The 57501-nt window shown below is 39.7% G+C and carries 66 protein-coding genes (1 of these 66 only partly in view); 22 read left to right on the top strand and 44 right to left on the bottom strand.

Annotated features, from left to right (window positions below; genetic code table 11):
* Together gndA and K3T81_RS02445 are read right to left on the bottom strand one after the other, a co-directional pair.
* Positions 1–455 carry the 5' end (the start) of an NADP-dependent phosphogluconate dehydrogenase gene (gene gndA / locus K3T81_RS02450; protein ID WP_238018017.1) on the bottom strand. The gene continues 955 nt to the left of window position 1, outside the view, so the window shows 455 of its 1410 coding nt (coding positions 1–455); it begins with the start codon at positions 453–455; its stop codon lies beyond the left edge, outside the window.
* A 125-nt stretch (positions 456–580) separates the two neighbouring features.
* The gene (locus K3T81_RS02445; RefSeq protein WP_106897983.1) at positions 581–1660 is read right to left on the bottom strand and encodes a glycosyltransferase family 4 protein; all 1080 of its coding nucleotides are present in this window, start codon (positions 1658–1660) and stop codon (positions 581–583) included.
* 410 nt (positions 1661–2070) lie between these two features.
* Here K3T81_RS02445 and K3T81_RS02440 point away from each other — a divergent pair, with 410 nt between their 5' ends.
* From K3T81_RS02440 to K3T81_RS02355, 18 genes are all read left to right on the top strand, one after another.
* Entirely contained in the window at positions 2071–2475 is a 405-nt protein-coding gene (locus K3T81_RS02440) for a hypothetical protein (RefSeq protein WP_106897984.1), read from the top strand.
* Between the two features lie 102 nt (positions 2476–2577).
* Positions 2578–2919 carry a YflT domain-containing protein gene (locus K3T81_RS02435; RefSeq protein ID WP_238018015.1) on the top strand — a complete coding sequence of 114 codons (342 nt, stop codon included), beginning with the start codon at positions 2578–2580 and terminating at the stop codon, positions 2917–2919.
* A 432-nt stretch (positions 2920–3351) separates the two neighbouring features.
* Positions 3352–3813: a GvpT/GvpP family gas vesicle accessory protein gene (gvpT, locus tag K3T81_RS02430; RefSeq protein WP_238018013.1), complete on the top strand. Its 462-nt coding sequence runs from the start codon at positions 3352–3354 to the stop codon at positions 3811–3813.
* Between the two features lie 12 nt (positions 3814–3825).
* Positions 3826–4311 (top strand): gas vesicle protein GvpQ, encoded by a 486-nt coding sequence (gene gvpQ, locus K3T81_RS02425; protein WP_238018011.1) that lies wholly within the window; start codon positions 3826–3828, stop codon positions 4309–4311.
* 24 nt (positions 4312–4335) lie between these two features.
* Complete coding sequence (gvpJ, locus tag K3T81_RS02420) at positions 4336–4596, top strand: gas vesicle protein GvpJ (RefSeq protein ID WP_106897988.1); 261 nt, start codon at positions 4336–4338, stop codon at positions 4594–4596.
* A 96-nt stretch (positions 4597–4692) separates the two neighbouring features.
* Positions 4693–4950, top strand: coding sequence for a gas vesicle protein GvpO (gene gvpO / locus K3T81_RS02415; RefSeq protein ID WP_036578417.1), 258 nt, complete (start codon positions 4693–4695; stop codon positions 4948–4950).
* Positions 4951–4988: 38 nt separating this feature from the next.
* Positions 4989–5756 (top strand): GvpL/GvpF family gas vesicle protein, encoded by a 768-nt coding sequence (locus K3T81_RS02410; protein WP_238018009.1) that lies wholly within the window; start codon positions 4989–4991, stop codon positions 5754–5756.
* The gene (locus K3T81_RS02405; protein ID WP_199848496.1) at positions 5756–6010 is read left to right on the top strand and encodes a gas vesicle protein GvpG; all 255 of its coding nucleotides are present in this window, start codon (positions 5756–5758) and stop codon (positions 6008–6010) included. The genes K3T81_RS02410 and K3T81_RS02405 overlap by 1 nt, the downstream gene beginning before the upstream one ends.
* A 1-nt stretch (position 6011) precedes the next feature.
* Positions 6012–6851: a GvpL/GvpF family gas vesicle protein gene (locus K3T81_RS02400; RefSeq protein ID WP_238018007.1), complete on the top strand. Its 840-nt coding sequence runs from the start codon at positions 6012–6014 to the stop codon at positions 6849–6851.
* Positions 6835–7107, top strand: a complete 273-nt coding sequence (locus K3T81_RS02395) for a gas vesicle protein (RefSeq protein ID WP_238018006.1) — start codon at positions 6835–6837, stop codon at positions 7105–7107. Before K3T81_RS02400 ends, K3T81_RS02395 begins: the two co-directional genes overlap by 17 nt.
* On the top strand, positions 7073–7357 hold the full coding sequence (locus K3T81_RS02390) for a gas vesicle protein K (protein WP_238018004.1): 285 nt from the start codon (positions 7073–7075) through the stop codon (positions 7355–7357). Before K3T81_RS02395 ends, K3T81_RS02390 begins: the two co-directional genes overlap by 35 nt.
* A gap of 172 nt (positions 7358–7529) precedes the next feature.
* Positions 7530–7889, top strand: a complete 360-nt coding sequence (locus K3T81_RS02385; RefSeq protein ID WP_238018002.1) for a gas vesicle protein — start codon at positions 7530–7532, stop codon at positions 7887–7889.
* Positions 7876–8760, top strand: a complete 885-nt coding sequence (gene gvpT / locus K3T81_RS02380) for a YtxH domain-containing protein (protein WP_238018001.1) — start codon at positions 7876–7878, stop codon at positions 8758–8760. Before K3T81_RS02385 ends, gvpT (K3T81_RS02380) begins: the two co-directional genes overlap by 14 nt.
* A 32-nt stretch (positions 8761–8792) precedes the next feature.
* Positions 8793–9200, top strand: a complete 408-nt coding sequence (gene gvpU, locus K3T81_RS02375) for a gas vesicle accessory protein GvpU (protein ID WP_106897996.1) — start codon at positions 8793–8795, stop codon at positions 9198–9200.
* A gap of 179 nt (positions 9201–9379) precedes the next feature.
* The gene (locus K3T81_RS02370; protein ID WP_238017999.1) at positions 9380–10123 is read left to right on the top strand and encodes a threonine/serine exporter family protein; all 744 of its coding nucleotides are present in this window, start codon (positions 9380–9382) and stop codon (positions 10121–10123) included.
* A gap of 12 nt (positions 10124–10135) precedes the next feature.
* Positions 10136–10594 carry a threonine/serine exporter family protein gene (locus tag K3T81_RS02365; protein WP_202606593.1) on the top strand — a complete coding sequence of 153 codons (459 nt, stop codon included), beginning with the start codon at positions 10136–10138 and terminating at the stop codon, positions 10592–10594.
* A 201-nt stretch (positions 10595–10795) separates the two neighbouring features.
* The gene (zwf, locus tag K3T81_RS02360; protein ID WP_420830769.1) at positions 10796–12298 is read left to right on the top strand and encodes a glucose-6-phosphate dehydrogenase; all 1503 of its coding nucleotides are present in this window, start codon (positions 10796–10798) and stop codon (positions 12296–12298) included.
* Between the two features lie 214 nt (positions 12299–12512).
* A complete protein-coding gene (locus K3T81_RS02355; protein WP_238017995.1) occupies positions 12513–12830 on the top strand; it encodes a hypothetical protein in 318 nt (105 codons plus the stop codon).
* Positions 12831–13052: 222 nt separating this feature from the next.
* Here the strand turns inward: K3T81_RS02355 and K3T81_RS02350 are convergent, their stop codons facing one another.
* The 4 genes from K3T81_RS02350 to K3T81_RS02335 all read right to left on the bottom strand — a co-directional run bounded on the left by K3T81_RS02350 (position 13053) and on the right by K3T81_RS02335 (position 18670).
* A complete protein-coding gene (locus K3T81_RS02350) occupies positions 13053–16127 on the bottom strand; it encodes an efflux RND transporter permease subunit (protein WP_238017993.1) in 3075 nt (1024 codons plus the stop codon).
* 3 nt (positions 16128–16130) lie between these two features.
* On the bottom strand, positions 16131–16988 hold the full coding sequence (locus K3T81_RS02345) for an efflux RND transporter periplasmic adaptor subunit (protein ID WP_238017991.1): 858 nt from the start codon (positions 16986–16988) through the stop codon (positions 16131–16133).
* 34 nt (positions 16989–17022) lie between these two features.
* Positions 17023–17904, bottom strand: a complete 882-nt coding sequence (locus K3T81_RS02340) for a TetR/AcrR family transcriptional regulator (protein WP_106898001.1) — start codon at positions 17902–17904, stop codon at positions 17023–17025.
* 274 nt (positions 17905–18178) lie between these two features.
* Positions 18179–18670 (bottom strand): competence protein ComK, encoded by a 492-nt coding sequence (locus K3T81_RS02335; RefSeq protein ID WP_106898002.1) that lies wholly within the window; start codon positions 18668–18670, stop codon positions 18179–18181.
* 216 nt (positions 18671–18886) lie between these two features.
* On the opposite strand from K3T81_RS02335, the gene K3T81_RS02330 reads away from it, so the two are divergent.
* Both K3T81_RS02330 and K3T81_RS02325 read left to right on the top strand, forming a co-directional pair.
* Positions 18887–19045: a hypothetical protein gene (locus K3T81_RS02330; RefSeq protein WP_238017989.1), complete on the top strand. Its 159-nt coding sequence runs from the start codon at positions 18887–18889 to the stop codon at positions 19043–19045.
* Between the two features lie 72 nt (positions 19046–19117).
* The gene (locus K3T81_RS02325; RefSeq protein ID WP_106898003.1) at positions 19118–19306 is read left to right on the top strand and encodes a YjfB family protein; all 189 of its coding nucleotides are present in this window, start codon (positions 19118–19120) and stop codon (positions 19304–19306) included.
* Between the two features lie 199 nt (positions 19307–19505).
* On the opposite strand, the gene K3T81_RS02320 is transcribed toward K3T81_RS02325, so the two are convergent.
* A complete protein-coding gene (locus K3T81_RS02320; protein WP_106898004.1) occupies positions 19506–19811 on the bottom strand; it encodes a hypothetical protein in 306 nt (101 codons plus the stop codon).
* A gap of 132 nt (positions 19812–19943) precedes the next feature.
* Positions 19944–20363, bottom strand: coding sequence for a 3-hydroxyacyl-ACP dehydratase FabZ (fabZ, locus tag K3T81_RS02315; RefSeq protein ID WP_106898005.1), 420 nt, complete (start codon positions 20361–20363; stop codon positions 19944–19946).
* 134 nt (positions 20364–20497) lie between these two features.
* On the opposite strand from fabZ, the gene K3T81_RS02310 reads away from it, so the two are divergent.
* The gene (locus tag K3T81_RS02310; RefSeq protein WP_106898006.1) at positions 20498–20647 is read left to right on the top strand and encodes a lmo0937 family membrane protein; all 150 of its coding nucleotides are present in this window, start codon (positions 20498–20500) and stop codon (positions 20645–20647) included.
* 78 nt (positions 20648–20725) lie between these two features.
* Here the strand turns inward: K3T81_RS02310 and K3T81_RS02305 are convergent, their stop codons facing one another.
* The 36 genes from K3T81_RS02305 to K3T81_RS02130 all read right to left on the bottom strand — a co-directional run bounded on the left by K3T81_RS02305 (position 20726) and on the right by K3T81_RS02130 (position 56501).
* The gene (locus K3T81_RS02305) at positions 20726–21103 is read right to left on the bottom strand and encodes a DNA-directed RNA polymerase subunit beta (RefSeq protein WP_202606741.1); all 378 of its coding nucleotides are present in this window, start codon (positions 21101–21103) and stop codon (positions 20726–20728) included.
* 48 nt (positions 21104–21151) lie between these two features.
* Positions 21152–21982, bottom strand: coding sequence for a flagellar hook-basal body protein (locus K3T81_RS02300; RefSeq protein WP_106898007.1), 831 nt, complete (start codon positions 21980–21982; stop codon positions 21152–21154).
* A 19-nt stretch (positions 21983–22001) separates the two neighbouring features.
* Positions 22002–22805 (bottom strand): flagellar hook-basal body protein, encoded by an 804-nt coding sequence (locus tag K3T81_RS02295; protein WP_238017987.1) that lies wholly within the window; start codon positions 22803–22805, stop codon positions 22002–22004.
* Between the two features lie 87 nt (positions 22806–22892).
* The gene (mreB, locus tag K3T81_RS02290) at positions 22893–23894 is read right to left on the bottom strand and encodes a rod shape-determining protein (RefSeq protein ID WP_106898009.1); all 1002 of its coding nucleotides are present in this window, start codon (positions 23892–23894) and stop codon (positions 22893–22895) included.
* 520 nt (positions 23895–24414) lie between these two features.
* A complete protein-coding gene (gene spoIIID / locus K3T81_RS02285; protein WP_036578451.1) occupies positions 24415–24699 on the bottom strand; it encodes a sporulation transcriptional regulator SpoIIID in 285 nt (94 codons plus the stop codon).
* A 486-nt stretch (positions 24700–25185) separates the two neighbouring features.
* Positions 25186–25368, bottom strand: a complete 183-nt coding sequence (locus K3T81_RS02280) for a hypothetical protein (protein ID WP_036578452.1) — start codon at positions 25366–25368, stop codon at positions 25186–25188.
* Between the two features lie 132 nt (positions 25369–25500).
* Positions 25501–26514, bottom strand: a complete 1014-nt coding sequence (locus K3T81_RS02275) for an AimR family lysis-lysogeny pheromone receptor (RefSeq protein ID WP_238017986.1) — start codon at positions 26512–26514, stop codon at positions 25501–25503.
* Positions 26515–26765: 251 nt separating this feature from the next.
* Positions 26766–27644: a stage II sporulation protein SpoIIQ gene (locus K3T81_RS02270; RefSeq protein ID WP_238017985.1), complete on the bottom strand. Its 879-nt coding sequence runs from the start codon at positions 27642–27644 to the stop codon at positions 26766–26768.
* Positions 27645–27990: 346 nt separating this feature from the next.
* Positions 27991–29172 (bottom strand): stage II sporulation protein D, encoded by a 1182-nt coding sequence (gene spoIID, locus K3T81_RS02265; protein WP_238017984.1) that lies wholly within the window; start codon positions 29170–29172, stop codon positions 27991–27993.
* A gap of 478 nt (positions 29173–29650) precedes the next feature.
* Complete coding sequence (locus K3T81_RS02260) at positions 29651–30109, bottom strand: hypothetical protein (protein ID WP_238017983.1); 459 nt, start codon at positions 30107–30109, stop codon at positions 29651–29653.
* Positions 30106–30714 carry an ABC transporter ATP-binding protein gene (locus K3T81_RS02255; protein WP_238017982.1) on the bottom strand — a complete coding sequence of 203 codons (609 nt, stop codon included), beginning with the start codon at positions 30712–30714 and terminating at the stop codon, positions 30106–30108. Before K3T81_RS02255 ends, K3T81_RS02260 begins: the two co-directional genes overlap by 4 nt.
* A complete protein-coding gene (locus tag K3T81_RS02250) occupies positions 30711–32693 on the bottom strand; it encodes a DUF1430 domain-containing protein (RefSeq protein WP_238017981.1) in 1983 nt (660 codons plus the stop codon). The genes K3T81_RS02255 and K3T81_RS02250 overlap by 4 nt, the downstream gene beginning before the upstream one ends.
* 94 nt (positions 32694–32787) lie before the next feature.
* A complete protein-coding gene (locus K3T81_RS02245; RefSeq protein WP_238017980.1) occupies positions 32788–33141 on the bottom strand; it encodes a mediterrocin family bacteriocin in 354 nt (117 codons plus the stop codon).
* Positions 33142–33735: 594 nt separating this feature from the next.
* Complete coding sequence (locus K3T81_RS02240) at positions 33736–34743, bottom strand: ABC transporter ATP-binding protein (RefSeq protein ID WP_238017979.1); 1008 nt, start codon at positions 34741–34743, stop codon at positions 33736–33738.
* 3 nt (positions 34744–34746) lie between these two features.
* On the bottom strand, positions 34747–35700 hold the full coding sequence (locus tag K3T81_RS02235; RefSeq protein WP_238017977.1) for a C40 family peptidase: 954 nt from the start codon (positions 35698–35700) through the stop codon (positions 34747–34749).
* Positions 35701–35720: 20 nt separating this feature from the next.
* On the bottom strand, positions 35721–36830 hold the full coding sequence (locus K3T81_RS02230; protein ID WP_238017976.1) for a mandelate racemase/muconate lactonizing enzyme family protein: 1110 nt from the start codon (positions 36828–36830) through the stop codon (positions 35721–35723).
* The gene (locus K3T81_RS02225) at positions 36827–37792 is read right to left on the bottom strand and encodes a S66 peptidase family protein (protein ID WP_238017974.1); all 966 of its coding nucleotides are present in this window, start codon (positions 37790–37792) and stop codon (positions 36827–36829) included. Before K3T81_RS02225 ends, K3T81_RS02230 begins: the two co-directional genes overlap by 4 nt.
* A gap of 236 nt (positions 37793–38028) precedes the next feature.
* Positions 38029–39678 carry a peptide ABC transporter substrate-binding protein gene (locus K3T81_RS02220; RefSeq protein ID WP_238017972.1) on the bottom strand — a complete coding sequence of 550 codons (1650 nt, stop codon included), beginning with the start codon at positions 39676–39678 and terminating at the stop codon, positions 38029–38031.
* Positions 39679–39697: 19 nt separating this feature from the next.
* On the bottom strand, positions 39698–40699 hold the full coding sequence (locus tag K3T81_RS02215; protein WP_036578463.1) for an ABC transporter ATP-binding protein: 1002 nt from the start codon (positions 40697–40699) through the stop codon (positions 39698–39700).
* 8 nt (positions 40700–40707) lie between these two features.
* Positions 40708–41655, bottom strand: a complete 948-nt coding sequence (locus K3T81_RS02210; RefSeq protein WP_238017970.1) for an ABC transporter permease — start codon at positions 41653–41655, stop codon at positions 40708–40710.
* A gap of 1 nt (position 41656) precedes the next feature.
* Positions 41657–42589, bottom strand: a complete 933-nt coding sequence (locus tag K3T81_RS02205; RefSeq protein WP_036578466.1) for an ABC transporter permease — start codon at positions 42587–42589, stop codon at positions 41657–41659.
* A gap of 15 nt (positions 42590–42604) precedes the next feature.
* The gene (locus K3T81_RS02200; RefSeq protein ID WP_238017967.1) at positions 42605–43429 is read right to left on the bottom strand and encodes a M55 family metallopeptidase; all 825 of its coding nucleotides are present in this window, start codon (positions 43427–43429) and stop codon (positions 42605–42607) included.
* Positions 43430–43771: 342 nt separating this feature from the next.
* Positions 43772–45100, bottom strand: a complete 1329-nt coding sequence (gene murA, locus K3T81_RS02195) for a UDP-N-acetylglucosamine 1-carboxyvinyltransferase (RefSeq protein WP_238017965.1) — start codon at positions 45098–45100, stop codon at positions 43772–43774.
* 34 nt (positions 45101–45134) lie between these two features.
* Entirely contained in the window at positions 45135–45842 is a 708-nt protein-coding gene (locus K3T81_RS02190) for a YwmB family TATA-box binding protein (RefSeq protein WP_106898023.1), read from the bottom strand.
* A 118-nt stretch (positions 45843–45960) separates the two neighbouring features.
* On the bottom strand, positions 45961–46191 hold the full coding sequence (locus K3T81_RS02185; RefSeq protein WP_106898024.1) for a DUF1146 family protein: 231 nt from the start codon (positions 46189–46191) through the stop codon (positions 45961–45963).
* 339 nt (positions 46192–46530) lie between these two features.
* Positions 46531–46926 carry a F0F1 ATP synthase subunit epsilon gene (locus tag K3T81_RS02180; protein ID WP_106898025.1) on the bottom strand — a complete coding sequence of 132 codons (396 nt, stop codon included), beginning with the start codon at positions 46924–46926 and terminating at the stop codon, positions 46531–46533.
* A 79-nt stretch (positions 46927–47005) separates the two neighbouring features.
* Positions 47006–48415 carry a F0F1 ATP synthase subunit beta gene (gene atpD, locus K3T81_RS02175; RefSeq protein WP_106898026.1) on the bottom strand — a complete coding sequence of 470 codons (1410 nt, stop codon included), beginning with the start codon at positions 48413–48415 and terminating at the stop codon, positions 47006–47008.
* 97 nt (positions 48416–48512) lie between these two features.
* Positions 48513–49370: an ATP synthase F1 subunit gamma gene (gene atpG / locus K3T81_RS02170; RefSeq protein ID WP_036578475.1), complete on the bottom strand. Its 858-nt coding sequence runs from the start codon at positions 49368–49370 to the stop codon at positions 48513–48515.
* A 130-nt stretch (positions 49371–49500) separates the two neighbouring features.
* Positions 49501–51009 (bottom strand): F0F1 ATP synthase subunit alpha, encoded by a 1509-nt coding sequence (gene atpA, locus K3T81_RS02165; protein WP_106898027.1) that lies wholly within the window; start codon positions 51007–51009, stop codon positions 49501–49503.
* A gap of 18 nt (positions 51010–51027) precedes the next feature.
* Positions 51028–51573, bottom strand: a complete 546-nt coding sequence (locus tag K3T81_RS02160; protein WP_036578478.1) for a F0F1 ATP synthase subunit delta — start codon at positions 51571–51573, stop codon at positions 51028–51030.
* On the bottom strand, positions 51570–52097 hold the full coding sequence (gene atpF, locus K3T81_RS02155; protein WP_036578480.1) for a F0F1 ATP synthase subunit B: 528 nt from the start codon (positions 52095–52097) through the stop codon (positions 51570–51572). The genes K3T81_RS02160 and atpF overlap by 4 nt, the downstream gene beginning before the upstream one ends.
* Before the next feature lie 127 nt (positions 52098–52224).
* A complete protein-coding gene (atpE, locus tag K3T81_RS02150; RefSeq protein ID WP_019378207.1) occupies positions 52225–52431 on the bottom strand; it encodes a F0F1 ATP synthase subunit C in 207 nt (68 codons plus the stop codon).
* 90 nt (positions 52432–52521) lie between these two features.
* Positions 52522–53244, bottom strand: coding sequence for a F0F1 ATP synthase subunit A (gene atpB, locus K3T81_RS02145; RefSeq protein ID WP_106898581.1), 723 nt, complete (start codon positions 53242–53244; stop codon positions 52522–52524).
* 23 nt (positions 53245–53267) lie between these two features.
* On the bottom strand, positions 53268–53636 hold the full coding sequence (locus K3T81_RS02140; RefSeq protein WP_161464121.1) for an ATP synthase subunit I: 369 nt from the start codon (positions 53634–53636) through the stop codon (positions 53268–53270).
* 367 nt (positions 53637–54003) lie between these two features.
* Positions 54004–54180: a hypothetical protein gene (locus K3T81_RS02135; protein ID WP_238017963.1), complete on the bottom strand. Its 177-nt coding sequence runs from the start codon at positions 54178–54180 to the stop codon at positions 54004–54006.
* 143 nt (positions 54181–54323) lie between these two features.
* Positions 54324–56501, bottom strand: coding sequence for a S8 family serine peptidase (locus K3T81_RS02130; RefSeq protein WP_238017961.1), 2178 nt, complete (start codon positions 56499–56501; stop codon positions 54324–54326).
* Positions 56502–56842: 341 nt separating this feature from the next.
* Here K3T81_RS02130 and K3T81_RS02125 point away from each other — a divergent pair.
* Positions 56843–57501, top strand: a 659-nt coding sequence (locus K3T81_RS02125; RefSeq protein ID WP_476703937.1) for an IS110 family transposase, incomplete at its 3' end; no start/stop codon positions are given.

Raw genomic sequence — 57501 nt, 5'->3', positions numbered from 1 at the left:
AAATCATAGGCTTCTTTTTGGCCACCTGGCATAATAGACGGGCCTTTAAGTGCGCCTTCTTCTCCACCTGATACGCCTGTGCCGATGAAATGAATACCGGATTCACTCAAGCTCTTATTACGGCGGATCGTATCTTCAAATAGCGTGTTTCCGCCATCAATTAAGATATCCCCTTTCTCCAAGTGGGGTTTTAATGATTCAATGGTTGCATCCGTTGCAGGGCCTGCTTTAACCATTAACATAATCTTACGAGGTTTTTCCAGTGACTGAACAAATTCTTCAATCGTTGTGCTTCCGACAAAATTCTTTCCTTTTGCCTCTTCGTTTAAGAACGCTTCTGTTTTCTCTGGTGAGCGATTAAACACAGCAACAGAGTAGCCTCTACTTTCAATATTTAAGGCAAGGTTTTTTCCCATTACTGCCAAACCTATAACGCCAATTTGTTGTTTTGCCATTAGAACTCCTTCTTTCTGATAAATATATCTATGCTTTCTCTAGCATATACTACCTAAAGGTATTACGTCATCTAATCAACCTCTGAGAGTCTATTTTCTAAGTTGTACTTATTTTCCGTAATTATTCAATCCTCCGTGTTACGTTTCTTCTTAAATAGTCTCCCGATTGAATCAAGTACCGGGCGCTTCCCACCCATCACAATTCCGGCAAGCTCCGCAAAAATATGTAATAGTGCTAAAACAAACAGCGTAATTACAAAGGAAATGGTGATATTCGCATTCGAGAACAAAATAGCCATGGCTCCAAATAAGGCACTAAACCCATAGATAATGAGTACCGTGGTGCGATGACTGTATCCTGCATGAAGGAGTTGATAATGAACATGCTTATTATCCGCCATCATAATATTTTCTTTATTATACGCCCTTCTTACAATCGCAAATAAGGTGTCGAATATTGGCACTGCCAGTACTATAATTGGAATAATAAAGCTGAACAAAGCGATATTTTTAAACAAACCGAGCATCGACACGACTGCAATCATATACCCGAGAAAATTTGATCCGGAATCTCCCATATAAATCTTTGCTGGGTAAAAGTTATGAAATAAAAACCCAAGATTTGCGCCAATTAATACGATACTTAAATAGGCGACAAGAAGTTGGGCATCGATAAGCGCCATGATAAATATACTTATTAACGCAATCGTTGTGACACCTGTCGCAAGCCCGTCCAGACCATCGATCAAATTGATTGCATTCGTAATCCCCACGACCCATAAAACCGTGATCAGCACGCTAACAAAGCCCAATTCGACTGTACCGAAGAACGGCAAGGTAAGTTTTTCAATGATTAGGCCTGACGAAACAAGAAAAGAAGCAGCAACTAATTGGCCTGTCAGCTTAACTACTGGCCTGATACTGAAGCGATCATCTAAAGCACCTGTCAAAATGATAACCAGTGCACCGATTAGTATTTCCGGTAGATGCGGATGGCTGGGCTGTAAATAAAGTGCACCCAAAAACGCACCAAGGAAGATAGCAATGCCACCAAGTCTTGGCGTAACTTTTTTATGTACTTTTCGGTGGTTTGGCAGATCCACTGCCCCAATGACGTTAGCAAACTTTATAACGGGATATGTTAACACAAGGGATGAGATAGCTGCGATAAGAAATGCGATTACAATGTCGACATAATTAAACATAAATTTCTCCTATAATTCATGATGACTGACCCTTCTATTTTTCCGTAGAAGAGGATGTTCAAAAAGTCCGGTAAAAATGACACATCGAATTTCTTCGTTAGCTTGCTTTTCCGTTCCTCACGTATTAATTGCATACGTTCCGGCACTCAAAGCTACGCCGCCTTGAACTTCTCGGTCCTTTATATCCTCCTTTTTGAACACACACTAGAACTTTCCTAGATTATATCGAAAAAAGTAAGCTTCAAGCAAGTTTCTTTTTGGAAACAATCGCTAACCCCACGTAGTTCCTTCAAAATGTGCTTCATATGCTGGTTTTTATCGATTATCTCTCTCTGCAAAAACCGTGAAAAAATGAAACATTCACCCTGTTAAGCCGTACTACAACTTGTTGTTGAAAGGAGGTGGATAAAATGGTGGTCTATTATTTTGTCGCAGCTGCTGTTCTGGCTGCATTACCAATACTTACTCTTTATAAAGTCTTAGTGGGAAAACTAAAAGAAGAACCAGCAGCACAAGCAAGCATCCAACAGAAATTTTTTATCGGTGTAGCACTTAGCGAAACAATCCCGCTATTATTAATTGTGTTCGGCTACATAAATCTTACGCCCGTTAACTCGGTGGAAGAGTTGTATATTCCCGGTCTCATTGTTCTCTTCATTATGGCTTACGCTGTTTTCTTTATTTTTCTACAACGCAATGTAGATGTCACACCAGAGGCTAAGCCAATTGTACAATCATTTACACTGATTAGTTTAGCTTTGGCTTTAGGGGTGCCAATTATTGCATTAGTTTCTTTATTTATGATGATGCCATAACAGGAAGCCTATTTCCCTATCACTCCATAAGTGAACATCATTTTGGAGCTGGTTTGAGTTATTACAAAGCAGGGTACCTTCTACAAAAAGGAGGGACCCTAAATGGAACCTAAATTTAAAATTTACCATAACGACGACCAATTAAGTGAAGCGGTTGATAAACTCCGTAACGATGGTATACCTGATGATGATATCTATATCCTTTCTATAGATAATGATCATGATCGCAGAGCAAGAAAAGAAACCGATGCAAATAAAATCGGAGCAAAAGTAACCGGCGTTAGTACGGCACTCAAAAATGTTTTCAAAGGTAAAGGGGACACCATACGTTCAAAACTAAATGAGATTGGCTTTGATAAATCGAAGTCTGAACAATTAAAAGTTGAATTAGATAAAGGGAAGACCTTGCTTGTTGTAACAAACCAAGAACAAATAGATATTTAACTACTTTGTAGCGATGCCTACAGGAGAAAAGAATTCTTTCTTCTGTAGGCTATTTTTATCCCGGGGCAACCGTCCGTAAGATCCCCACTTCAAAACATGAAGTGAGTTTAAGTGGGAGTAAACGGACGCTAACACCCCGATTCGTTCAACTAACAATCAATGGGGGAAGAACAAAACCCCCACTGATTGAAGTTTCACTTTATCTCCATAAACAAAAGTGTAACGAAAAAGTAACCTTTGTCATCTTTTTCGGAGTATCCCCCATATCATCCTCTTTCTATATTTCAAAAATGGCTTGCAAAGAAATAATTGATGTAATATTTGGTATTTATTTAAAATGTGCCTTTATACCGAGTTTCGCCTGTGTCCCGTAAGGCTATAGATAACAAACTTCATAGATAATAAATAAGATCCCCAGAAAGGAGCAAGCAAGTGTGTGACAAGGAGAATAAAACGGTATCCAGACACAAGATGGAACAAAAGCAGCAACCATCCGTCCCATATGCTCTTGCAGGAGGAATTGTAGGAGCTGGTTTTGGTTTCTTAGCTAGTCCAGAAAACGGTAAAAGAATCGTTAACCGAATAGGTCAATCTTCTGTGCTTAAAATTGCTGGACGGGAAGTACTGCGAACTGCCCAGGATATGCTTACAGAGCAGGCTATGTTAGCTTTACGCCAGAATGCAACAGGTTACATCCAAAAGTACACCGACAAATTGCACGAACCAAGACAGGAAACCAATCCAGATGCGTGGGAGAACAACCAAGATCCTTATCAAGAAAAATACGAGGAGTTAAAAGAGGAAAATAAAAACCTCCATAATAATCTGCAACGGATTGAAGACAAGTTAAATACTTTACTTGAGGTGGTTGGGAAGGATGAACAATCACCGTAAAGGGGGAATTTAATGGCAGATGTAGTCAAGAAAACAGTTAAAAAGGTTGCAAAGAAGGCACTTGAAAAAACACCTGATGCGATCGAAGAGAAAGCAAAGGACAAAGTGCAAGAAAAAGCAACAAACCTTATGAAAGATAAAGTAGAAGAGAAAGCAAGATCACAAGCAGAAATGGCTGCCAACAAGTTAAAAAAGGTCAAAGAAAATAACAATAAGAAAGTTCATTCACGAGCCGAAACTGCGAAGGAAACGATGCAGGACAGTCTGTTGGCTGTTCGGGACAAATTGAGTGATGCTAAAGAAGCCGGTGAAGCATTACAGGAGAAAGTAAGTAATGGCAACCGTACCAAAGGCCGAGCTCGCACCATAAAAGGGCCGAATGATATAAAAGGTATTTCCCATATCAAAGGCATTAGTGATCTTAAGAGCACGGCAGATATCAAGAAGGCCACAAATATAAAGTCACCTAAGGATATAAAGACATTAGGTTCAAAATAATCGATTGCGAAAGGAGAATGAATCATGGCAGTACAAAAGAGTACAGACAGTTCAAGCTTAGCAGAGGTTATTGACCGAATTCTTGATAAAGGGATCGTAATTGATGCCTATGTGAGAGTTTCCGTAGTAGGTATCGAGATTTTAACTGTGGAAGCAAGAGTTGTCATCGCAAGTGTTGATACGTGGTTGCGCTATGCAGAAGCTGTTGGGCTACTACGGGATGACGTTGAGGAAGAAGGCTTACCAGCACAGCAAAATGAACGAAATGCTCAGTTTAGTATATAAGTGCGTGTCAAATGATGGAAAAGACGCAATGTTCACTGGAGAACAGTAGGATGGTGCCTGCTGTCCTCCCCTTATTTAAAGGAGTTGGAGGATGCAATGGCTATTAAAGAATTAATGGATAATGTAGCGGAATTTTTCAGAGCAAACGTTGCTCCCCCTCATAAAATTACATCCGTAGAAAAAGGAGAAGAGAATGGCTGGAGAGTAACGATCGAAGTGATCGAAGAAAAAGAGTATATGAGAAAATACGCAAAGGATGAAATGCTAGGTATTTATGAAGTCTTTTTAAATGATGAAGAAGAGGTAACTTCATTTAAGCGCCTAGATATCCGCTACCGAAGCAAGATTGAATAAATGATGCCTTCGATGGTATGTAAAGGAGTGACGGATAAATGACCGAAACAGAACAAACCGGAATCTACATTTTTTGCGCAGTCCAAACAAGCGAACCAATTGATTATGGCCCCATCGATATTGATGGAGTTCCAAGGGATACCTTCGCTGTCCAATATCAAGATGCTGCGATGATCGCCTGTGTAGCTCCCATGAAAATCTATCACCCAAACAAGGAAAATTTAATGATGCACCAATCAATGGTTTCAAGAGTGATGGAAGCAAATGATACAGTCATCCCTATCAGTTTCGGAAATGTATTTAAAACGGAGAAGGATGTCCAAATATTACTCGAAAACCTTTATGGCCAGTTTACTGAAATTTTTCCAGAGATTAAGGGGAAAATTGAAGTTGGTTTAAAGGTGATTGGAAAAAAGGAGTGGCTAGAAAAGAAAGTACAGGAAGATCCTGAGCTGGGGAAAATGGCAGCGACCACGAAGAGCAAGTCAGCCGCAGCTGGGTACTATGACCGTATAAAGCTTGGCGGAGCAGCGAAGAGTTTCATCACGAGCCTTAGACAGGATGTGCAAAAAAACATTTACCACCCTCTTAAATCCCAGGCAACTGCAGCTACTTCAAATGAGACACAAGGGGAGAAAATTTTATTAAATGCCTCCTTTTTAGTCGACCGCGAAAAAGAGGAGCAATTCGATGAACTGGTCAATGAACGGCATGATCAGTGGAAGGATAAAGTAGACTTTCAATACACTGGTCCATGGCCAGCCTATAATTTCATCAATATTCGTCTAAGTGTTGAGGAAGCCTGATGCTTGTCTCAGGGTCTATTAAAACCATTATCGGTATAGCCAAGAAAGTACAGGAAGAAGTCGATAAGGAACTATATGACCTACCGACAATACAGCAAAAGCTTATTCAATTGCAGATGATGTACGAATTGGAAGAAATACCTGAAGAAACGTATAAAGCGAAAGAAACAGAATTACTTTTACGTTATGAAGTGGCTAAGAAAAAAGAAATGGAACAATGGGAAGCACTTACGACGCAAAAGGAAGAGGATTAAAATGAGTAATCTAATTTATTTATACGGCCTTGTGCCAACAGAAGAAATGGAAAAGGAATCTTTATCTAATCTGACAGGTTTTGACGGAAAAAGCAGTATATATTCGTTACCAATTGGCGACATAACGGCCATTGTATGTGCGTTACCAGCAGATGATTATAATGCTGCAACGATTGAAACCAAACTAAACCAAGACATGGAATGGTTGCAAAATAAAGCATTTCATCACCATGAAACCATTACAGCACTTCACCAACAATATACGTTTATTCCATTGAAGTTTTGTACAATTTACGAGGACACAGCAAATCTTTACGAAACTATTAGATCTAACGAAAAACAGCTTAATGATTCTTTTCAAACCCTTCATGCTAGTGAGGAATGGACCTTAAAAATCTATTGTAATGAACAAAAGCTACGTGAATCTATTAAACAATCAGATCCTGAGATTGAAAAACAGAAAGAAGAAATAGCAAAACTTCCTCGAGGCAGACAATTCTTCGAAAAAAAGAAGATTGATTCCCTTGTTGGTAAACAGCTCGACCAAGAAAAAGACAGATTTGGAGAAACCCTCCATCGATTAGTAAAAGACGTTGCAACAAACTATACCGTAAAGAAAAACTGGAACAAGGATATGACAGGTCTAAAAGAAGAGATGGTTTGGAACAGTGCCTACTTGGTGCCTAAGGAAAAAGTCGAAAACTTTATAAATATCATTCTGAGGTTTGAAAAAGAGCAGGCAGACACCGTGTGGAGAATTGAAGCAACAGGGCCTTGGCCGGCATATCATTTCTCCGATTTTTCTCAAAGTGAGGCTAAAAGTTATGCCAACAACTCGTGAAACAATTGCTAATAAAGAAGTAGGCTTGATTGATATTTTGGATGTCATCCTCGACAAAGGGGTTGCCATCAAGGGGGACTTAATTATTTCGATTGCAGGAGTTGATCTGGTCTATCTTGATTTACGTGTACTGATAGCCTCCGTAGAAACACTTGTCCAGTCCTATAATCATCCAGAGGTTACCTCAGATAATTTCGACAACCAAAGGAGGGATTTGCTCGATGCTACAGGACAGCAATCAGAGTGGACGAATTAACCTTGATCCAGACAGCGCTCAAGACGGTCTTGCCCAACTTGTTATGACCGTCATAGAGCTTTTAAGACAAGTAGTGGAACGGCACGCAATCAGACGGGTTGAAGGCGGCACTTTAACTGATGAGCAAATTGAAGATCTTGGCATTGCCCTTATGAATTTAGAGGAAAAAATGGAAGAGCTGAAAGAAATATTCGGTCTGGATGCCGAGGACTTAAATATTGATCTTGGGCCATTAGGAAATCTTATGTAATAAAGTGAAACTTCAATCAGGGGGAGTTTTCATTCTTCCCCACTGATTGTTAGTTAAACGAATCGGGGTGTTAGCGTCCGTTTACTCCCACTAAAAACTAACTGTTTCACTTCATATTTTGAAGTGGGAGTCTTACGGACGATTGCCCCGGGAGAAATAGGAGGGCTGCTATATGCCTGTCGAACAACAATTACAGCAAGGCAACGGACCTAGTAATCTTGTTGACGTCCTGGAGAAAGTATTAGATAAGGGCGTCGTAATTGCCGGAGATATTTCCGTAGGCATTGCCGATGTAGAACTGTTGACGATTAAAATTCGTCTCATTGTCTCTTCGGTTGATAAAGCCAAAGAAATAGGAATGGATTGGTGGGAAACAGATCCATATCTGTCTTCAAAAGCCACGGAAAAAACGACAGCTTTAGAACAAGAGAATAAACAATTGCATGAAAGGCTTAATGCATTAGAGGATAAATTGTCCAAAAATGAATCTACTACACAGACAACAGGAGGGGAAAATAATGACCAAGGATAAAAACACTAGCGACAAAAAAGGTGGAGCCATCAAACGAGTGGCAACTGGAGGGGTTGTAGGAGCAACAGTTGGTTATTTATCCGCACCACAGAACAGGAAAAAACTTATGACTAACTTAAGTAAGGAAGTGCTTGTAAACAAAGGAAATCAAATAGGCTCCCTTACAAAAGAAAAATTAAGTACGTTGAAGGATTCAGGAAAAGAAAAATCTACAAACGCCTACCAAAGCATAAAAGACTCTACTACTAGTCTATTAAAGAAGAGGAAAGATGAAGATAGTAATACAGATACAGATCAAGATGAATCTTTCGAGTTACCAGAAGCTGATGATGAAGAAGAACTTCAGAACACTGGCGCGCGAGATAAAGAGTATGATGCATTAAAAGAGGAAAACGAATCGTTACAAACTAGGCTGGATAAACTTGAAGAAAAAATGAATCAATTCTTGGACGCTCAACGTAACGAGGACAAGGGAAGCCAAGATGACAGCGAAGGTCAAGAAGATAATGAAGACCAGGATGACAACGAAAACCAAGAAGATAGTGAAGGCCAAGATGACGACGAAAGTCTAGAAGATAGTAAAGACCAGGATGATAGCGAAAGTCTAGAAGATAATGAAGACCAGGATGACAGCGAAGACGACGAAGAGGAAGACAACGAGACAGAAACAGAGGATGAGAAAAAGTCTTCTCCTAAACTTAATGCAAATAAAAAATCCAGTAAGGGAAAAAAGGCTTCAGGAAGTAAAAAGACCACAAAGAAACCTGATAAATCTAGCAGTAATACAAAATCTACAAAAGCGAAAAAGAAATCTGCTGATTCTAGCGAAGATGAGACCGATATTGAAAGCAATGACGACACCTCTTCCTAGGCATAGAATTTTGAGCAAAAAGGAGAGATATGATGAGTGAATCCTTGATGAAAGATAATATACTATCTTATTTTGTGGTAGCTTCCAATAAGCATGATTTTAATCTCGATATTTCCCTGCTCGTAAATGGAGCACTCGTTTCAGGCACTTTAATCTCTGCACAAGATTATTTTCAGACATTAAGCAAGTCTTTTGAAGACGGGAATGACATTTCCAAGACTGTCGGTGAACAGCTAGCAAAAACGAGCGAATCCTTGGCATCCCAAGATAACCCTGATCAGCCTGAATATATTCATCTAAAAAACTCGCAAATCTATTTCGGGGGAAATAAGCCTACACCTTCAAAAGGAGATATCCTATGGAGAGGTAAATTAAGTGAAGTTGACAGTTTTTTCCTAGGAAAGATCACCGAATCAAAAAATACGAGTAGCGGCAAGTAGACAGATAATATCCATAAAGAAGCAGAACCATGGTATATCTAGTGGTTCTGCTTCTTTGTAGTTTTACCCTCTACACTTACTTTCCTTATTTCGAACCACTTCACTATTTTTATTCTTTTCTTTATGCCATCTACCCCTTATACTTTTATCATATCAAAAAATGAAAGCGCGGTAATCGAATGGATGAACGGAGAGTAATTTCCAATGTATGTATGCTCGCTGGAAAGATTATGCTGGAGAGTGGTGCAGAAACCTATCGTGTAGAAGATACGATGAATCGAATGGCAGCTGCTTTTCAATTGACTGAGGCAGAAAGCTATGCAACCCCAACTGGGATTAATTTTTCTACGGACAGTGAGGAAGCCTCCCACTTTCGCCGTATCTCAAAGCGTTCAACAGATTTACATAAAATAGCAGAAGTAAATAGTATATCTCGGCAAATTGTGGCAGAAGGTCTTGACCCACGGGAAGCGCTTCTCTTATTAAAAGGCGTTTCTTCTTCAAAAGAACAGTATCCACCTTGGCTTTTGATTATAGCTGCTGCTCTCGTTAGTGGCAGCTTTGCCATCATGTTTGGTGGGCAATGGGAGGATTTCCTGCCAGCTTTTTTAGCTGGTGGAGTTGGATTTACTGCAATGATTGGCTTTGAGAAGCTCATTGAGATGCGCTTCTTTGCAGAGTTTTTCGCTTCCTTTGTTATTGGCGTTCTTGCGGTATGTTGTCTACATTTTTCAATTGGGATAAACCTGGATAAGATTATTATCGGGGCTGTTATGCCACTGGTGCCTGGCCTGCATATCACGAATGCAGTAAGAGATCTTATGGCTGGCCACTTGGTAGCAGGGGTTTCAAAAGGTGTGGAAGCGATGTTGACAGCATTTGCTATCGGGGCAGGAGTCGCTGTGGTCTTTGCCTTTATTTAACAGGAGATTGACTTGAATGAGGTGTTTTTTATGATATTCGCACAATGTATTACTAGTTTCATAGCCGCCGCTGGCTTTGGCATTTTATTTAACGCCCCGCGGAAAGCCCTTATCCAATGTGGACTCGTTGGCATGTTCGGTTGGCTTTTATATTATATTTTAGTAGCAGAAGGCATTGATGTGGTACCCGCTACCGTTTTTGCGGCAATGCTCGTTGCAGTGCTAAGCCATGTTTGTGCAAAGTTGTACCGTACTCCCATTATTATTTTTAATGTTTCTGGAATTATTCCACTTGTGCCAGGGGGCATTGCTTATGATGCGATGCGTAACTTTGTAGAAAATGATTACTTTCATGCGGTTCAGTTATCCGCAAAAGTGATGTTGCTTGCTGGTAGCATTGCCATTGGTCTAATGTTCTCAGAAGTAGTCAATCAACTTTTTCGTAAATCATGGGATTGGTTAAAACCATAAGACAGTTCACTTTTGCTGTATAGGTTTTAAGCTTATGTAAAAGCTAATTAAGAGAGCAAATGACTGTAGAGAACTTTCCTGCTCTAGGGGGTATATTACGCCTTTCATTTAGCTCTAATTTTCGTTCTAGTGTATCGCATCGGTTTGATTAGTTGATTTATCATTTTTTTCCTTATAGAATTATGTATTATCTCAAATGAAATGGAGAGGCTTTTTTTGACTAACCTACACACACCTAAAGCAGTTATTGTTATTTTCGGCGCAACAGGGGATTTAGCGAAACGAAAGCTCTTCCCTTCTATTTATAAATTATATAAGAGTGGTAAAATTGGCGACGATTTCGCAGTCGTTGGCTTGGCAAGAAGACCATGGACCAATGAGGTATTCCGCACGAATGTCAGGGAATCTCTGCAAAATGCACTGTCTATGGAAGAGGATACAGAAGAGTTTACTTCCCATTTTTACTACCATCCATTTGATGTAACGCAAGCTGAATCCTATACGGAACTTAATGGTTTAATTACCGACTTGGAGTCTACATATAACACAGATGGTAACAGAATCTTTTATTTGGCCATGGCTCCAGAATATTTCGGGTCTATTGCCCATCGCCTTGAAGAATATGGCTTAAAGAACAGCGATGGCTGGACACGTCTTGTGATTGAAAAACCGTTCGGTCATGATCTTAAATCAGCAAAAGAATTGAACAAAGAAATTCGAGTAGCATTCAATGAAGATCAAATCTATCGTATTGATCATTATCTAGGCAAGGAAATGGTACAAAACATTGAAGTAATCCGCTTTGCAAATGGTATTTTCGAACACTTGTGGAACAATCGATCCATTTCCAATGTTCAAATTACATCTAGCGAGGAGCTTGGTGTAGAAGAACGCGCACGCTATTATGACCATTCTGGTGCCGCAAGAGATATGGTCCAAAACCATATGCTGCAAATGGTAGCATTGCTTGCAATGGAACCGCCAATTAAATTGACCACTGATGAAATACGCTCTGAAAAAGTAAAAGCATTACGCGCATTACGTCAGCTAGAGCCAGAGGAAGTGGACGAGTACTTCGTACGAGGACAATATGGCAAAGGTACGATAAAAGGAAACGAATTAGTTGGATATCGTGAAGAAGCAAATGAGCTTCATGATTCCAATACAGAGACATTCGTTGCCGGCAAGGTAATGATTGATAACTACCGCTGGGCTGGTGTCCCTTTCTATATTCGTACAGGGAAACGGATGGCGGAAAAATGCACAAAAATCGTTGTAGAATTTAAGGATATTCCGATGAACCTTTACTATAAGGAAGAGGCGGAAAAGCATCCTAATTTGCTTGTCATTAATATTCAGCCAAACGAGGGTATCACATTATACCTAAATGCTAAAAAATCTGGTATGGGATCCATGGCAGAGCCAATTCAACTCTCCTACACGAATAATGGCGTTAGTGGTATTAATACCCCAGAGGCTTATGAAAAACTCCTATTTGATTGCATGATTGGGGATACAACTAACTTCACACATTGGGATGAAGTTGCCCATTCTTGGGCTTTTATCGACACTGTCCTAAACAGATGGCAAGAGGTGAAAGCAGACTTCCCTAACTATACTTCCGGATCTATGGGGCCTGATGCAGCAAACCAGCTGTTAGAAAAAGACGGCTTCCACTGGTGGGATGTAGCGAAGAGTGAATAGCAAATAAGTCACTAAGTTTCTATTTAATACACAGTCTAAGTCTAAAATAAGTTTACTTTAAGCCCCGAACAGTTTCGGGGCTACTTTTTTGGAGAAAAAAGTTACTAAATGCTAATATCTGTTAATTATTTGACGAATTTTTGTCGACTTAGATATAAAGTAATGGTAAAATAGACATGCAATATAAATTTTATAGGTACAAAGGAGGGTTAAAATGTCACCATCTAGGATTTTGAAATGGATAACTGGAGCTTTTGAAGCATTCCTAGGTATACCAGCTATCGGAGGCGCATTTATAGTAAGTCTTTTATGGACACCACTTGCCATTATGCTAGTACTACATATTATTACTTTGGTGTTAACCAAAAAAGACGGCGGTGCTACAACTGGTAGTATTCTAGGAATTGTAACATCATGCGTAGGATGGATACCTTTTGTTGGGATGATAATGCATATTCTTTCTGCAGTATTCTTGATGATTAATGCAGCAACTCCAGATAAAAAGATTGTAGAACAGCCTAAAGCAGTGTAATAGTAGAAAGATTAACATTAGCAGTTTCGAATATATATCGAGGCTGCTGTTTTTTTGTGGAGTAATAGTTTATTGTACTCGTGACTTGGTGGGCGATGGTTTCGCTCACGGCTGATACTCCCCTCCTCTCAGCCGATGTCCCTCTCTTGCACTGCCGATGCTCTCTCACCCTTCTAACCACTAAAAAAAGAGCCCTTCGCCGTAAAGCGAAGAGCTCTTATCCTATTCTATTAAGCCTTTTTTCTTTTTTCTTCTTTTTGTTATTTTTAATGTTAAATCATCAAACAGGGTGTACACCACTGGGATGAGTAGTAGTGTAAAGATACTTGAGACACCAAGTCCAAAGATGATGGTTACTGCTAGCGGTTGTTGTGTTTCCGCTCCTTCCCCTAGTGCGAGGGCAAGTGGAACCATTGCTAGGATAGTTGTTAATGTTGTCATCAAGATTGGGCGCAGTCTGCTTGGTCCTGCTTCTAAGATTGCTTCGTAACGATCTTTACCGTTTCGTCGCAAAATATTAATATAGTCAACCAGTACAATGGAGTTATTTACCACAATACCGGCGAGCATAATAATCCCTATAAATGCTGGGATACTTAATGGGATACCTGCCACAAATAATCCTAGTAGCACCCCGACAACTGTCGTAGGCATTGCAAACATAATGATTAGTGGAAACAGGAAGTTTTCAAACTGAATTGCCATTACCGCGTACACGAGAAAGATGGAAAATACCAAGGCTAATGCCAAATCGGTGAATGACTCTGCCATATCTTGTGCTTGCCCGCCAATGGAATAATTGTAACCATCGGGTAAATTCATCTCTTCCAATGCCGCTTCAACATCGGAGACTACGCTCCCGAGATCACGACCCGAAATGTCACTGGTTATATTCAGCTGTGGTTGTTGATTTTCCCTGGTTAATGCTGCTGGTCCCTGCATGCTTTCAAGGTCTGCTACCTCTTCAAGTGGAATAACAGCACCACTTGGCGTTTGAATTTTAGTATCTCGTAAATCATTAATACTTGAGCGTTCGCCCTCAGGGTAGATCATGGTAACATCCATTTCCTGGCCTGCTTCACGATACTGTGTGGCTACTTGGCCAGTAAATTGTAACTGGATTTGTCCAGAGACTTGATCCTGTGTTAATCCATACATTGCTGCTTTTTCTTTGTCTACCACAATGTTCATTTGTGGGATGCCCTCATCCGCCCCACTTTCTGGATTATACACACCTTCTATATCAGAAATTTTGTTTACGACTTGATCTGAAAGCTCTGTTAGGACCTCATGCTCTGGGCCGTTTAACTGAATTTGAATCGGGTCCCCGGTTCCCATTCCTGAATCCATAGAGCTTACGGTTATTTCTGCTCCGGCAATGTCTTGCAAGGCTTTATCAATATCTTGCACGATATCTGCGGTAGTTTCCTCACGTTCACCTGATGGTGTTAACTGCATCGTGTAAGTGGCTGTATTACCGCCACCGCCACCAATGCCGTTTCCTCCGCCAATGCTGACATAATTGGTTTCAATATCGCTTTCGAAATCTGTAAGTTTTTCATTCACTTGATCTACAATACTTTCGGTATGTTCAAGCGTACTTCCTAACTCTGTCTCGACTCGAACTTCCACTTGGCCTTGGTCTGCCGATGGAATGAATTCTGCCCCAATGAACGGGATAAGACCTAAGCTCGCTACGATCGCTAATATTGATGCGATAACGGATGTTTTTCTATGACCAAGCACCCATTTCAGTACACTACGATACTTGTCGTTTATCCAGCCTAAGAATCGGTCAAACCAGTATCTTCTTCCGTTATCCTCCATTGCTTTTGAGAGCAATTTGGATGAAAGCATCGGCACTAGCGTAACTGCCACAATCAGTGAGGCAATTAACGAGAACGATACCGCTAAAGCCAATGGCGTAAATAGATCGGAAGCAATTCCTTCTACATAAATAATTGGCAAGAATACAACCAATGTTGTCGTCGTAGAAGCAATAACGGCTGGAGCCAGTTCAGATGCACCCTTCGTTGCTGATTCGACGAGACTGTATCCTCGCTTTCGGTAAGAGTATATGTGCTCTAGAATAACGATGGAACTATCCACCATCATACCGAGACCTAACGCCAGTCCGCCTAATGTAAGGATATTTAGTGTTTCTCCTGTAAAGTACATCAATGTAAATGTTGCAATAATGGCAATTGGAATCGATAATCCAATAACCAATGTCGCTCGGACACTCTTTAAGAATAGCAACAAGATAAAGATGGATATAAGACCACCAATGATAATGTTTTGTACAACAGAATCAATTGACATTTGAATAAAGTCTGATGTATCAATGATTACGTCCAATCCAACATCTGCTGGCAGGTTTTCCTTTATCTCTTGTAAACTATCTTCCACAGTAGTGGCAACATCTACCGTATTACTATCGGTTTTTTTAAGGATGGATAACACAACAGAAGGCTTTCCATTTACAAGTGTTGTACTCGACTCCTCTTTAAATGAGTCTTCCACTTTTGCAAGGTCTTCTACATGTACTGTGCTACCGGATTCTGTTTGGATAATCGTTTTTTCAATATCTTCTATCGATTCAAATTGTCCAGTCATTCGAAGCTGTAGATCTTTATTCCCTTGTTCCACAGTTCCGACAGAGGCATTTTGATTCGTGCTCCCCAGTGTCTGGGCAATTGTTTGGGCTGTTACACCATATTGCTGCAAACTTTCCTGGTCTAAAATAAGTTGAATTTCTCTTTCCTGGCTACCTTCAACCGTTACAGAACCTACGCCATCCTGTCTTTCCAAAAGAGGAACTACTTGCTCATCCGCAACTTCGGTTAAAGAGGCGGTGTCCTTCCCTGTTAGTCCAACCCACATGACTGGTAGTTGATCAGGGTTAAAACGCATGATTCTAGGGTCACCTGATTGTCCAGGCAATGTACCGCTAACCTGGTCGATACTTTCCCTAACGTCTAACAATGCCTGATCGAGGTCTGTTCCATTACTGAACATCATCACAACCAAGGACGAACCTGCCTGGGATTGTGATTGTACTGTTTCGATACCTTCTACTGTACTAACAGCTGATTCGATTGGCCGACTGACCAAATTCTCTACTTCTTCTGGCGCAGCATCTTGATAGGATGTAGCTACCACAGCCACTGGTAAATCTATTTTGGGAAATAGATCAATCGTTAGGCTTCGTACGGAAACTACTCCTAGTGCAATGATTGCCAGCACAATCATGATAACGCCAACCGGGCGCTTAACGGATGTATTTACTATTTTCAAAACTTACTCCCCTCCCGTGACGCTCACTTGATCACCATCAGTAAGCCCTAAATGGCCGCTTACTATAATTTGGTCACCTTCTGAAACATCACCTTCAATTGCCGCGTTCTCAGATTGAGTTTCTAGTACCGTTACGACTACCCGCTCGGCTTTATTGTCTTTCACAAGAAAAACAAAGGACTCTTCATTCTCTTCGTTTACAGCCTCTGTAGGTACAATAATTGCATCACTGACTGTCTTCTCAGGGATCTTCATGGATGCAATCACGCCAGGAAGTAAATCCTTCTCCTCATTATTTAAAGTTGCCTGTACGGGGTACAACCCATTTTCACCCGGCATTGAATCCACAGAGCTTATTTCTGCCTCGTATTCCTTGTCAGCTGCCTCGACCTGATGTGTGTCACCAGTTTTCAAAAGGCCAACGACATCTGAAGTCACTGTGAAATTAAGTTTTAATTCAGCTAGGTCTGCAATAACCGCAAACGGTTCTTCTGCACTTACCATATCTCTCTCTGCTGCGCGAAGTTGTGTCACTTCACCATCTCGGGATGCTCTTATATTTTGGTTACCTGCTGGCGTGGATAAGGTAGCGATCAAATCATCCTCTTCCACCATATCACCATTTTCTACTTCTAGGGAATCTACCTCGCCTGCAGCTTGCAACATAATCGGAGATGTTGAACTAGCCGCTGCCCTGCCATATAAAGATCTCTCTATAACAAGATTATCCTTCTTAGCTTCCTGTGTTTCTACAGGGATAATCCTTTTTTCCTCTTCTTGATTTGTATCTTCATCCTGATTACAAGCAGCTAAGATTCCAATTAATAAAACTGCTGTAATACCTATCATCCATCTTTTCATGTATGTAGCTCCTCTCCATTCATTCATTCACAATTTATTGTAAAAGTTTAATGCCTGCAATTTTGCTTAACATATAACTTTCTTTTTTTAAGGTAGGGTGATGATTAAAATGTGCAAGCAATCCTTGGATAACAACCGCTTGACTCTCCTTTTTCTGAAATTCTATTTCCAATGCTTTAATCGCTTCGCCTAAACGTCCTAGTTCCTCTTCTGACACTGAAAGATCAGAAAGCTTCCCTCTAAGCTTGGCAAATATTTCTTCAACAGATGGCATGTTTTCTTTATTATCATCTTGGTTATATTTTTTAGGGATCTGTTTAACCGTAACTAGAGCCGTTTCTTGACGCTGTACCATTCCCTCCATTAGGTCATCAAGCCGTCTGACAAGGAAGGCGCCTGCCTCCTTCCTTTCAATCGATACATGGTCAAGCACAATCCACTTAAAGTAGCCATCTAGCAAACCACCTAATTGGATAATTAAATCAATTAAGAAGGGCTTTGCTGTTTCACCATAGATGGCCGTAATATTTTCTTTGAGCCAATTGAAATTCTCCACTTTAAAGTGTTCCATCAGTTTATCTGTATTTTCACCGATCGAGATATTCTCTCGAATTAACATCATAATACTGTCCTTAGACTTATATAAGAAATCAAATAAAACCGTTATTTGATTGGCAAGACTTTCCCTCGGATCATCATTTTCGGCCTTAACCTCATTCATTTTAACAGATAAGTTATGGTGAAAATATTCAAAAGAGGTGGAGATAAAATCCTCCTTAGATTTAAAGTGAATGTAAAAGGCACCTTTCGATATTCCTGATTCGCTAGCTATTTCCTGAATAGATGTATTATAGTATCCTTTCTGAGCAAACAGTCTCATTCCGGTCTCTATCAGCTTCATCTTTTTTTCATTCATTTAAACACCTGTTCCTTTGTACGATTACATATGTAATTAGTTTCAGTTATTTTAATGACTAACTGGTCAGTCATTTTATGTTCCTTATAAGCTTACTAGTTGAAAGCCTCTTTACACAAGTTTTAGGGTGTGTCTATTTTGTGACAAACAAATAAGTGCCATGGAATCATGACACTTGTGTGATGAAATACTATACCTCTTTTACACTTTTGTGAGGGCTTGCCCGTTTTAGGCCATAGGTCCTTCATTTTGTTTTACTAGCTATCATCTCTCGTTAAGTGGATGGAAAGGCCGCTCTTCCGAAAATGACGCTACGATTTAAATGTACAATAAGCTGGCTTGTTCTTTTATACTGCATATCAAAGGAGCTCTCTGTCGTGGAAGCATAGATGCCGGTCCCATCTAAAAAGGAAATATAAGTCTTATCCCCTTGTTGTTCATAAGAAGCAATTTGATGGTAAGAAATCCACACACAGTCTTTGTTTTTGGAAGAAGCAGTAGGTATCATATACACACCTTCCTGTGGAATAACAGGAATCGGTAGCTTACTCGATGCTCTAAGAATATCTTTCACTGACTTCTTAATTCCCTCATGGCTAGCACCGAATATCAGACAATTATTGTCGATAATTTGCGTTGGAGTATGAATAGAATGACGTTCTTTACCCGTTTCATAGATTAGAGATTTGTAATAGGACGATTCATGGCTAATAATTGCTTTTGTTTTTGGTGTAATAATGTATACGGATGTTATTGTTTCTCCCATCTCTTACCCCTTCCCCTCAAAGTATGTATGTGTCTATTTTACTATGGATTAACATGATTTGGTATTCATTTTTTTCTGAAATTTAATTTTTTTCATATTAATAAATAATTATGCAGAAGTATGGGCCTCTTCCTCCTTTTTCACCGTAGAATGTTTTTGTATAAGAAAAACGGGAACAACAAATAATGAGTTTAATATTTGTAAGGAGGACTAATCATGGCAGACAAACAAGAACGCAGAGAGAAAACGGACGACATTACAAATAATCATAAGGATAGTGAACAAGACTCTCAGTTACAATCCGGAGATATGGAATCAGCTCAAGGCAATGAAAAAAAAGAAGAGGACAAGAAGAAAGAGGATAAAGATTCTTAAGTCCTTAATACAGGTAAACTTCCCCATATTTTATATGCTATAATGGAGTTAACTTAATTTGGGGGGATTTACGTGGATATTGCAGCACTCTCTATGGCAATGGCTAATCAGCACGTTCGCTCCAATGCTGGTATTGCCGTAATGGATAACTCAATGAAAATGATGGAACAGCAAGGGCAAGGTCTAGTGAAAATGCTCCAACAAGAAAGCCCTGTTGCTCCACACCCTTCTCTCGGTAAACAAATTGACCTAAAAGGGTAAGGGGATCAGACGGGTGTAAACTTTACTTCCGTCAGAAAAGCGTGGCTCTCGCACTAGCGAGTATAGTCGCGCTTTTTTAGTTTTGTAACAAAAGAAAAGCAGAACCACCTTTCTATGATCAACCAGTGGTTTTATACCGCCACGGCAATCAACAAAGTTCTCTGCTTTTAAATTCTAGATGTAATTGGACGAAAGAAGGTTATTGGCTTCCTGCTCCCATGTTTTCTTCTTCGTCTGTTTTATTCTGGTCTTCCGTATCCATGCCCTGATCTTCCTGGTCTGTTCCTGGGTCTCCCTCCATACCGGAGCCGTCACCATTCATACCATCTTGATCATTTGTATTACCGTTATCTTCTTCAACTGGATTCTCATTGTTATTATCATCTTCCTGGTTCATTGGAGCCTCTTCATCAGCAGGATCATTTCCATCATCTGTTCCACATGCTGCAACCAAAGAAATGGCTAATAACGGAGCACCTAGCTTTAATAAAAACTTCTTATTCATTTCATTTCCTCCTTTAAAATGTATGCTATCGCGTTTAGCATAACCATTTTAAAAGAAGTGATACATTTACTATTAGAAAATTTATTTGGTGAAAGTTTTTATTTGGAGCAAACTAATAGCAACGTTAACTTACTATTTTATCGCAAACATAATTTCTGCTTCGCAGGCGACTTCGCCAGCAACCTTTGCAATCCCTTTACCTTTGCCAATTGGCCCTTTTAATCGGGTAATTTCCACTTCTAATTCAAGCTGGTCACCAGGTCTTACTTGACGTTTGAATCGGCATTTATCTACACCGGCAAGAAAGCCGATCTTCCCTTTATTTTCTTCCATGCCAAGCATCGCCATTGCGCCAGCTTGTGCAAGTGCCTCAATAATCAACACTCCTGGCATAACAGCATATTCTGGAAAATGCCCTTGAAAGAATGGTTCGTTGATACTAACATTCTTTAATGCTTTAACATGTTTTCCCTCTTCCATTTCTAACACTTTATCCACTAATAAAAATGGATAACGGTGGGGAATAGTCTCTTTTATTTGTTCAATTTCCATGTTTATTCTCCTATCTTTTAATGGGGTTATGTATATAGTATAGCAAAGAAAAGTTTAAAAACGTTCAAAATAAGGTATTAATCAAAGTAAACCAATTAATAATAAGCAACAACACTCGAAAGGAGGACAACCTCATGCTTTGGACCATTTTAATTATACTACTTATTTTATGGGCTATCGGCTTTGCGTTTGATGTCGCAGGCGGATTAGTGCATATCCTACTTGTAATTGCCCTGGTTGTTTTAATTTACCGTCTCGTAACAGGGAAAAAAATAACCAAGTAACGCACAAAAGCTAAGAGAGCCGTTTAAAATTTAATAAATAACTAAAAAAGCATTTCATCCCGGGTAGGATGAGATGCTTTATTCCGTTTTGGTGACAATATCTATAATGTGTCGCCATGTTTCAGTTTTCAAGGCGTCTAAAGGCGTACCATCTCCTATTACGCCATAGCCTACCATAAGACCAGCAACGAGAGCGATCATAGCAAAAAGCAGTACGACAATGATACGCAACCAAATTGGGAAAATGCGCAATCTTGCTCTTTTTTTAGATTTAGCGCTGCTTTTCTCAGCTTTTTGCTTCTTTCTTGATTGTTTGGACTCGTTTGCTTCCACTGTTGTCTCTTTTTTCGCACCCTTTTTAAATGCTTTCCGGGTTTGCTGCTCCATACCTTGTTTCGCCTCTCGTTCGGTTGACATGGTTTGTTTCTCCCTTACTTCCTGATATACACGATTCATATGTGCTTTCCTAGCATTTTACCATAGGATAGCATTCCTTAGATAGTCTTATGACCTAAGTTGGTTAATCAACCCAGACATTTGATCCCCCATCGAAATCGTTCGTGAATTAAACTGGTATGATCGCTGTGTCGAAATGAGATCGGTCATTTGTTTAGAAATATCCACGTTGGAATTTTCTAATGCTCCACTTTTCACTAGATTTTGGGTGGTGGGGTCTTGTACTACTTCATTCATCGCAAAACCCAGATCAGCCAAATTAGGGAGCCTAAACCCATTTTCTCCTGCTGCTTCAAGTAAACGTGGTCGTACAACCTCTACGACATCAATAGAACCTGCATTCTCCACCTGATTTCCACGCTTAACAGTTATTTGCCCAGATTCATCAATGGAAATAGAATCAAATCCTTCGGGAATTACAATACTTCCATTCTCACCGAGTATTGGATTACCTTCACTATCTGTAAGCATAACCGCTTGATTATTGTTTACCGGGTTTAAGTAGAAAGCCCCATCACGAGTATAACGGGTTTCCGGGGTCCCATTCTCTGTCACTTGCACCTGATAAAAATGATTATCTTGTAACAAAGCAACATCAAGCTCTCTACCTGTTTCCTTTATACTACCCGTAGTAAAATCCAAATTAATGGAACCAAGCTTGGCCCCTGATCCTACACGGATGCCATCTGGAGTTAGACGCCCTTCAGCCCCAGCCGGGTCTGTCATATTATCAATTTGTTGAAATAAAAGGGATGAAAATTCAGCTTGCCGGCTTTTATATCCCGTTGTTTGGCTATTTGCCATATTATTCCCAATTAAATCGAGTTTACTTTGTAATTGATTCATTGTTACTGCTGCTTGGATCATTGTTCTAGACATATGTTCCTCCTTATCCGACCTATGCTAGCCTTCCTATTTCACTAACTGCTTTCCCCATGCTCTCATCATAGGCGCGCAGTACACGCTGGTTCGTTTCGAACAGTCGGTAGGATTCCATCATCCGTGTCATTGACTGTAAAGAATCAACGTTTGACTGCTCAAGAAAGCCTTGTTGAATGGAATAGGTAGCATCAGCTGGAACAGCATCTGCATCGCCGTTGTATAGGCCATTTCCCTCTTTCGCTAACCCATTGGCATCGTCTGTATAGGAAATCCCAAGTACACTTTCTCCAGCTTCTGTCTGAACAAGGCCATCTTCTGTCACGGTAAATTCCATACCATTTGTCTGAATTGTGTTCCCTGCCTGGTCAAGCACGTAATACCCCTGATTTGTCACAAGGAAGCCTTGTCCATCCACCGTGAAGTTACCATTTCTTGTATAGCGAACATCGCCATCTTCGTTCTGCACGGAAAACAGAAGAGCACCCTCTTCATCAGGTAATGTACCGTTTACAAGAGCCAAGTCTGTCGACACTCCTGTTTCACGTACGTCCCCTTGTATGAAGTTAGGCGCTGCTTCCTGTACATATACTCCAGTGTTCAATGGACCGATTGGGTTTTGAACAGGAAGATTAAAAGAATTGGAGGTGGGGATGGTTTTGCCGCCCATTTGTTGCATCAGCATCTCTGGAAATGCCTTGAGAGAAGTCTGATCAGCTTTATATCCAGGTGTGTTCGCATTTGCAATATTATTCGATAAAGATTCCTGTGTACGCTGTTGGGCAATCATCCCGCTCGCTGCAGTATAAAATCCTCTTAACAAACTGCTCTCCTCCTTATTTTTATGTTTCATCATTTTTTATAATGGGTATACTTATTTATCGGTTCATTCTTCATTGTATTTAATTACTTAAACAACTTTTCTGCGTTCAAGCTTATCAATATTTTCCAGCATGATGCCTGTTCCTTTTGCAACACAATGCATCGGCTCATCTGCCACTAGAACTGGTACTTTCAATTCTTCAGCAAGCAGCTGATCAATACCATGAATCATTGCACCACCGCCAGTTAAAATCACACCTCTGTCAATGATATCAGCAGATAGCTCTGGAGGCGTTTTCTCTAAAACAGATTTTGCGGCTTGTACAATAAGAAAGACAGATTCACGTAATGCCTCTTCGATTTCAGCTGAATAGACAGTAATGGTTCTTGGTAAACCAGATACCATATCTCTTCCGCGAATTTCCATTTCTTCATTTCGGGAATCTTTGAAGACGGTCGCAACATTTATTTTAATATTTTCAGCTGTGCGCTCTCCAATGAGAAGCTTATACTGCTTCTTTATGTATTGAAGAATTTCGATATCAAATTTATCCCCAGCCATTTTAATGGATTCAGAGGTAACAATATCTCCCATTGATAAAACAGCTACATCTGTTGTACCACCACCAATATCAACGACCATATTACCGCTTGGTTGGAATATATCCATTCCAGCTCCGATCGCTGCTACTTTTGGCTCTTCTTCTAGGTATACCTTTTTCCCACCGGATTTTTCTGCTGCTTCTTTAATTGCCTTTTGTTCTACCTTCGTAATATTGGTAGGGCAGCAAATTAGCATCCTTGGCTTTGAAAGGAATCCTTTTACACTAATTTTATTTATGAAATGCTTTAACATTGCTTCTGTTACATCAAAGTCTGCGATTACTCCATCTTTTAACGGACGGATGGCTTCAATGTTTCCTGGTGTACGTCCAACCATGCGTCTTGCTTCCTCGCCAACTTCGAGTACTTTTCCAGTATAGCGGTCCATCGCAACAACTGATGGTTCATCTAAAACGATACCTTTTCCTTTTACGTGAATTAAAACATTGGCAGTTCCAAGGTCAATTCCAATATCCCTAGAAAACATGAATCAAGATCCTCCTACTTTAAATTACTTCATTTTTTACATATTCCTACTAGAGGTTGCTCAAAGAGTCCGGTAAAAATGACACATCGAATTTCTTCGTTAGCTTGCTTTTGCGTTCTTCACGTATTAATTACATACGTTCCAGTACTCAAAGCTACGCCGCCTCGAACTTCGACACACAGGACGTGTTAGTGTCGGCATTGCAACAAATCTTTTCGGTGGGGCGAGTTAGCGCAGCCCCAGGACGTTGCGATCTTAGCCGACCTCGGTCTTTTTTATCCTCCTTTTGAGCATGGACTACTAATATTATATTTTACCACAAAGTTCAACAATTAACTGCATTTTATTAGAAAAAATTGGGGGTTTTATGGGATTTTTGTTGAGAAGTGTGTCTGCCTTATGGAGCTATCCGGAGCCCAGGTTTGCCAACCTTTTGTTCACGTAAATAGGGAGAAAACAAAACCTGCTTAGGCTTATTTTCTCCTCCAACTTTATATAACCAAAAGCGAAAGAATTGATCCTATCCTACCGGCTTTGGTTCCGTCTCTTTTACTTGTGGTTCAATCTTGTACTTTTTCCTAGTAGCTTCTCCTCCTCGCAAGTGTCTAATCGCCTTGTGATATTCTAGAATTTCCTTCACCTTTAATGCAAGATCAGGATTAATTTGTGGCAAACGCTCTGTCAAATCTTTATGGACAGTGCTTTTAGAAACACCAAATTCTTTTGCTATCACGCGGACTGTCTTTTTCGTTTCCAATACGTAATTCCCTATCCTGATCGTTCTTTCTTTGATGTAGTCGTGCACACCGTTCGCCTCCCTATGTTGGTTAGTTCCGAGGTGTCTATTGAGACAAGGTGTTCATCTTAAGTGGCTCACATTGGAGTACTTGTATTCTGTTGTTGTTTCATCATTATGTATATTGAAGCGAAAGGACCGTTATACCTTTTACCCAATATTAACTTAATATTCTGTAATTTATCTCTATAAATCGGGGACCATTTGGATAAGTAACGTTAAGCCACACAAGCTCTCACCTCAGAGACATTACTGAATGCTTGGTTTGTAACATTTTATTATTCGATTGAAGGGTTTATGATTAAAATTGCATCTTTGTAAAAGAGGACAAGCAGTATTTTTTTGAAAAAACATCCGTTGGGGAATTTAAAGGGGTGAAAAAAAAGTATGATCTATTTATATAAAATAAGGTTCAGCTTTTCTTTTATCAATTCAAGCATAAAACTGTTGATCTTCCTACGTGAATCTCTCTCTTTTTACCTACTTTAACCGTTGTTAATCCATATCCCCTAACCCAGGGTCACGTGCAATCATTTCTCCAAAACCTGGATTATATATGTCCATATCACCGAGACCAGGATCTAGCATTAACGAGGCGTGCGTAGATAGAGTACCAGAAACCAAGGAAACCATAACCGTTAAAACTGCCATTAATAGAAAAGACTTAAACTTTTTCATTTTATTGCCTCCTTAAGGGATTTTAGCAGTAAAAGAAAAAGCTGAACCTTTTAAACAAATAGATAGTTACTTGAGATGACTGAAGTGAGGGATGAAAGAATGATGAATGAGGGGGTAATTCTCCCCTCAGGCTTACAATTGCTTTAGCAACGAAAGTGGTAGTCTGCTAAAGAAGTAGTCACTCCGTTTTTCAATAAAAAAGTTATAGGATTGAAGAAGTAGGTTTTTATCTTGTTTGGCTTTGCCAAGGTAATATAACTGGAAGGGGCTGTCTAAAGGTAGGTCATCTAAAAGCTCGATTGCCCTTTGATTGTTTCCTTTCGCAATTTCGATATGCGCCTGTTCACTGGGGTCTGGTGATGATATATTTTCGACCTGATTAAAATGGGCGGAAAGGAAGGGAATATTACGCTCTTTCACAAGCTTTACTACTTTATCCAACTTGTGCTGTTTGGCAATCTTTACCGCTTCGCTAAGGTGGTACATCCCCTGGAAGTACGTATCAAAGGTATAGGATAAACCCAGTTTTATATGCATGCTCGCCATCGTTCTTGGATTTTCTGTTTGGTTCAAAACCCTGAAGGCATATTTACGGGCCATAATGAGTTCGTTTCTTGTAAGATGATAAGTAAGCAGAATCTGATTAAGTCGTATTTTGAAATAAGAAAGCAATAGCTTATCCTCCACAACCGCGAATAATTCAGGTTGTATAGCGAGGAAATTTCCTAATCTGCTGAATTGATTTAACTCGTAATATGTTGTTACTTTAAAAAATTCTACTAGGCACTTTAATTCAGGATCTTTCGTTTCGATATGCTTGATTCTTTGGAGTGATTCATGGGGAGTATACTTTTTAAGCCTTCGATCCAGAATGTTTTGATAAACTGCTGCCCACATTCGATTTGTGGATGTTGGGTATTGGCTATTTTTCTCAATCAGGACTTGTAGGTCTTTATAAAAACCATTCATATAAAGAAACTCCATTCCCTTCTTGAGAATGTCATCCGAATTTGATTGTAAGCACCATTTTCTTGTTAACTCTATTACGGTATCTTCAGGGTGTTCATGGTAAAGTATTTCCATAAGCTCTCTTAGTGATAGGTTATCTTTCTCTTTATCCGAGATAAATATTGAAGGCGTAACCATAGTAGGGAATCTCCTTTCTACCATCCTTTTACCGTTTTACTTGGAAGAAGATCACTATTTTCGCTAATTATCAACAAGATATTCTATTAATGTTTATAATAACACATTTCAATCCCTGTAAATCGACGATCGTTCGACAAAATTCGCAAGGATCACATAGCATTCTCGTAATAGAAGGAAGTTCTTATATTTAGGAAACCAAAAAAGATCCTGGACTCTATTAGAAGTCTCAGGATCTTTTCTTAAATTAATTAAGCACTCTCAGATGACTCGGTTTCATCATTTGTTTCTTCGTTAGATGCATCATCTTCCTCTTCATCTACAGGAGCGTCTTCTTCTGTCTTATCTTTCTCATCTGCATTTTCTTCTGAAGCTTCATCTTCGACTGCCTCATCTTCAGATGGTTCTGTTGTCTCATCAGACTCTGTACTATCTACCGCTTCTTCTGTAGCGCTCTCTAGGCTACTTACCGGCTGATTAAAGAAATCCTCTGGGTTTACATGCTTATCTTCTTTTCTAAGTTCAAAATAAACGTGTGTGCCACTATCTTGTCCAAACAAGTTCTTCCCTGCAGTTCCTAGCTTTTCACCTTGTTTAACTTCTGCGCCTGCCTTTACACTTACCTCTTCAAGACTAGCATAGTAAGTTTTAACATCGTTCTCATGTGAAATCACGACAACATTTCCTAAAAGCGGATCTTCTTTTACTTCATCAATCGTTCCAGTCAGTGCAGCGACAACTTCGAAAGCTTCACCTTCAGCTGTTGCAATATCTACACCTGTGCTTTGATAGTAACGGTTGTTGTAAAGAACCAAAGCATTTTCCTGATCCTCTTGTTCTGCGTTGTAGTCATAGAATTTAGTTACGATTTCTGCTTGTCCCTGATCCGCTAATGGCATTTGAATAATCTCTTGCTGTTCTAAAACAGGTTCTGCTTCCTCATCATTTGGTGTCGGAACATAGTTTTCCTGGTCTTCCTGTGCATCAGGGACCTGGTTTTCCGTATTCTGATACCATACAACAACTGAAAGAAGCACGGCAGCAATTGTTAAATAGACTGCTGGAAAAAACCATTTTTTCTTGAAAATACGGCTCCATTTGTTTTTTGAAGCTTTGTTTTCTTCATTCATTGATCATCACCTCAACAACCATTCTGATCAGAAAACGGGATATCTATACATGAAGAGATAAAATTTTTTTGAATTAATGCATTTTATTTAAAAAGACGGGGATAGTAAGAGGTTCATTCATTCTAAATGTTAAAGAGTTTTAGGAGCAAAGTTGTCGTTGAATAGAGGTAAACATAGGAGATACTGGTGCATTCTCAGCTGATACTTTGATACTCACTGGCGATCTTGCAGTGCTCTCGAGTGATGCTGCGACGCTCTCGGCCGATACTTTGGTGCTTACTGGCGATACCGCAACGCACGCTGCAGATCCGCAGATGTAATTCCATACAAAAACAAAAACCCTCGTCTATTTCACAACGAGGGCTGGTGCTGTATCTGTTACAGTACTAATTTCAACATCCTTATAATAATGGTTCACAATCTCTTTATAGGTTTTCCCTTCCTCAGCCATCCCATTTGCTCCATACTGACTCATGCCAATGCCATGGCCATAGCCTTTCGTAGTAAAGATAAGGTGATCATCTTTTTGTTCTATCGTAAAGTCGCTCGACCGTAACTCCAGCTTCTCCCTTACTTCTCGCCCGCTAAAAGCATCCCCATTTATCGTCAGCTCCTGCACCCGTTGCCCATCTGTTCTGGTAATCTCAATGGAGAGCGCCTTATCTGACGGAATCTTTGTAGCAAGTGCTTGCTCTACCTGGTTGATCGAATAGGTTTGCTGATCAAGGAATTTAGGTGTGTTTTCATCCCAGTGACTTTCCACACTGCGTAGATATGGAAGCTCATCCTTCCAATAATCCTCTGAGTTCTCTGTAAAGCCGTTACTAGTGGAGAAAAATGCTGGTGTGATCAGTTCCTTTTTATAGGTAAGCACCTCTCCTTTTGTCGCGTTCACTGCTTCTTTAATTTTATTCATTTTTTCCTGGTACTCATCACCAAACAGCTTTTGCAATTCTGCTTCATCCTTATAAACTTGGTGCTGGACGGTGTCCGTTACATCTGCCTCTTCCGTTATATCGCCATGCAACTTATAGTTCACAATGTAAGTTCTTGCTGCGAGGGCTTGTGCTTTCAATGCCTCCATTTCGAATTCGACTGGCATTTCAGAAGCCACCACTCCGGCTACATATGTCTCCAAGGGAACGTTATCCACCTTTTCTAAATTCGAACGCATGACAGCTACCGAAAAGGGTGAGGATTCCAACTCAACGGATTCCTCTGCCTTCTTTTCCTGACTTGTTGTATCACTCCCTGCAGCATCCCCAAACATTACAACAATCACAGTAGGAATGAGCAAAATAAGGCAGAATAGACTTGTAAGGAGGATAGCTGTTGGCAGCTTCCATTTCTTTGGTTGCTTCCCCAAGAAGTGATTCTTTTTACTTTTTAATAAGAGGTTAGTTTTATTTAACTCTTTCTTGGGAGCTTTCATTGTAATGGATGTTTTCTGCTTCGCATTTATCCGCTCTTGTATGGTTTTCTTCTTTAGTTTGTTGGTTTTTCCTATTTTATAATGTCTTTTTTTCATCACAATCCCCCATTCACTATGGTTTATGTTTCATTTCAAATCTAGCAATCCCACTATTAAACGTATACAAAAAGAGAAAGCAATAGAACTGAAGAATGAAAAAAACCTACGCATTTTGGGAGACCTAACTAAATGAGACAGAGAAAAGGCGCCCCTGACCCGTCAAATAGTTTTAAACACCTTTTGCTTACTAATGTGAACACTCCTTTGTTTAAAACACTCAAGATTTAATTCTATTACTAGCTCCTTCAAAATGATGAACTTCAGAACGGTGGACGGGTGATCTAAAATAGCCGTAGCAATTTCTTGGTCGTCAAGTTACACTCCCTATCCTCCGCTCCTTTATTAGACGCCAGAAAGATAGAACTTTATTCATAAAGATGGTTGGTTAGATGAAAAACAAGTTAGCCTTGTTTGGACCATCAATGAAAAGAAGACCGGATAATAGTTAGTTTTTTCTCTGGAAAAGTTGAGTAATTTAATTTATACCCCATATGCGGTTTACTTCAGACTTAAAGGCCTCGATTTCAACAGCTCTTTTATTAATTAAAGAATTTACCAAGTCTTTATCCATGGATTCAGAATTCTCATCATCTAAATAATTCATATCAGAGTCCACCATTACTGAATAAAAATTGTTGTTTTCTCCTAGAATTTGAAGACCATATTCATACCCTCCAGTTAATAATGGCCAAATGATTAATGAAAGATCGTCTTCGTCGTTTGTGATGGCAAGATTACCTGTAAAAGATAAATAAGATGGTTTTTTAACACTATAATGATATCCTCTCTCTGATAAAAGGTATATTCCGTTTTCTCTTTTAGGGATATTATCTGTATAGGGAGTATATTTTAGATAAAATACACCTACCCACGCAAGATTATATAATAAAATTAACGAAACAAATATAATTAAAATTTTCTTGTATTTTTTCACAACTCAATCACCCTTTTTGCTCTAGTTTTAATCCTTTCGTCATGCGTTACTAGAATTATAGTCTTTCCCTGTTTGTTAAAGTTCTCTAATATTGACATAACTATTTCTGCATTTTTTTCATCAAGTGACCCTGTGGGCTCATCCGCCAGAATTAAAGATGTTTGTTTTAGCATTATTCTAGCTAAAGCCACTCTTTGTTGCTCCCCGCCTGAGAGCATATATACTTTTTCCTTTAATTTATTTTCAAGCCCTACTATGCTTAATGCGCTTTCTATTGATAAATCATTTCTACTATCTTTCCTTACAATTTCTAGGTTATCTTTTACCGTTTTATTATCAATTAATGCAAAATTTTGAAAAATAAACCCTACTTTTTTTCTGAAATATAAAAGTTGAGATTTTTTATCATGGACATTAATTCCATCTACGATAATTTCACCTTCGTCAATTGTTTCAATCCCTCCTATCATATTTAGCAGTGTAGTTTTCCCACTTCCGCTTGGCCCAGAGAAGGCAATAAATTCCCCGTTTTCAATCTTGATGTTTAGGTTTCTAAATAATATTTTTTCTCCAAATTTTTTAGTTAAATTTTCGATATTAATCATAGCGAGCCACCTTTTAAGATCTTTGATATCTTAGCTTTCTCTATCCTAGCTATATTTGTCATGATAAAGAGTATTTCTATGATTAATAGAATAGCGCCACCATAAAGAAAATATTTGGATTGTGATATGTCGAATAAATGATTTACTATTAAAGATAGGACAATACTGGTAATGGTTGCTGACAATGTTATAAATATTATCTTCCTATTCTTTTGCAAGGAGGAATACCCCATGATTTTTTTTATGGAAAGTTCTACTGCATTTACTTCATACTCTAATCTTAATATTAAGTTAATAATAATTAATTCTAGTAATATCACTAAAGAAAACAACACGGAGGAAATAAAAATCCCTCGTTTTATTAATGTCCAATTATATTGATAAAGCTCATAAATGTTTGTCTTTAAATGAATTTGATCAGTTAAATCATTTTTAGTAACAAAAGATTGATAACTCTTTTCAGAAATGAGGTACATAATATCATGTGCATAGGAAGTTCTTCTCAAATTAGTTTCTGTATCTAAAATTGAATTTTCAGTAGAGGTGTTATTTAAAATAATAGCTGGATTTTGAGCCAATTTACTTCTATTCATATAATTTATCTCATCAATACTTACTAATTCAGTATTTGTATTATAGAGAATTACCTCACTCTCTACATTACTATTACTTTCTAATTTATTAAAAAAGCCATATATATTTCTTAAACTTTCGTAAAGTAATTTATCATCTGCATGTTTTTCAGGTAAAATATAATACACTTTTTCCTCATTTAATAACTGTCTGTTTAATTCAGGAATATTATCTTTCAAATATGGTATTGCATTTTTATTAGCCAAGATAGATGGTACACTTAGGTCAAGGTTATCCGATATATTCACTAACTGAATTGCGTTATTAAAATTTTCTTTATAAAATTCCTCTCTAACATCTGCACTTTTGTTAATAAGTAAATCATCCGTAGCATTATCACCTGTTAACTTATAATCAAACTGTATGTAATTATATTCTTTATGATATTTAAAGAAATCTTTCTGTTGATAAAATGATAAGCCTTGGTCAATTATAGCTATACTACCTGATAATACAGTAATTGCTAGAACAATAGTAATGATTTTTAAGACATAATTAATTTTTAATAATTGGTTTTTGCTTTTACTATTCGAAAATACTTCTCTAAGGTTATACTTATATAGGGTTAAATATATAAGTGCATTTATTATAATAAAAACTATAAATACACATATTGAAATCCAGTACTGAAATATAGAATTTGAAAAAATGGATGTAAATAATATTGATATAATGAATAAACTTACGAATACTAGTGTATCGCACCATACATTTTTACGTATTAACGTACTGATTTTTTCTCCAAAAGTAACTTTTACCAAAGCTTCTTTTTTTTGAAAAATGGTATCATAGTATGTAAATAGGAGTATGACAATTATAATAATCGACCATACATATATAATATTTTTTTTACTTTCATTATAGTCATCTTCAATTTTAGGGTGGTTTCCGCCATAAGTATCGATAAGTGAATTTTTAAATGAAGCAATGTTTTTTTGATCTCCTACTAGGAAATACTTTTCATATTTGCCTATATCAGTGATTTCATCAAAATTATGATAAGTAACCGTAACTTTACCGGAAAACATACTTTTATATGTGGTGTCTTTAATCGATAACTTATCTTTTAAATATTTGTTCGCCTCTGATGTTCCATATATTGAAATATTCATTTCAATATTACTTTTTACTTCTTGGTCGACGATAAATATACCTATATCATTTTTTTCTTTTGATTCTTTTACATCTAATTTCATTTTCTGATTAGATACATAATCTGGCTTATAGAGGGATGTACTATAAAAACTGCCAGTAAAATTATCTAAATAAAAAATATAACTTTCCCCAATAAATGAAAAAGTAATTATAAATAAGGTCATGGCAAATATATACTTTATCTTCTTCATATTTATACCCCTGTCTAATAATCCAGAAAAAAAGGAAACCTCTTCTTGAGTTTTTAAGAAGAAGAGGTCAACCTTTGATGAATTTATTTGTTTATTAGTAATTCATGGAATATCTAATAGAAGATCCTTTGTGCCTTACTTCAATCTTAGCAACCTTACCAGCGCCTTTGTTTCCACTTGTAAAGCTACCGTTACCATTTGAAACAGATGCGTAATGATCGTTTTTTGAATGATAGCCATGAGCATTATCTTCATTTATCCAAGCTGTGTTATAACCGTATGATAACGTACCAGCATTATCATACGAAGATTTACTCTTTTCCCAAGCGGTTTTAAAACTTCCAGAATAATAGGCACTAACTGATGCTGCTTCAGCTGCATTTGGTATAGCCACACTTCCAACCACTATTGAGAGCGCTAACAAACTAGCTGCAAACTTTTTCACCATAAAACATCCCCCCCTTTCTTCTTATAATTACATCAAATTATAAAAATGTGAAGTCTAGGGTGAATGTCACTATATAAATTTAATGTACTTTTATAATATCATTTACCAGAAAAATGTAAATAATTTAAATGTCTGTATATTTTAGTAAAGTTATTTAATTTTAGTAGGTTTAAAATATTAATAAGTACTAATTTTTCTTTCATCTGTTGTTTTTTACTATGATGGGTAAAGTTAGGGCTAAAGCAGGCAAGACCCACCTCACTTCACATATCTTCTATTACATTTATACATACGATCTTTTTTCAAAATTATGCTACCTTTCCCTTTCTCAATTCAGGTCAAAGCCAGCATAGGTACTTTTTCTTTTCTCAAATTACTAGGTCAGTTCATTTTCACGTAGGCTTTTCCTTCTTTACCCCGGTGCAACCGTCCGTAAGACTCCCACTTCAAAACATGAAGTAAAACAGTAGTTTTGAGTGGGAGTAAACGGACGTTAACACCCCGATTCGTTCAACTAACACTCAGTGGGGGAAGAACGAAAACCCCTACTGAGTGAAGTTTCACTTTATAACCGTTCCTTTTCGTACGTTCATCTTAGCGTTGGACGGCTGGTTCCTTTAACGGGGTTTTGTCTTCTACTTCATTATTATATAGATGACAGGCAACGTAATGGTCTTGTTCAACTTCCTGCCAAGGAGGCTGAACTTCTGCGCACACTTCCATTGCAAAAGGACATCTTGTACGGAAAACACAACCACTTGGAGGATCAATTGGACTAGGAAGCTCCCCCTCGAGTATGATTCGCTCCCGGCTTTCCTCAATATCCGGATCAGGAATCGGGATGGCAGAAAGGAGTGCTTTTGTATATGGATGTAATGGCTCGTCGTATAAAGCCTTACTTGATGTAAGTTCCACAAGATTACCTAAATACATCACACCGATTCTGTCAGATATCTGCTTTACCATCGAAAGGTCATGCGCAATAAATAGAAAAGTTAAGCCTTTCTCTACTTGCAGCTCTTTTAATAAGTTGACAACTTGTGCTTGTACAGATACATCAAGCGCAGAAATTGGTTCGTCAGCAATAATAAACTCTGGTTCTAAGGCAAGTGCTCTTGCTATTCCAATCCGCTGACGCTGTCCACCACTAAACTCATGGGGATACCGATTGGCGTGGTCGCGGTTTAATCCCACTTCTTCTAGCAATTCATATACCCGCTCCAACTGCTCTCGTTTGGTTTTAAATAAACCATGTACTTCCATTGGTTCAGCTATTACTTCCCGGACAGTAGAACGCGGATTTAGAGATGCATATGGATCCTGGAAAATCATTTGCATCTTCCGATAAATTTTGAATTTTCCTTTCTCTGTTAGGCTGTGCACATCTAATCCGTCGTAGATAACATCACCTTCTGTTTTATCGTAAAGTCCCAGAATAGTACGACCTATGGTAGATTTCCCACAGCCAGACTCGCCTACCAATCCAAAGGTTTCTCCTTTGTTGACATAAAAGGATACGTCATTAACTGCTTTGAGGACCTTCCCTTTTCCTACATCAAAATGCTTTTTTAACTGGTTGACTTCTAGTAGTTTCTCGTCCATAGTCTATGTCCCCTCTGTATCGAGCCAATAACGTTTTGCAGCACAAAGCTCTTTTTCATAAATAGTACCAGCCAGCTCAATAATTTCGATTCCCTTTCCTGTCTGTGGTGAGTGGAGCATCTTACCATCACCGTAATAAATGCCAACATGATGCAACCGCCCTTTTCCTTCCTCATAGGCAAAGAACAGCAAATCACCTGGCTTTAATGCATTGAATGGTACGTCTACCCCGGCTTTAGCTTGATCGCCAGCATCTCTGGCAATCTGGTAACCATTCGCTTTATGGGCAGCATAGGCGAGTCCCGAGCAATCATAGCCGTACGCACTCATTCCACCCCAGAAGTAGTCGAGTCCCGTATAGGCTTCCACTGCTTCCACGATTGACTTGCCATTCCCCTTTTCTAATCCTTTAGCTGACGGAAAGACAGTAACCTCATTAGATTGTAAGAAACGATTCCCATATGGTGTTTTCACTTCAACCCGGGTATCTCCGACCTCTACTACTGGTAGCACTGTAAGGTAACTAAGCTCTGTTTCCCTTTGACCCGCTTCCGTTTCTAACCAAGCCTTCTTTCTGATTACAACTGCTGTAAACTCAGATTGCCAGTCTTCTTTATCAACCTCTAGTAATTGCGCCCTCGGAACCCAGCCAGGATAACCGCGCTCATCTTTCTTCGAGGGCTGATCGGGGATCACAACATGTGCCCAATCTCCTTTTGTATCGGTTATAATCACTGGCTGTCCATATAGTAATTGACTTTGCACCCTATTTTCATCGCATAATGCTAAATTTTGTTCATAGGTTAGTTCATTAATCCATTGCTTTACATCAGCCGGTACTTTTACCCCCAACCTATCGATATCGCGAGCCGAGTCGGGAGAAGTCCACACGGTAGCAACCTGTACTGCCGTTACGTATAATGAATCGGAAAATTGATCAAACGATTGTTTAACCATGATTTTGCTCCTTTCTACCTTTATCTCACTGTGTTTTTTGATTGAATAAACTTTTCATTAATCCCTATTATGCCAAGGCCTGGATCACTTCCCAGGTTAATGGTGGACTGATCGTACTCAATTCCTCCTTGGAGGATATCACCTGTAAGCATTAACGGGGCGTCAAAGTCATATCTCGTTATATTAGGCTGACTTGCTGCAAAGTGGGCAGCAGCTGTAATTCCTATCTTTGTCTCTATCATACTGCCAACCATACATTCCACATTGTAAATAGCAGCTAGCTTTGCTATTTTTATAGCCTCGTGTATGCCCCCGGCCTTCATTAGCTTAATATTGATGAGGTCTGCAGCTCCTGTCTCCAGTACCTTTTTTGCATCTATTGCGGTAAAGACACTTTCGTCAGCCATAATTAACGTGTCGGTATGGCTGGTCACATGTCGCAATCCCTCTAAATCACTCGCTTTAACGGGTTGTTCTACTAACTCGATATCAAGACCGAGATCTTCCATCTTTTGAATAGCGCGGACTGCCTCTTTCGCTTTCCAGCCTTGATTTGCATCCAAACGGATTTTCACATTGGGGCCAGTTTGTTTACGAATTGCCTGGATCCTTTTTATATCGGTTTCAATTAGGTCCTTGCCTACTTTCACCTTTAATATCGAAAAACCATCTTCGACATAAAGCTTTGCGTCATGTGCCATCTCTTCTGGTGTGTTAACACTCACCGTATAATCGGTTTCCATGCTTTGTTTGTATCCACCGAGAAAAGAAGATAGTGTCATGCCTGCTTGCTGTGCTAGACAGTCATACAAAGCCATGTCAACAGCCGATTTGGCACTATAATTACCGATAAGACCCTTTCCTATCATTTCAAATATTTGTTCTCGTTGGTCCAGCGAAGCTCCGATAATAATTGGCTTCACGACTCCATTAATTGCAAATTCGACTCCTGCCAGGCTATCACCCGTAATAACATGGGTTGGCGGAGCTTCTCCCCAACCTGTAACCCCATTGCCACACGTTATTTTCACCAAAATTGTTTCTGCAACGGTAACCGTGCGTAGTGCTGTTTTAAATGGCGTATGTAGCGGTATAGCCGCTCGAAAGGTTTCTATACTTTTAATGTTCATAAAATCTCCTCCAACTCCTTCGCAACACCTGGGTCTACCTTAAGTGTTTTCTCATTACTGGAGAGCCTTGCCTTCACACCAAGTGGCACAGCAACATGTGGGAAGCAATGACCTATTTTAAAGCCTGAAAGCACAGGTTTATTTAGTGCAAGAAAATAGTCATTCAAAACCTCAGTTAGTGTAAGACTGGAATCAAGTGTCGATGCAGCATTTGCAAAATCACCAATAACGAACCCAGCAGCATCTGCAAGCTTTCCCGATACATGCAGCTGGTTCAGCATCCCGTCCACTTTGTATGGCTCTTCCCCAATGTCTTCGAAAAGGACAATTTTTCCTTTTGTATCCATTTCGAATGGGGTACCCAGTGTACTGACTATTAACGAAAGGTTTCCGCCAACAAGTTCCCCTTCTGCTTCACCAGGCGAGATAACATGTAAGGGTGATATATGCTCCGTGTACGTGAAAGCTTCCGGGTCAAACAGTTGATTAAAACGAGATGCGGTTAGTTCATCGAAATCGTCTTTAGCAATATCGGATGTGGCCATTGGGCCATGGAAGGTTACAAGACCTGTTTTTTGCCGTATGGCAGTATGTAAGTACGTAATATCACTATACCCCCAAAAAATTTTAGGGTTATTCTTTATAAGCTCATAATCTAGTTTCGTGGCAAACCTACCTGTTCCATATCCGCCACGTGCACAAAGAATTGCTTTAATACTAGGATTGGCAAACATGTCATGGAGGTCATCCAATCTTTCCTGATCGGTTCCAGCAAGGTAGCCATTTGTTTTCTGGACATGCTTGCCAAAAACAACATGGAGCCCTAGCTGTTCTAGAAAGGGAACAGCTGCTTTTAGCTTTTCTATGTCTATTGGCCCTGCCGGAGCGATGATTCCAATATGATCTCCTTTTTGCAGCTTTTCTGGACGAATCATGGTAACCCCACTCTCTTTTATTTTCATGATTTATGTAAATATCTACTTGCTATAAGGAGTGCAACTTCACTCCAATCAAATAAAATGATTGCCCTAACAACTATGTATGTAGAAATTAGCTCCTTTACTAGTAGAATGTAAAGGAGCTAACTCTTTATTAATAAAATAACTATGGGCCTTGATGACGCCCATTTAGGAACAGCATCGCCTAGCTTTTAGCGCTCAAAGTCTAGTGAGACTTTCCTTATCTTGTTTCACTTATATTATTCGCTTTTATCTACCCATTTCAGTTCTACGTAACCTACTGGGTGACGTACGACACCTGATACGGCATCATGGTACATATGCACCTGGTTATAGTAATGGATTGGAAAGATTGGCATTTCTTCAGCTAGGAGCTTTTCAGCTTCATACATATATCCCCAACGTTTTTCTTCATCTGTTTCTGTTTTCGCATTGGCAATTAACTCATCATATTCTTCATTCGACCAGCCAGTTCGGTTCATAGAAGAATCTGTGATAAAGCTTTCCAAGAAGTTAACTGGATCGCCGTAGTCAAAGATAAATGAACTTCTAGAAAGCTGGTGGTTCAATGCTTTCTGGTCATCTAAAAATACACTAGCTTCTGTATTTTCTAGTACGACATCAATGCCAAGATTGTCTGTAAATGCGCTTTGCAGTGTCTCCGCAATGGCTTTATGTGATTCGCTAGTACTATAAGATAGTGTAACTTCAGGAAGCTCGTCATAGCCTTCCTCTTCCATTCCTTCTTCTAACAGCTGTTTTGCTTCTTCTGGATTAAATTCAACTAAATCTCCATTTTCATCACGGAAGTCATTGCCAGCAGGACTTTCGAATCCAGGTGATACGAAAGCTGTTGCTGCTCCTTCACCATTTTTCGTTACATAGTCAACGATATCCTGTTGATTAACAGCCAAAGCAAATGCTTTGCGGATTTTCGCATTTTGGAAAGGTTCCTTCGTTACATTAAATCGGTAGAAATACAGACCCGCTTGATCTTCAATTACTACACTATCTTCATTAATTAATTGTTCGGCCATCTCAGATGGAATTTCAGTTACATCAAGTTCTCCTGATTCAAACATTTGATATTCCGTATTTGGGTCATTTACCATAGCCCAGTGGACTTTATCTAATTTTACTGTGTCAGCATCCCAGTACTCATCATTTTTAACGAATACCATCTCACTGTCATGCTCCCATGAATCCAAGGCAAATGGTCCGTTTGAGACAAAGGAATCAGCCTCAGCAAACCATTCCGAATTTTCTTCTGCAACGGCTTTATTTACAGGGAAGAAGGCAGGATTAGATATTACATGTAGAAAGTATCCAGTTGGCGCTGCCAGTGTTACTTCAAATGTTTTCTCATCGACTGCTTCAATTCCTAAATCTTCAGCGGATCCTTCTCCACTGTTGTACGCTTCTCCACCTTCAATAAAGTAACCTAAAAACGCTGCCGCTGAACCAGTCTCTGGGTTTAAAAGACGTTCCCATGCAAAGACAAAGTCCTCTGCCACAACTGGGTCGCCATTAGACCAGTTTGCACCTTCACGTAAGTGGAAGGTATAGGTTTTCCCATCATCAGATAGATCCCAGCTCTCCGCAATCGCAGCTTCTGGTGTATCCCCTTCACCTAATCGCGTTAGACCTTCCATTAAGTTATTTAATGGGTTCCAAGAAACGGCATCAAATCCTACTGCAGGGTCAAATGAAGTTGGTTCTGTCCCGTTATTCATGTATAGGACTTTTTCATCTGAAGCTGTGTTTCCTTCTTCTCCAGTGTTTTCTTCCCCTTCGTCCGTTTCTGTGCCTGCATTCTCATTGGCAGTACACGCTGCTAAAACAAATATCGCCATAGCAGCCATCAGTAAAACAAGTAACTTCTTTCTCATCCTTATTGCCCCCTCTGTCTTATTTTTCGGCAGTAGCCAATAACTGCTTTGCCCTTTCATCCTGTAACCAGCAATCTACTTCGTGTGAAGTGGATCGCACTGTTGTTACGGGGTAAACTTTATCACACACCTCCATGGCGAATGGACATCTTGCAGAAAACGGACATCCTTCAGGAGGCGAGAATAAATCAGGTGGTGTTCCATCAATTGGCGTCAGTTTCTCGCCTTGTAGGTCAAGTCGTGGCACTGAGTTCAACAGCCCCTTTGTATAGGGATGCTGCGATTCGTAGAAGATCTCTCTTTTATCCCCGACCTCGATAATCTTTCCGGCATACATCACAGCTACACGATCGGCTATTTTTGCTACAACACCTAAATCGTGTGTAATTAAAATGATGGAAACACCGGTTGCATCTTGTATTTTCTCGAAAAGCTCCAAAATCTGCGCCTGAATGGTTACATCAAGAGCAGTGGTAGGCTCATCTGCTATTAACAGTTCTGGTTCACATATTAAGGCCATGGCAATCACAATACGTTGACGCATTCCCCCACTAAACTGATGGGGATACTGCTTTAGACGTTCAACTGCATTAGGAATCCCAACAAGTTCTAACATATCAAGTGCCTTGGCCTTTGCCTCACTTGCAGAGATCTTTCGGTGCTGCTGTAGTCCTTCCACCAATTGCGTGCCAATCGTTAATGTAGGGTTTAAGGCGGTCATAGGGTCTTGGAAGATCATTGAGATGTCTACCCCTCTAATCGATCTCATCTGTTTCTCTGTCAATCTCGTAATCTCTTTCTCTTTGAATCGAATCGAGCCATTAGATATTTTGCCAGGCGGATCCGGAATCAGTCGCATAATTGCATTGGAGGTTACACTTTTCCCACACCCTGATTCCCCTACAATGGCTAAAGTTTCTCCTTTATTTAAATGAAAATTAACACCTCTTACTGCTTTTACCGTTCCACCATATGTACGGAAGGTTACATGAAGATCCTTTACCTCGAGTATTTTTTCCATCTTGTCACCTACTTCCTCAGTTTTGGATCCAGGGCATCCTGTAGTCCATCACCTAATACATTAAATGCAAACATGGTAAAGGATATGAAAAACGCTGGAAAGAACAGTGTCCACCAATTACCAGATAAAATCGCTCCCAGCGAATCATTAGCCATTACACCCCAACTCGCATACGGTGCTTGTATACCAAGGCCGAGAAAACTCAGAAATGCTTCTGCGAAAATAGCACTTGGAACAGTTAATGTCATCTGGACAATAATTGGCCCCATCGTATTTGGTAGCAGGTTTTTCCGGATAATCCGAGGCGTCTTGGTGCCGAACGACTTGGAAGCGAGGACAAATTCATAGTTTTTAATTTGCAGCACTTGCCCTCGCACAATTCGAGCCATTCCAACCCAGCCTGTTACAGTTAATGCGATAATAATCGTGGTCAAACTTGGACCGAGTACTACTAACAAAAGGATTACGACTAGTAAATACGGCAGACCATATAGCACTTCAATAATACGCATCATAATATTATCTGTGCGGCCACCTTTATATCCAGATAATCCCCCATAGATAATCCCAATCGATAGATCAATAAGAGCAGCCATTAAGCCAACAAACAAGGAAATGCGGGCTCCATACCATGTACGTGTAAATACGTCCCGCCCTGCATTATCTGTTCCAAACCAGTGATCAGATGAAGGTGGCTGGTATTGGTTTGGCAAATCCTGCTTGTTCACCTCATATGGAGATAGAATTGGACCAAATATTGCGAAAAGTGTAAGTAAAATAAGGAAGAGCAAACCGGCCATGGCCAATTTGTTTTTTACTAGTCTCCGCCACGCATCCTGCCAGTAAGACAAAGATGGACGAGCAACCGTTTCAGCAGCGTCGGTATCTTTCCCCTTCCATTTGAACCATTCATCAGGGATTGTTCCAGGAGATTGCTCCATTTTGTTTGGTTCCATGTTATGCTCCCCCCTTCTTGTGCAGCTTAATTCTAGGATCTAAAATACCGTATATGATATCTACTAGAAAGAGCATAAATATTAAAAAGCCACTATAAAACACAGTTGTTCCCATAATAACTGGATAATCCCGCTGGTTTATACTTTCCACAAAATACCGCCCCATGCCAGGAATAGCGAATATTTTTTCGATGACAAACGTTCCAGTTAAAATACCTGCAAGCAATGTCCCCATAATGGTTACCACAGGCATTAAGGCGTTTCTCAACGCATGCTTTAAGACAATTTTCCATGGCGAAAGCCCTTTTGCTCTTGCCATTTTAATATAATCCTGTGTAAGTACCTCTAGCATAGTGGAACGCGTGAGACGAGCTATAATTGCCATTGGCCCTGTTGCTAGTGCAATGACAGGTAATATCATATGTGCTGGGCTTGACCAGGTAGCTGGAGGAAGAATGTTCCAATCAACGGCCAGTTTTTGGATTAGTAATGTGGCAAGCACGAAGTTTGGAATTGAAATACCGAGCACTGCTAAACTAATTGCCAGATAATCAATGATACCGTTATGTCGTAAAGCCGCAAGAATTCCAAGAATAATACCGGAAAGTAAAGCTACCACAATCGTAATAATCCCAAGTTCAAACGATATAGGGAATCCTCTTCCAAGCAATTCATTTACCGTTTGGTTCGGTTGTTTAATCGATGGTCCAAAATCAAAGGTTACAATGGATTTTATGTATAAAAAATATTGGACATAGTAAGGCTCGTCAAGATTATAATGCGCTTCTAAATTTGCTTGTACCGTTTCATTTGTATTCCGTTCACTGTTTAGTGGCGAACCTGGGATCGTGACCATAAGAATAAAGGTAAGCGTAACAATGACCCAGAGTGTAACAGCCATAATCAGTAATCGTTTTGCTATGTATTTCAACATTAGCGCCTGCCCCCTCTAGGAAAATGTTGTATTCATGGCCAGCTCAGTCATAACAAGCATTGCCTGGTATGCTTCCTTGATATCCTTAGCCTCATAACGCACAATGGTCGTCCCTGGCTCTATTTCGGTACCTGGCATCAGGTTAGCCCATTCCGCCTGTCCAAAGTTCGTAAACTCTATCCGAAGTACCGGACGATCTGGTGGAACGAGCGGCTGTATTTTCTGCCTATTCTGTAGTGCTGTTTTTACTTGTTTTGTTAAGAGTTCCCCTGCCTTTTTCGGCGAAAGACTTTTAACCGAAGAACGAGAAATCGATGTCTTCACTGCGGCAGTGGTAATACCTTCAACGAGTTCTTCAGCTTCTTTTGCCGCCTGATCATCTCCAGCAACCATTAGTAATGGAACATTATAGTAGCCTGCTAAATAGGCATTCAATCCCATTTCTCCGATCACATGGTCATTAATAAAGAAGTTCCGAACGGCATGAATCATTGCATGTGACATGACACCAAATTGCCCTGCTCTGGCATGGTAACCAATAAACATGGCACCATCAAAGGAATCGTCAAGCCCTTGCATCATGGAATAAGGTTTTACTTCTCCGGTGATCAAATAGGCTTCTGGGTGAAGAGCTTCAATTAATAAGTTATTCATTTTAGAATGGCTGTCATTAACCACAACCTCTGTGCATCCCTGTTGGAACGCTGATTCTATGACATAATTTGTTTCATCGGTCATGATCTTTCTAGCGCGCTCATAGTTATGCTTACTGGAATCAACATATGTATAATCAGGTAGACCAGTAATTCCTTCCATATCTACCGATAAATATAACTTCATGCTGTCTGCCCCTTCTTTTTGTATTGTTAGTAATTTTCTTTCAATTTTAACATACAATTAATAAAATTTAAAGACGGAATTGTGACAAGATTGGTCTTAATGCAACAATTAGTAGTTTGTTCTATAAGAAAAAGGGCAGGCACCTAATAGCTAATTTGAGCATATAAAAAAACACACACTTACCCAGCATTTAGTAATAAATAGCCTGTGATTTAAAATGCCGAATATACTGAATATTAGATATAAAAATTTCTTGCAGGTACACAAAAAAAGCAGAAGAATAGGTTCCTCTGCTTTACGTTTTTGGATCTAGTATTTGATTATATGAGGGGTTGAGCACTATTAAGAAAGTTTAGCTACATAGCCATCTTCTTGAAAGTCTTCCTGTGCAAAGGCTTCAACTGAATCACCATTTTCGTCTACTCGATCAATATCAGCACCAAGTGAAGCAAGTTTTCCAGCAAAGTTTACATAGCCACGATCAAGATGCTTTAATTCCGTAATCCTTGTATAACCGTCTGCGCGTAATCCAGCTAAGATCAGAGCAGCAGCAGCACGAAGGTCTGTAGCAGCTACTTCGGCTCCTTGCAGGTCACTTGGGCCTTCAATAAATACACTGCGCCCTTCAATTTTCATTTTTGCATTCATACGACGGAATTCTTCTACATGCATAAAGCGGTTTTCAAAAACCGTTTCCGTAATAACACTTGTACCTTCTGCGCATAACATGAGTGACATCATTTGGGATTGCATATCCGTTGGGAAGCCTGGATGTGGCAATGTTTTAATATCCGTTGCTTTCAGTGACTTCGGTCCAATTACCCGAAGGCCGCCGTTCTCTTCTTTTACAGTTACTTCCATTTCCTGAAGTTTTGAGATAACAGAACGTAAATGTTCACTTTCAGCATTTTCAATTAGAACGTTACCTCCAGTGATAGCTGCTGCAACCATAAACGTACCAGCTTCTACTCTGTCAGGAATGATTGCGTGTTCCGTACCATACAATTTTTCCACGCCTTCAATGCGGATCGTTTCTGTTCCTGCACCTACTATTTTCGCGCCCATTTTATTCAGGTAGTTAGCTAAGTCTACGATTTCTGGTTCTTTTGCACAGTTTTCAAGAATGGTCTTTCCATCAGCAAGAGCAGCTGCCATCATGATATTTTCTGTGGCACCAACACTTGGCATATCGAGGTAAATTTTAGCACCTTTAAGACGCCCATTTACATGCGCTTCTACAAAACCATTTCCTACATGTACTTCTGCTCCCATTGCCTCGAAGCCCTTTAAATGAAGATCAATTGGACGTGATCCAATAGCACAGCCACCTGGCATTGCTACATTTGCATGGCCATAACGTGCTAGCAATGGTCCAAGCACGAGTACAGATGCACGCATTTTTCTTACGTATTCAAATGGTGCTTCCGTCTTTAATCTTTTTGAAGCATCTACTGTTACAGTATTATTATCAAAGTGTACTTCAGCATTCATATTGCTTAATACTTGGTTTATAGTATATACATCAGCTAGTTCAGGGACTTCTGTAATAACACTTTTCCCTTCGCTTGCAATAAGGCTTGCGGCTAGAACAGGTAATACGGCGTTCTTCGCACCTTCCACTTTAACGGTGCCGTTCAATTGGTGTCCGCCTCTTACGATGATTTTTTCCATATTTCAAATCTCCTTCAGATCCAATTTCATAATATTAATATTCATTTATTAGGATAGGTGTTCCTATCGTGTAAGTAAGATGTCCTTCTGCATTCTCTGTAACAGCTACTTGTATGTTCATTGTTGCGTTTTCTAGACTAATTTTCTGGGTCCATAGTGGTGTATACCCGTAGAAAATAAAATTATGCGATAAATTTTCGTTGTTGTCGAATTGTACTGTTTCTTGTTGAATGTTAAATGTTTTTGTTAAATCTTTGAAAAAATAATCACTACCAATTATAGCATCATCTATAACAGTTAGACAAGCGAATGTTTGTGCCATATTCGTGAAATATTTATTCTTTACTTTCGTTATCTTCTTCACGTACAATTCCTTCACGGTTTCAGACCAATCCCTGCCTTCTATTACTGCGATGAGTTCTGCTTTGCCACTATGCACAATTACATTATAATATACGTTTAACTTGCTAGAATTCTGCGTGTCAGCAAGTGAATAGTTTGTACTATTTTCTGTTTCCTTTTTTGTTGCTTGTAAACCCTCTTTTTTCATTTTTGTCATCATTTCACTAGCATCTTCTTCTGAAATCTGTTCCCGGACTGTTACGCTCCAGTCATCTATAGGTAATTTGATAGTTTCTGTATAATCGGCTATATCAAGTAATGCATCGTTGTACTCGGCCACGGTAACTGTCTTTGTTGTTAATAGTAAAATAAATAATAGAATTAGTGCTGTTTTCCTCATAAAAAAAACCCCCGTATTCAAACTATAGTATCTATAGTATGTACAGGGGAATCTACTAACATACAGTACAATTTACGACAATATACAAGATTACTAGTCTTCTATACTGTCATCCTGCTTAGAACAGGTAGATCAGGTCGCTTGACCATTGAAGAATTTCAAGAAAGAACCGACTGACTCCAGCCCCAACTACAATGGTTACAAGCAGCAATAGTACTCTCGCTTCTGCTGCTCTTCCTTTTCTAATTAGCGGGTCAAAGTTTATCGCCTGAACTACTCTCCAAGTCAAATAAATGAATATTAAATGAGATATCATACTAAATATTGCCAACTGTCCTATTGAAAACATATATACCACCTTATATAGCTATTTGGTTCCCTACCATCAATTTATTTCCGGCAATTTCCCGGGAAATACGACATAATAAAGCACAAGACAATCTTACAGGATCGCGGAGACGATTTCCAGTTAAGAGTAGAAGAACTGTGAACTGCTGTCACTGACGACAGGCGCTTGCCTGAAAAACTCGCCTTCGTCAGCAATGTGTATGTTCTTCTTACACTTTAAACTTCAAATTTAACTACGCTTTGATTGCTTCTTAGCTGAAATTCTATACAAACCTAGCATTTTACAAAGTTAAAATCCCTCACAACTTATATGTCGCGAGGGATCTTTATTTTAATATGCTTATTGACCAACGTCCAAGCGATTTAATGCTCTTTTGAGTGCTAATTCTGCCCGTTGGAAGTCAACATCGTCCTGCTTAGACTGTAATCGGCCTTCTGCACGAGATTTCGCTTCTTTTGCTCGTTCTATGTCGATATCTGCAGGCAATTCAGCAGATTGAGCAAGTATGGTTACTTTATCAGGTCTTACCTCCATAAAGCCACCGTTAATAGAAAGCCTCTCTATCCCATTGTCACGCTTCAATCGTACAGCGCCAATTGATAATGGGGCGACGAGTGGAATATGGCCTGGTAGAATTCCAAGCTCGCCAGTTTCTGCTTTACAGCTAACCATTTCAAAGTTATCTTCCAGTACTGGACCATCAGGAGTAACAACACTCACAGTTAGTGTTCTCAATGTAACCCCTCCTTAAACCGACAAGGAGTACGTACGATAACCATATTTTAATGGCTTCTCCTCTTCCTTGCCTATGTCTTTATTGCATGCCTTGTGCTTTTTCAACTACTTCTTCAATGCGCCCAACTAAACGGAATGCGTCCTCTGGAAGGTCGTCATATTTTCCATCTAGAATTTCTTTAAATCCTTTTACCGTTTCTGCAACTGGTACGTAGGAACCTTTTTGTCCTGTAAACTGTTCCGCAACGTGGAAGTTTTGGGACAAGAAGAATTGCACACGACGGGCACGGGAAACGACAAGTTTATCTTCATCGCCTAGTTCATCCATACCAAGAATGGCAATAATATCCTGTAATTCCTTGTAACGTTGAAGTGTACGCTGAACTTCACGTGCTACTTCATAATGCTCATCCCCTACAACCTCAGGGTCAAGAGCTCGAGAAGTTGATGCAAGCGGATCTACCGCAGGATAAATACCTTGTTCAGATAATTTACGATCAAGGTTGGTTGTAGCGTCTAAGTGAGCAAACGTCGTAGCTGGTGCCGGATCTGTATAGTCATCCGCAGGTACATAGATTGCTTGGATAGATGTTACGGAACCTTTATCAGTAGAAGTAATACGCTCCTGAAGCTGTCCCATTTCAGTCGCAAGTGTTGGTTGGTAACCAACCGCTGATGGCATACGGCCAAGTAGGGCTGATACCTCAGAACCTGCCTGTGTGAAACGGTAGATATTATCCACGAAGAATAGTACGTCTGCACCTTGTTCATCACGGAAATATTCAGCCATTGTTAATCCTGTAAGTGCTACACGCATACGTGCACCAGGTGGCTCGTTCATTTGTCCGAAGACCATTGCTGTTTTAGCAATAACGCCTGAGTCCTTCATTTCAAAATAAAGGTCATTCCCCTCACGGGTACGCTCTCCAACTCCTGCGAATACAGATAGTCCACCATGCTCCTGCGCAATATTATTAATAAGCTCCTGGATAAGTACTGTCTTACCAACACCGGCTCCACCAAACAAACCGATTTTACCACCCTTAATATATGGAGCAAGTAAATCTACAACTTTAATTCCTGTTTCTAGAATTTCTGTTTGTGTTGAAAGATTTTCAAACTTTGGCGCCTCACGGTGAATCGGATTAAGCTTAATGTCATTAGCCAAAGGCTCATCAAGATCAATATTTTCACCAAGGACATTAAATACACGACCAAGAGTTGCTTCCCCTACAGGGACAGAAATTGGTCTTTCTAGGTTCTCTACTTCCATACCACGCTTCACACCATCTGTAGATGACATGGCGATAGTACGGACACTTTTATCACCGAGATGAAGTGCAACTTCCAATGTTAGGTCGATCGCTTGAATGTCGCCTTCCGCCTCTGATTTCACTGTTAACGCGTTATAAATAGCTGGAAGCTGTCCGTCTTCGAATTTTACGTCAACGACTGGTCCCATTACTTGAGTAACGTGTCCTTTGCTCATCGATTTCCCTCCTATCTTACTTGAAAGAACCCTGTTTGATTTCCATTACAAAGCTGAAATCCGGGTACCTTTTTGCGATATATTTCTTATTGGCTATCTATTCAAGTGCTGCTACGCCACCAATAATTTCTGTGATTTCTTGTGTGATTGCTGCCTGACGTGCACGGTTATAAGATAATGTCAGATCACCAATTAGCTCATCGGCATTATCTGTAGCACTTCTCATTGCTGTCATACGTGCAGCATGCTCACTTGCCTTCCCATCAAGCAGAGCGCCGTAAATTAGGGCTTCTGCATATTGTGGTAAAAGCACGTTCAAGATCTGCTCTTGATTTGGTTCATACTCGTACTCACTTGTTGAGCCGGTTGCTTTCAAATCCGTAATTGGTAGCAACTTCGTAGTTGTTACCTGTTGAGAGATAGCACTTACGTAATGGTTATAGAATATGTTCAGTTCATCAATTTCCCCATCAATGTACATTTGCACTGTTTCTGAAGCAAGTTCTTTAATTTCTGAAAAATTAGGTTGGTCTGCTATGCCAAGAATGCTCTTCGCTACAGGTATACCTCTTTTTCTACAAAAATCGTACCCCATACGCCCTACGGCGATAACTGTGTATTCATCTGTGGACTGATGGTTTTTTTGAATTGTTTGATACAGATTCCTTAATACACTACTGTTGTAGGCACCAGCAAGTCCTCTATCCGAGGTGATAACAAAATATCCCGTTTTCTTGACTTCGCGCTTTTCCAACATAGGATGCGATGCGTCTGGGTTATTTGCCGCAATGCTTTTCACCACTTCTTGTATCTTTTCACCATAAGGAACAAATGACTTCGCATTAAGTTCTGCCTTACTCATTTTAGAGGCAGATACCATTTCCATTGCTTTGGTAATTTGCTTTGTCTTTTTGGTGGAATCAATTCTACCTTTTATATCTCTAAGTGATGCCAAGCTCTTTCACCACCCTTTCATAACAGAGATAGACACAGGTAGGAGGAAAAAAGCGTGATCATACTTCCTTCTCCAAACACTGCCTGTGCTACATCTGTTCGTTATTTAAAAATTACTGTATTCCATTTAACTACTCTGTAGGTAGAAATGTCTTTTTAAATTGATTAATTGCATTGTTCATATCTTCTGCTTCTGGTAAGTTCCCTGTTTCACGGATTGATGTAAGCAATTCCTTGCCATTTTGATCAAGCCATACATGGAGCTCATCCTCGAAGCGTGTGATATCTTCCACTGCAATATCATCCAGGAAGCCTTTCGTTAGTGCATAGATAATCATAACCTGCTTCTCTACAACCAACGGCTTATGTAAGCCCTGCTTCAATACTTCAACTGTTCTTGCTCCACGATTAAGTTTAGCCTGTGTTGCTTTGTCTAAATCTGATCCAAATTGTGAGAATGCTTCTAGTTCACGGAATGAAGCAAGATCAAGACGCAGTGTTCCTGCTACCTTTTTCATCGCCTTAATTTGGGCGGATCCCCCTACACGAGATACGGAAAGACCAGCATTGATTGCCGGGCGGACACCTGAGAAGAACAAATCGGATTGTAGGAAAATTTGGCCATCTGTTATCGAGATAACGTTTGTAGGAATGTAAGCAGAAATATCACCTGCTTGTGTTTCTACGAATGGCAATGCAGTTAATGAGCCACCACCTAGTGAATCATTTAACTTTGCTGCACGTTCAAGTAAACGAGAGTGTAAGTAGAATACATCACCAGGGAAAGCTTCACGGCCTGGCGGACGGCGTAATAATAAGGAAAGTTCACGGTATGCAGATGCCTGTTTAGAAAGGTCATCATAAACAACTAATACGTGCTTTCCGTTATACATAAATTCTTCACCCATTGCCACTCCTGCATATGGAGCAAGATATAACAATGGAGCAGGATCTGACGCACCAGCGGACACAACGATTGTGTAGTCAAGAGCGCCATAGCGACGGAAAGTTTCTACTGTCCCTCTTACTGTGGACTCTTTTTGACCGATTGCAACATAGATACAAATCATATCTTGGTCTGCCTGGTTCAAGATCGCATCAACCGCAACTGTTGTTTTACCTGTTTGACGGTCTCCGATGATAAGCTCACGTTGTCCTCTACCAATTGGAACAAGGGCATCAATTGCTTTAATCCCTGTTTGCAAAGGTTCATCAACTGATTTACGGTCCATTACACCAGGAGCAGCGCCTTCGATTGGACGTGTTTTAGATGTTTCAATTGCTCCTCTACCATCGATTGGTTGCCCGAGAGGGTTCACCACACGGCCTACTAATTCTTCTCCAACCGGCACTTGCATAATTCTACCGGTACGGCGAACTTCATCGCCTTCTTTAATTTCTGTATATGGTCCAAGGATTACGATACCTACGTTACTTTCTTCCAGGTTTTGCGCCATTCCCATAACACCGTTTGAAAATTCAAGAAGCTCCCCGGCCATTACGTTGTCCAGTCCGTGAGCACGTGCGATTCCGTCACCGATTTCAATAACTGTACCGACATCACTTACTTCAATATCTGAATCGAAATTTTCGATTTGCTGTTTAATCAAATTACTGATTTCTTCAGCTTTTATGCTCATACCATTTCACCCCTGTCATCATTTGTTTGCAGTTACAATATTCCGTTCAATTCTTCTTAGCTTCCCACTAATAGAGCCATCATATATCGTGTTCCCCATACGGATTTTGATTCCACCGATTAAGGAAGGATCCACAACATTATGAAGTTGAATGGCGGATCGATTAAAGCGTTTAGCGAACGAAACTTCAAGCTCACTGCGTTCTAAATCCGATAATTCACGAACAGAGTATACTGTAGCTTCTGCAATTCCTTTTGCATCATTTACTAAATGGATAAAATGATCAATAATGGATGGAATGATCTCAACTCGATGTCGTTCTACTAGAAGCTTTAATGTATTTACGACATCTTTATGTAGACCTTGAAACACTTCATCAAGAAATTGTTTCTTCTTCGCATTATGAACACGAGGATGCTTTAGGAATGTATAAAGATCTTTATTACGTTGGAATACTTCCTTGACTGTGCGGAACTCTTCAACGAATTGTTCTACCACAGTTTTTTCATTCGCAAGTTGAAAAAGAGCATCGGCATATCGCTTGGCTGCTACTGCTTCACTCATAGCTCTTCTCCTACCTCTTTAATGTAGTCATTAATCAGTTTCTCCTGATCCTGAGTACTAATTTCTTTTTCGATTACTTTGCTTGCAATTAATACAGATAAGGATGCCACTTTATCTTGTAAAGCCTGAAGGGCTTTTTCTTTTTCGTTCTGGATATCTGCTTGTGCAGCATGCTTTATTCTGTCTGCTTCGGCACGGGCAGCAGCGATGATATCCTGTTCTTGTCTTACTCCAGCGTTTTTCGCGTCTTCAACAATCTTTTGTGCTTCTTGCTTTGTTTGTTTTAATTGCTCAACAGCTTCATTTGATGCTTTTTCTGCTTCTTCCCGACTTTTTTCAGCAGCTTCAATTTCCCCAGCAACGTAATCTTCACGTTTTTGCATCATGTCCATTACAGGGCCCCAGGCAAATTTCCTTACTAGAATAAGCAGGATAAGAAAGAAGAATAGTTGTGTGATCATATCTACAACATGAAAACCACCAAGCGCTGCATTAATCACGGAATATTCAGTGAATGCTTGCACAGGATTCACTCCTTTCACTTGTATTAGTGAATATATAATTTACTAAACACGTTTATTTCATGTTCGGGCACAAACAAGGCGAAGGGTCTATGGAAGATGATCTTCGCCGTTTATTGTCAATCTTTCGTTACATTACCATTAGTGCAATAACTACTGCGATAATCGGCATCGCCTCAACCAAACCTACCCCGATAAACATAGTTGTTTGAAGTTGACCTTTAAGTTCTGGCTGACGAGCAATCCCCTCAACTGTACGACTCACGATTAATCCGTTACCAACACCAGCGCCTAATGCGCCTAATCCTACTGCGATTGCAGCTGCTAAAGCTCCCATAATATAAATCCTCCTCAAAATTGTTATATAAGTTTTTTACATAATCTCCAGATCCAGTAGATGGTCTACTAAAACTGGCTAATTACCAAATTAATGCTCTTCACTAACCTTGTGCGACATGTAAACCATTGTCAGCATTGTGAAGATAAATGCCTGAATCCCGCCAATAAATATACTGAATCCTTGCCATGCGAGAAACGGAATTGCTCCCCCAAGGAATCCAAGCCAACTTGACGTTGTCAAACCTACTAGTAAAGCTAACAATACTTCCCCTGCATACAAGTTACCAAACAAACGCAAACCGAGTGTTAGCGTATTGGAAAACTCTTCTACAATCTTAATCGGGAAAAGCGGCCACATTGGTCGGAAATAGTCTTTCACATATTCTTTTCCTCCACGTAGCTTTATTCCATAGAAATGAGTTAGTACAATGACCATTGCTGATAATGTCAATGTAATTCCCGGATCAGCTGTTGGTGATTTCCACCAAAGATCATGTCCAACTACTCCGTTCGTCATAACCCCAAGCATATTTCCGACAAGGATATATGTAAACAGGGTTAACCCTAGCGGAAGAAATAGTTTTCCAGTCTTCCAATCCATCGTGTCATTGATAATCCCTTTCACAAAGTCAAGCACCCATTCCATGGCGTTTTGTGCCCCCGTTGGCTTCATTTGCAGTCTTCTTGCACCAAGGACACAAAGTACAAATACAATGACTGATGTGATAAACATCATCAAGATATTTGATAGATTAACACTTAACCAGGATATACCAAATAAATTCTCAATTATTGGTGCTCCATGATCCACCTTACTCACCCCTCTTTCAAACATTACTCCTTCTTCTTGTACACAGCAAAATCTATCATAATGACGAAATAGGATGTCATTAATCCAATTAGTACGGCAATGACGTGAAAAATATCTTCATAACGAAGAGCGACAATAATGGCTAACGCTGCTCCTGCAAATCGGGAAACAGTGCCTAAACCTCTTGCAGTTTGCTTTTTAGCTACCGCTTCGGTAAAGTCATCTATTTTCTTTTGCAACAAATAGAGGTTATAAAAACTTACAACTGTACCTAGAAGTAGCCCCAAGAAAACACGAGAATACGGCGTAAACCCTGCTCCAAGCACCCATAACGCTAGAAGATAGAACATGTACTTTCGTTGACGTATACTCATTTTCCCATATTGCGACATAGTTCCCTCTTCTCTCGTAAGTTTTCCAATTATACAGTTAGTTTTTCAGGTAAAAGGTCCTCCCTTTAAGAACCTTTGTCGCCAATAATTGTCCTGTGCTGTGATTTTTTCACAATCATTTAACTGAAGTAAAAACGTGTATTTCATCTAGTGCAAGATTATAGGCTTTAAACGGCAGGCTATGTACATTTTGTTATGCAAAAATATAAGTATTGCAAACCTATGAAACCCCTACCATTCTACACTTAGCAAGTGTACAATAGCCCACCCCTATTGTCAATCGGTTTTACGGATGTTTATCCTTAAAATGACATCCAATTTCTGTAGATATTTTTGATAGATTTCTGTTCTCTCCAGAGGTCCTTATTTAAGGAGAAAACAGGAGAATAATTTCTCTTTCAGGCTGTGAAGGTGGAAAATCTTCTTCACTAGCCGATTGGTGAATGCTGTATTCGGAAAACAGCATTTCCAATAGCAGGTTATGGAACATTCGCCAAGTTATGACAAAATTTTTCCTGCCTCTTCTTCTTCGGTAAGCATTCATGGCTTCCTCATGCTGTGGAATTCTTTACGGAATAAAGTATAAGGGTTACGTTTTCCATAAAGCTTCCCCTCCATTATATAGGAAATTCTGTGACTATTAAGTGACATTTTTGTGAACGATGAAAGGAATTCTCCTTTCACCGTTTAATTTCTAATGATTAAGTCTGTCTGATAGCTTTCCGTGGAGCCATCATCCAAGCGAACCGTAATAAGCGCCATGTATTCTCCCGGAGCTCCCAATTGCTTCTTGGTTAACTGTCCTTCATTTTCTCCAGTTTTAACTTCGTCTAATTCCAAAAGGGTTCTTTCAAACATTAAGCTATCCGGATCGTACAAATCCACCTTTGCGCTTTCCGCATTTTCGGCGAGGTATAGTTTATAAATGTAACCCTCTTCTGAAAACGGCTGTAAAGCAAATTCAAATCCCATTGCTTTTGGATTATCCGCTGTTTGGTTTATGAATAAATAAGGAAGAAGATAGCGATTGTCTCCTTCATCTACCGTTAACCAACCTTGATGCACACCTTCTTCTAATTGTTTAGAAGTAATTGCCAGCTGTACCGGGACCGCTTTTTCCTCACCTGGCTTCAGTACGAATCTTTGTGGCAAACTCCATTGTATGCCCCCTTGCTTCTTCGGAATAGTAAACGTGTAGCTTTTTGTTTCATCAGATTGGTTTGTGATAAATAGCTGTTTTGATTTTTCTTCCCTATACGTTGTAAATTTTCCATAGGCTAACGCAGGGTCATTGATTATCGTGGTTGCGTTGATTGCCGCGTCCGGGTCCATCACACCTGATCCCTGCATAATGGGAGCTACAGCTTTATCATCCTGCTGCATTTTCCAAGCGGTCGTCTTTAAAGCACCAATAATCTGGTCATTTGACCAATCTGGATGTGCTTCTTTCATTAAAGCAATCGCTCCCGCTACATGAGGTGCTGCCATACTCGTACCTTGCAGAGCTTGGTAGCCACCTGGAACGGAGCTCATGATATTGGTTCCTGGAGCAAGTACATCAGGTTTAATGTCCCAATTAATTGTGACAGGACCACGTGAACTAAAGTCTGCAACCGAAGCAGGTAGCTCTTTATACTGGGTTTCCAGCTGCAAAGTGCTTTCTTCAGCCATTTGTTGTAGCCACTGTCCGTCTTCCTTGGAAATAGAGGCTACCGGAATGGTAATTGGGGCATCCGCCTTGTCTATAGAACCCTGGAAAGTCCCCTCCTCACTGTTTGCAATGAGTACAGCAATCGCTCCGTCTTTTTCTGCCTGTTTTGCCATGTCATAAAAAGGAATTTCCCCGCGTTGTAAGACAACAATTTTTCTGGACAGTTCTTCTCCCTCTACAGCTATTTTATAAAATGTGTCCAAATTCCATGGTACGGATCCTACCATAGACGTTAGTCCAATCTCTCTGTCTTCCCACCTCGCATAAAGATAGGGATTCTGTTTGGCAGGACTTGTGGCCCCAACGGAGATAGCCTTCGATGCGGTGGCAGGTGAACCAACAGTCCAATCGGCTGGACCGTTATTTCCATTGGCGATGACGACAGCCACTCCTAATGCTGCTGCCCTGTTTACAGCAAGACTTGTCGGATAATCCGGTCCATTCACATTGTTACCTAATGAAAGATTCATCACATCGACGCCGTCTTTTACTGCCTGTTCCATTGCCGCTATTACTTGTACCGATGTACCACTTCCTCCAGGTCCAAGAGCTCGATAAGCATAAATTTCGGCGTCAGGAGCGACTCCTTTTAATTCCCCATCTGCGGCAATAATTCCTGCCACATGAGTTCCATGTAGTGTAGGGATGCCCTGGTTAGCTTGCGTTTCCATGGGATCATCATCAAGGTCTACCAAGTCATATCCTTTTACAAAATTCGCTTGTAAATCAGGATGGTTATAATCTATACCAGTATCTATTACCCCAACCTTTATCCCTTTTCCTGTGTAGCGTGTGTTATTGAAAACTTCTGGATAAACAGCGTCCTTTGGCAAGGCGTCTGCCTTTAGTGAGCTCTTCTTTGTCTTATCAGATTGGTACTGTTGCACCGAGTGAATAGCTTTTACAAAGGGGAGTGCTTCCATTTTGGCAAGTCTTGTTGGGGTTCCTCTGATAGCTAATCCCTTAAATAACATTTCATAAGAAGCAACCACCTCGACATATGGGTGGTGTGCTTCAATATATTCCTTATGTACTTGCGGATCTCCAGTAACCTCAATGATTAGCGACTGTGTATCATCTTTCTCTGCCACGATCGTTTGTGGATATGGTAGCAATAAAACAATAATACTTATAATGGATAAAATATACCGCATTCCCAACCTCTCCTTTCAGATTAGTTTTTGAAAAGAAAGGGAAATTTATGTATATACAACATTGGAAAGTAAACACACTCCGAAAAAAACTACGCTCGTATGATATAGGTAACCTTATTTAAGGATCCCCACTTAGATAGTATGATGGGGGTAATCAGGTGGAGGGTGTCGGTAGCTGCGCTTGAAGTATAATCTTCGTCGGAAAGTTTGACACCTCCCCTTTATAGAATACTCGAATTAGCTGGATGGCACGTGTTGTCGAATATCTAACGAGCATGATTATCTATAAAGAAGTGGAGGATTCCCCTATCTGGTTAATTTTTCATACAGGCGGTGTTAGTGTGCATTATCTAGGTATTGATATTGGTAAAAAGGAGCACGAAGCTGGTCTTATTGACAATAATGGTAAACCTATCGGTAAAAGTCTACGCTTCGCTAACTCTAAACGTGGTAGTGAGAAACTATTAACGTTTATAAACAACCATCAACTTACCATAGAAAATTGTGTTATTGGGTTAGAAGCCACAGGGCATTACTGGCTTTCTATATTCACATACCTAAACCAACTTGGTTTTAAAGTAACAGCATTTAACCCCTTAAGATCGGACGCTTTACGGAACTTCTTCATTCGTAAGACGAAAACAGACGCACGAGATGCTTTTCTTATCGCACAGGTTATACGTATCGATATGCCTGATGCCACGCCTTTTTTAGAAGAGGATTTACTTCAATTAAAACAATTAGAAAGGCTACGTTACTCTCTCGTTGACCAAAGTTCAGATATTAAGCGCAAGATTATAGCTCTTTTGGACCAAGTCTTCCCAGAATATGAAGATATGTTTTCAGAAGTTTTTGGCACATCTTCTTCAGAATTGCTTAAGCATTATCCTATGCCTGAAGATATTCAGGCTATTGATACAGAAACATTGGCTAAGTTTCTAAATAATGCGAGTAAGAATTCATATGGAGAGCGTAGAGCCCATGAAAAAGCAACTAAAAT

Origin of the sequence: Oceanobacillus jordanicus (genome assembly GCF_022095695.1) — a bacterium.
Taxonomy (GTDB): Bacteria; Bacillota; Bacilli; order Bacillales; family Amphibacillaceae; genus Oceanobacillus_B; species Oceanobacillus_B jordanicus.
This window is presented reverse-complemented; position numbering and strand designations above follow the sequence as displayed.

What these genes read in the sequence shown, in the direction of transcription:
- K3T81_RS02255 (WP_238017982.1), bottom strand. Translation starts at nt 30,714, where the DNA reads ATGATTAATATCGAAAATTTAACTAAAAAATTTGGAGAAAAAATATTA.
- fabZ (WP_106898005.1), bottom strand. Translation starts at nt 20,363, where the DNA reads ATGGAAATTGAACAAATAAAAGAGACTATTCCCCACCGTTATCCATTT.
- K3T81_RS02280 (WP_036578452.1), bottom strand. Translation starts at nt 25,368, where the DNA reads ATGAAAAAGTTTAAGTCTTTTCTATTAATGGCAGTTTTAACGGTTATG.
- K3T81_RS02215 (WP_036578463.1), bottom strand. Translation starts at nt 40,699, where the DNA reads ATGGAAAAAATACTCGAGGTAAAGGATCTTCATGTAACCTTCCGTACA.
- zwf (WP_420830769.1), top strand. Translation starts at nt 10,796, where the DNA reads ATGGAGAGGCTTTTTTTGACTAACCTACACACACCTAAAGCAGTTATT.
- K3T81_RS02370 (WP_238017999.1), top strand. Translation starts at nt 9,380, where the DNA reads ATGGATGAACGGAGAGTAATTTCCAATGTATGTATGCTCGCTGGAAAG.
- K3T81_RS02130 (WP_238017961.1), bottom strand. Translation starts at nt 56,501, where the DNA reads ATGCGGTATATTTTATCCATTATAAGTATTATTGTTTTATTGCTACCA.
- K3T81_RS02210 (WP_238017970.1), bottom strand. Translation starts at nt 41,655, where the DNA reads ATGGAACCAAACAAAATGGAGCAATCTCCTGGAACAATCCCTGATGAA.
- K3T81_RS02435 (WP_238018015.1), top strand. Translation starts at nt 2,578, where the DNA reads ATGGAACCTAAATTTAAAATTTACCATAACGACGACCAATTAAGTGAA.
- K3T81_RS02345 (WP_238017991.1), bottom strand. Translation starts at nt 16,988, where the DNA reads ATGAAAAGATGGATGATAGGTATTACAGCAGTTTTATTAATTGGAATC.
- K3T81_RS02220 (WP_238017972.1), bottom strand. Translation starts at nt 39,678, where the DNA reads ATGAGAAAGAAGTTACTTGTTTTACTGATGGCTGCTATGGCGATATTT.
- atpA (WP_106898027.1), bottom strand. Translation starts at nt 51,009, where the DNA reads ATGAGCATAAAAGCTGAAGAAATCAGTAATTTGATTAAACAGCAAATC.
- K3T81_RS02205 (WP_036578466.1), bottom strand. Translation starts at nt 42,589, where the DNA reads ATGTTGAAATACATAGCAAAACGATTACTGATTATGGCTGTTACACTC.
- K3T81_RS02385 (WP_238018002.1), top strand. Translation starts at nt 7,530, where the DNA reads ATGCCTGTCGAACAACAATTACAGCAAGGCAACGGACCTAGTAATCTT.
- K3T81_RS02225 (WP_238017974.1), bottom strand. Translation starts at nt 37,792, where the DNA reads ATGAAAATAAAAGAGAGTGGGGTTACCATGATTCGTCCAGAAAAGCTG.
- atpE (WP_019378207.1), bottom strand. Translation starts at nt 52,431, where the DNA reads ATGGGAGCTTTAGCAGCTGCAATCGCAGTAGGATTAGGCGCATTAGGC.
- K3T81_RS02245 (WP_238017980.1), bottom strand. Translation starts at nt 33,141, where the DNA reads ATGGTGAAAAAGTTTGCAGCTAGTTTGTTAGCGCTCTCAATAGTGGTT.
- K3T81_RS02190 (WP_106898023.1), bottom strand. Translation starts at nt 45,842, where the DNA reads ATGAGGAAAACAGCACTAATTCTATTATTTATTTTACTATTAACAACA.
- murA (WP_238017965.1), bottom strand. Translation starts at nt 45,100, where the DNA reads ATGGAAAAAATCATCGTAAGAGGCGGACACCAATTGAACGGCACCGTT.
- gvpT (WP_238018001.1), top strand. Translation starts at nt 7,876, where the DNA reads ATGACCAAGGATAAAAACACTAGCGACAAAAAAGGTGGAGCCATCAAA.
- K3T81_RS02240 (WP_238017979.1), bottom strand. Translation starts at nt 34,743, where the DNA reads ATGGACGAGAAACTACTAGAAGTCAACCAGTTAAAAAAGCATTTTGAT.
- K3T81_RS02185 (WP_106898024.1), bottom strand. Translation starts at nt 46,191, where the DNA reads ATGTTTTCAATAGGACAGTTGGCAATATTTAGTATGATATCTCATTTA.
- K3T81_RS02250 (WP_238017981.1), bottom strand. Translation starts at nt 32,693, where the DNA reads ATGAAGAAGATAAAGTATATATTTGCCATGACCTTATTTATAATTACT.
- K3T81_RS02410 (WP_238018009.1), top strand. Translation starts at nt 4,989, where the DNA reads ATGACCGAAACAGAACAAACCGGAATCTACATTTTTTGCGCAGTCCAA.
- gvpJ (WP_106897988.1), top strand. Translation starts at nt 4,336, where the DNA reads ATGGCAGTACAAAAGAGTACAGACAGTTCAAGCTTAGCAGAGGTTATT.
- K3T81_RS02310 (WP_106898006.1), top strand. Translation starts at nt 20,498, where the DNA reads ATGCTTTGGACCATTTTAATTATACTACTTATTTTATGGGCTATCGGC.
- K3T81_RS02300 (WP_106898007.1), bottom strand. Translation starts at nt 21,982, where the DNA reads ATGTCTAGAACAATGATCCAAGCAGCAGTAACAATGAATCAATTACAA.
- K3T81_RS02355 (WP_238017995.1), top strand. Translation starts at nt 12,513, where the DNA reads ATGTCACCATCTAGGATTTTGAAATGGATAACTGGAGCTTTTGAAGCA.
- K3T81_RS02230 (WP_238017976.1), bottom strand. Translation starts at nt 36,830, where the DNA reads ATGAACATTAAAAGTATAGAAACCTTTCGAGCGGCTATACCGCTACAT.
- K3T81_RS02160 (WP_036578478.1), bottom strand. Translation starts at nt 51,573, where the DNA reads ATGAGTGAAGCAGTAGCAGCCAAGCGATATGCCGATGCTCTTTTTCAA.
- K3T81_RS02200 (WP_238017967.1), bottom strand. Translation starts at nt 43,429, where the DNA reads ATGAAGTTATATTTATCGGTAGATATGGAAGGAATTACTGGTCTACCT.
- K3T81_RS02335 (WP_106898002.1), bottom strand. Translation starts at nt 18,670, where the DNA reads ATGGGAGAAACAATAACATCCGTATACATTATTACACCAAAAACAAAA.
- K3T81_RS02390 (WP_238018004.1), top strand. Translation starts at nt 7,073, where the DNA reads ATGCTACAGGACAGCAATCAGAGTGGACGAATTAACCTTGATCCAGAC.
- K3T81_RS02320 (WP_106898004.1), bottom strand. Translation starts at nt 19,811, where the DNA reads ATGAATAAGAAGTTTTTATTAAAGCTAGGTGCTCCGTTATTAGCCATT.
- K3T81_RS02340 (WP_106898001.1), bottom strand. Translation starts at nt 17,904, where the DNA reads ATGAATGAAAAAAAGATGAAGCTGATAGAGACCGGAATGAGACTGTTT.
- K3T81_RS02140 (WP_161464121.1), bottom strand. Translation starts at nt 53,636, where the DNA reads ATGTCGCAATATGGGAAAATGAGTATACGTCAACGAAAGTACATGTTC.
- K3T81_RS02330 (WP_238017989.1), top strand. Translation starts at nt 18,887, where the DNA reads ATGGCAGACAAACAAGAACGCAGAGAGAAAACGGACGACATTACAAAT.
- K3T81_RS02395 (WP_238018006.1), top strand. Translation starts at nt 6,835, where the DNA reads ATGCCAACAACTCGTGAAACAATTGCTAATAAAGAAGTAGGCTTGATT.
- K3T81_RS02305 (WP_202606741.1), bottom strand. Translation starts at nt 21,103, where the DNA reads ATGAATCGTGTATATCAGGAAGTAAGGGAGAAACAAACCATGTCAACC.
- K3T81_RS02135 (WP_238017963.1), bottom strand. Translation starts at nt 54,180, where the DNA reads ATGAATGCTTACCGAAGAAGAAGAGGCAGGAAAAATTTTGTCATAACT.
- gvpQ (WP_238018011.1), top strand. Translation starts at nt 3,826, where the DNA reads ATGGCAGATGTAGTCAAGAAAACAGTTAAAAAGGTTGCAAAGAAGGCA.
- atpD (WP_106898026.1), bottom strand. Translation starts at nt 48,415, where the DNA reads ATGAGCAAAGGACACGTTACTCAAGTAATGGGACCAGTCGTTGACGTA.
- K3T81_RS02400 (WP_238018007.1), top strand. Translation starts at nt 6,012, where the DNA reads ATGAGTAATCTAATTTATTTATACGGCCTTGTGCCAACAGAAGAAATG.
- K3T81_RS02275 (WP_238017986.1), bottom strand. Translation starts at nt 26,514, where the DNA reads ATGGTTACGCCTTCAATATTTATCTCGGATAAAGAGAAAGATAACCTA.
- gvpU (WP_106897996.1), top strand. Translation starts at nt 8,793, where the DNA reads ATGAGTGAATCCTTGATGAAAGATAATATACTATCTTATTTTGTGGTA.
- K3T81_RS02270 (WP_238017985.1), bottom strand. Translation starts at nt 27,644, where the DNA reads ATGAATGAAGAAAACAAAGCTTCAAAAAACAAATGGAGCCGTATTTTC.
- gvpO (WP_036578417.1), top strand. Translation starts at nt 4,693, where the DNA reads ATGGCTATTAAAGAATTAATGGATAATGTAGCGGAATTTTTCAGAGCA.
- mreB (WP_106898009.1), bottom strand. Translation starts at nt 23,894, where the DNA reads ATGTTTTCTAGGGATATTGGAATTGACCTTGGAACTGCCAATGTTTTA.
- spoIID (WP_238017984.1), bottom strand. Translation starts at nt 29,172, where the DNA reads ATGAAAAAAAGACATTATAAAATAGGAAAAACCAACAAACTAAAGAAG.
- K3T81_RS02235 (WP_238017977.1), bottom strand. Translation starts at nt 35,700, where the DNA reads ATGGTTAAACAATCGTTTGATCAATTTTCCGATTCATTATACGTAACG.
- K3T81_RS02445 (WP_106897983.1), bottom strand. Translation starts at nt 1,660, where the DNA reads ATGTTTAATTATGTCGACATTGTAATCGCATTTCTTATCGCAGCTATC.
- K3T81_RS02405 (WP_199848496.1), top strand. Translation starts at nt 5,756, where the DNA reads ATGCTTGTCTCAGGGTCTATTAAAACCATTATCGGTATAGCCAAGAAA.
- K3T81_RS02440 (WP_106897984.1), top strand. Translation starts at nt 2,071, where the DNA reads ATGGTGGTCTATTATTTTGTCGCAGCTGCTGTTCTGGCTGCATTACCA.